Below are 40,763 nucleotides of genomic sequence, written 5' to 3' on the forward strand. Positions count from 1 at the left end.
TGTCTCATTCGCGAGCAGGCTCGCTCCCACAATGGATTGGGTACCCTGATCCAATGTGGGAGCGAGCCTGCTCGCGAAGGGGCCATCACTGGCCATACACCTCTAACGGCTAACGAAAATCCCGCCGCTCACGAATCAATGTGTAGGCATTGTGCAACTCACGCGTACGCTCGGTCGCCTCACGCACCTGCGCCGTCGTCGCGCCTGTGCCGGCAATCTTGTCCGGGTGATGCCGACTCAACAGCCGCCGGTACGCCCGTTTGATCTGCGCCGGTTCGCTATTGGCCGACACCCCGAGCAAACGCATCGCCTCCTGATAACTCACAGCCGCACTGACAATCGGCCGCTTGCCGGGCTCGTAATCACTGGCCAGCGCCTGCACCTGCTGCACTGTCCAGCCCAGCCACTTACCCCACTGCGCCAACAATTCACGTTCGCTGACACCGGCGCGACCATCGGCCCAGACCATCCGCCAACAGGCGCGCAACACACCCTCGGCAGCATGCGGCTGGCCGCTGAGCCGACGCAGATACCCGCGCAGACTGTCGTTACCCGACTTACCGCGATTGAACGCGGCAATCGCCCGACGCATTGCCGGATCACTCATTTCCAGCGCACGCATTTCGTTGCGCGCCTGCTGGATATGCCCGTCAGTGACGCGCCCATCACTTTTGGCCAGACGCCCGAGCAGCACAAACAACAATTCGTCGTTGCGCAACATCGGTCGACCGCCGAGCTTTTCGCGCAAATGCCCCCAGCTCTGCAAGTGCAGACGCCGATCCAGCGCCTGCCCCAACAACGCCCCAAGCATGGCCCCCGGAATGCTGGCGATCGCAAAACCCGCTCCGGCTCCAATCAGAGTCCCTGGCCACAACATGTCAGCGACTCGCTTCTATCAATGTTTCCGCTTCCGCGAGACGCTCGTGGGTGCCGACATCCACCCAGTGACCTTTGAGGCGTTCGCCAGTGACTTCGCCTTCGGCCATGGCTTTACGCAGCAGCGGCGCGAGTTTGAAGGCGCCGTCCGTGCAGCCGTCGAACAGTTGCGGATGCAGTACCGCGATACCGCTGTAGGTCAAAGTCGCAGCATCGGCCTGGCCATCGATCACCTGCCCATCGACCAGAGAAAAGTCGCCGGCTGGGTGATGCGCCGGGTTGTCCGCCAGCACCAGATGCGCCAGACCGTTAATCGGCTGGTGCAGCACGCTGAAGTCGTAATCCGTCCAGATATCACCATTGATCACCAGAAACGCATCGTCACCGAGCAACGGCAGCGCACGGAAAATCCCGCCGCCGGTTTCCAGCGGCTCACCTTCCGGCGAGTACTGGATGCTCAGACCGAATTGCGAACCGTCACCGAGGTAATCCTCGATCTGCTGACCGAGCCAGGCGTGGTTGATCACGATCTCGTTGAAACCGGCGGCCGCGAGGGCGCGCAGGTGATATTCGATCAAGGGCACGCCGCCGGCGCGCACCAGCGGTTTAGGAGTGGTCAGGGTCAGCGGGCGCATGCGCTCGCCTTTGCCTGCCGCCAGAATCATTGCCTTCATGCTGTCGCTCCACCCCGCAGGCTGGTGAACAGCGCTTGCAACTCGGCCAGTTCCGGGCGACGGGCGATCACTGCTTCTATATAGGAGAAGAAACGCGGTACGTCGGCCAAGTAACGCGGCTTGCCATCGCGGTGGCAGATGCGCGCGAAGATGCCGATGACTTTCAGGTGACGCTGCACGCCCATCAGGTCGCTCGCGCGCAGGAAGTCTTCGAAGTTCGACTGCACCGGGATATTCAATGCCGAGGCTTGCTGCCAGTAATTTTCCAGCCAACCGCGCACACGTTCTTCAGGCCAGCTGAGGAACGCATCCTTGAACAGGCAGGTGACGTCGTAGGTGACCGGGCCGTAGACCGCGTCCTGGAAATCCAGCACGCCGGGATTCGGCTCGCTGAGCATCAGGTTGCGCGGCATGTAGTCGCGGTGCACCAGCACTTTCGGTTGGGCCAGGGCGCTGTCGATCAACAGATCGCTGATCTGCTGCCACTGTTGCTGCTGGGCCGAATCGAATTCGACGCCGAGTTCACGTTTCACGTACCACTCAGGGAACAGTTCCAGCTCACGGCGCAGCAAGGCGACGTCATAACTCGGCAGCGGCGCGACCATCGGCAGTTGCTGAAATGCCAGCAGTGCTTGCAGGGCATCGCTGAATAATGCGTCGGCATTTTCGCCATCGATCACGTCGAGATAGGTCTTGTTACCCAGGTCATTAAGCAAAATAAAACCGCGCTCGAGGTCTTCTGCGTAAATTTTCGGCACATTTATTCCGGATTTCGCCAGCAAAAAAGCGATATCCACGAACGGTTTGCAGTTTTCCTGGGGTGGCGGAGCGTCCATGACGACAAAGCTTTTGCCCTCGCCTTCCCAACGGAAGTAACGGCGGAAACTCGCGTCGCTGCTGGCCGCAGTCAACGTGGCCGGGGGCACAGCGCCCCAACCCTGATCTGCAAAGAGGATTGCCAGCTGTTCATCGAGCCAAACTTTCAGGTGTTGCAAGCGTACATCTTGGTCAGGCATTGCAAGGGTCTCCGACGGCGCTAGCCGTCAAGCGGGTCATGCTTTATTATCCAGCATCTTTTTCAGACCATCGAGAGGCGTGCGGCCCACACCGCGGGCAGATGGCACGCAGGAAGCCCGGACTAATAAGATGGCATTGAAATCCCCCGCGTTTCGTAAAAAATTTCCGTTGTTGGTAACCGGCAGTCTGCTGGCTATGCAACCTCTGGCCAGTCAATTCGTTGTTGCCGCCGAGCAGTATGACTGCTCCGTCTCGGCAACGGGTGGTTGGGCCTGTGCGCCCAAGGCGACGGCGGCTGCATTGCCACCGCGCCCAGTGCATGACGGCAGTGCCGTCAGCTCTGCCGGCGACGCTGCGACCGAAAACGGTTCGACCGCCGACACTGTCCCTAAAACAGCACTCGTCACCGAAGCCAAAGGCCGCGGCCTGAAAGCCCGTAGCGAAGACTACAGTCACCTCGACTGGGTTCCGCGCGAGAAGCTGACCGCTGCCCAATTGGCCGAAACCGGTCCGTACTGCTCCGGTGCTTACATCGAGCCGCCTCGTCCTGGCATGAATGACAAGACGAACAAAAGCGACGCGCCTACCTTTATCGGCGCAAAAGCCTCGCGCTATAACACCGATGATCAAGTCGGTACGTTGGCCGGTGATGTCGTCTTGCGTCAGGGCAGCATGCAGGTTGAATCCGACGAGGCGAGCCTGTACCAGGCCGAGAGCCGCGCCGAACTCAACGGCGGTGTGCGTATTCGCGACAACGGCGCGCTGATCGTCGGCGACCACGCCGATGTGCAACTCGACACCGGTGAAGCCAAGGTCGACAACGCCGAATACGTGATGCACAAATCGCGTATCCGCGGCAGCGCGCTGTACGCCAAGCGTGCCGAGAACGCGATCATCCGCTTGAAGGACGGCACGTACACCACGTGCGAACCGAACAGCAACGCCTGGCAGCTCAAGGGCAACAACATCACCTTGAACCCGGCCACCGGTTTCGGTACCGCGACCAACGTGACACTGCGGGTCAAGGACATTCCGATCCTGTACACCCCGTACATCTACTTCCCGATCGACGACCGTCGTCAGTCCGGTTTCCTGCCGCCGACCATCGGCACAGGCACCGATACCGGCTTCATGCTGGTCACGCCGTACTACTTCAACCTGGCGCCAAACTACGACGCCACGTTGTATCCGCGTTACATGAGCAAGCGCGGCATGCTGGTCGAAGGCGAATTCCGCTATCTGACCAAGTCGAGCGAAGGTCAGTTCGGCGCGGCGTTCCTCAACGACGAGGATGACGATCGCGACAAGCAGACCGACTCCAAGTCGACCCGTTACATGTACAACTGGCAACACAAAGGTGGCCTAGATTCGCGCGTCCTGACGCAAGTCGACTACACCAAGATCAGCGATCCTTACTACTTCCAGGATCTGGAAACCGATCAGATCGGCGTGAAGAGCTCCGATTACGTCAACCAGCAGGGTTCGATCACTTATCGTGGCGACAGTTACACGGCACGTTTGAACGCCCAGGCTTATCAGTTGGCCACCGTTGCGGACGTCACTCCTTACGACCGCCTCCCGCAGCTCACCTTAAATGGTCAACTGCCGGTTCATCCGCAAGGCCTTCAATTCGATTACGAGACCGAGTTGGTTCGCTTTGATCGCGATCTGCTGACCGGTACTTACACCGATAAAGATGGCAGCGACCCACAGCCTCGCCTTGATAACAACGTTTTTGGTCTGGCCCGCGCCAACGGCGATCGTTTGAATCTGAAACCGGGTGTCAGCCTTCCGATGAACTGGACGTATGGTTTCCTGAAGCCGTCGCTCAAGTACCAGTACACCCAGTATCAACTGGATCTGGACAACACCGGTAAATCTCAGATTGCTGCTATGTCGGCCGATCAGCAGAAACTCAACGGTACGTTTGACAGCAATCAGAACCGTGGCGTGCCAATCGCCAGTATCGACAGCGGCTTGTACTTTGACCGTAAGACTTCTTATTTCGGCAAAAACTACAATCAAACCCTGGAACCGCGCCTCTACTACCTCTACGTTCCAGAGAAAGACCAAGCAGACATTCCGGTCTTCGACACTGGCGAATATACCTTCAACTATGCGTCGTTATTCCGGGATAACCGCTTCTCCGGCTCCGACCGTGTCGGCGATGAGAACAAACTGTCGCTAGGTGTGACCAGCCGCTGGATCGAGGACGACGGCTTCGAGCGTCAACGCATCAGTGTCGGCCAAGCCCTGTACTTCAAGGATCGTGAAGTACAACTTCCAGGCATTGACGCTAAAACCCGTAACGACGCGCACTCCAACGTATCGCCATACGCACTGGAATACGAATATCGCTGGAACCGCGATTGGCGCACCACTGCCGATTACAACTGGGATCCGGACAGCCGCAGCCCACGTTCCGGCAGCGCGATGTTCCATTACCAGCCAGAAGACAATCCGAACAAGATCGTCAACGTCGGCTATCGCTATCGCAACGACCAGGTTCGCTACGACCAGAACACCGGTAAGTGGACCGTGGGCGGCGGCGACTACGGCACCCCGGGTCAGCCTGGCTACATCAAGGACTACTACAAAATCCAGCAGCATGATTTCTCGGTCATCTGGCCGATCGTTCCGCAGTGGAGCGCGATCAGCCGCTGGCAGTACGACTACAACCGCAACCGTACGCTGGAAGCCTTCGGTGGTTTCGAATACGACAACTGCTGCTGGAAACTGCGCCTGATCAACCGTTACTGGGTTTCTTATGACGAATTCAGTCAGGAAGCTCCGCAAAACGAAAAAGGCGACCACGGCGTCTTCCTCCAAATTGTTCTGAAGGGACTGGGCGGCCTGACTGGCGCCAAGGCTGAGAGTTTCCTCGACAAAGGCATCCAAGGTTATCGTCAACGTGAAGACCAAGCTTTCTGATTGTCTGCGCCCGCTGATGCTGGGCGCGCTGTTCCTGAGTACGGCGGGTAACGCCGCCGTTCAGTCCATCGATAAAGTGGTCGCGATCGTCGACAACGACGTGGTCATGCAGAGCCAACTGGATCAGCGTGTCCACGAAGTTCAGCAGACCATCGCCAAGCGTGGAGGCGGCCAGCCGCCTCCGGGCGTACTGGATCAACAGGTGCTTGAGCGCCTGATCGTCGAAAATCTGCAACTGCAGATCGGCGAACGTTCCGGTATCCGCATCACCGATGAAGAGCTGAACCAGGCTGTCGGCACCATTGCACAACGCAACAACATGACTGTGGATCAATTCCGCGCCGCTCTGGCTCACGACGGTCTGTCTTACGACGACGCTCGTGATCAGATCCGCCGTGAAATGGTCATCAGCCGTGTGCGTCAGCGTCGTGTGGCAGAACGCATCCAGGTCTCCGAGCAGGAAGTGAAAAACTTCCTCGCTTCCGATCTGGGCAAAATGCAGCTGTCGGAAGAACTGCACCTGGCCAATATCCTGATCCCGACCCCGGAAAGCGCCAACTCTGAAGCGATTCAGAACGCTGCCCGTCAGGCCATGGATATCTACCAGCAACTCAAGCAAGGCGCCGACTTCGGTCAATTGGCCGTGGCCAAATCCGCCAGCGACAACGCACTGGAAGGCGGCGACATGGGCTGGCGTAAAGCTGCTCAATTGCCACCTCCGTTCGACCGCGAGCTGAGCAGCATGGCCGTAGGCGACATCACTCAACCAGCGCGCACACCGGGTGGTTTCATCATCCTCAAGCTGCTGGCCAAGCGTGGTGGCGAGACCCAGATGCGAGACGAAGTGCATGTCCGCCATATTCTGGTGAAGCCAAGCCCGATTCGCGACGAAGCCAAAACCAAAGCCCTGGTGCAGTCGCTGTATGACCGCATCGTGGCCGGTGAAGACTTCGCTGAACTGGCGAAAAGCTACTCCGAAGACCCGGGTTCGGCGCTCAACGGCGGCGACCTGAACTGGATCGATCCGGGCGCACTGGTGCCGGAATTCCGCGAAGTGATGGCCAAGACCCCACAGGGTCAGCTGTCCAAGCCATTCCAGACCCAATACGGCTGGCACGTTCTGGAAGTCCTTGGCCGTCGCGCCACTGACAGCACCGAACAGGCCCGCGAGCAGCAAGCCATGACCGTACTGCGTAACCGCAAATACGACGAAGAGCTGCAAACCTGGCTGCGTCAGATCCGTGACGAAGCGTACGTAGAGATCAAACTCCCTGGTGCAGACCAGGCAGCGCAGTGAAACCCAAGCGTTTCGCGCTGACACCCGGCGAACCAGCCGGCATCGGTCCCGACCTGTGCCTGCTGCTCGCCTCGCAAGCCCAGCCACATCCCCTGATTGCCATCACCAGCCGCGACCTGCTCAATGAGCGGGCCGCGCAGCTGGGGCTGGCCGTCAACTTGCTGGATGTCGGCCCGAATCACTGGCCGGACGCCCCGGCGCCCGCCAACAGCCTGTACGTCTGGGATACCCCGCTCAGCGCCCCGGTGGTGACCGGGCAACTGGACAAGGCCAACGCTGCTTTCGTCCTTGAAACCCTGACCCGTGCCGGCAACGGCTGCCTGAACGGCGATTTCGCCGGGATGATCACCGCACCGGTACACAAAGGCGTGATCAACGAATCGGGCATCGCGTTCTCCGGGCATACGGAATTTCTGGCTGACCTGACCCATACCGCACAGGTTGTGATGATGCTGGCGACACGCGGTTTGCGCGTGGCACTGGTCACCACTCACCTGCCCCTGCGCGAGATTGCCGATGCGATCACGCCGGAACGGCTGGAACGGGTCACGCGAATTCTGCACAGCGATCTGCAAAACAAATTCGGCATCGCCCAGCCACGCATTCTGGTGTGCGGACTCAACCCGCACGCTGGCGAAGGCGGACACCTGGGCCATGAAGAAATCGACATTATTGAACCGACATTAGAGCGCCTGCGCGGCGAGGGCATGGATCTTCGTGGCCCGCTGCCTGCCGACACTCTGTTTACCCCCAAATATCTGGAGCACTGCGACGCAGTGCTGGCGATGTACCACGACCAGGGCCTGCCTGTGCTTAAGTACAAAGGCTTCGGCGCTGCCGTCAACGTGACCCTGGGCCTGCCGATCATCCGCACATCGGTCGACCACGGCACTGCCCTGGATCTGGCCGGCAGCGGCAAGATCGACACCGGCAGCCTGCAAGTCGCCCTGGAAACCGCCTACCAGATGGCCGAGACCCGTTTATGACCGAGCAATACCAACACAAGGCGCGCAAACGCTTTGGCCAGAACTTCCTGCACGATGCCGGCGTTATCGACCGCATCCTGCGCTCCATCAGCGCCAAGCCTGACGATCGCTTGCTGGAAATCGGTCCGGGCCAAGGCGCACTGACCGCCGGCCTGCTGAATTCCGGCGGGCAGCTCGACGTGGTGGAACTGGACAAGGATCTGATCCCGATCCTCAATCAGCAGTTCGCCGACAAGAGCAATTTCAACCTGCACCAGGGCGACGCGCTGAAGTTCGACTTCAACACGCTCAACGCCGCGCCGAACAGCCTGCGTGTGGTCGGTAACCTGCCGTACAACATTTCGACGCCGCTGATTTTTCACCTGTTGAACAACGCCGGCATCATTCGCGACATGCACTTCATGCTGCAGAAAGAAGTGGTCGAGCGTCTGGCCGCAGGCCCTGGCGGTGGTGACTGGGGTCGTCTGTCGATCATGGTTCAGTACCACTGCCGCGTCGAACATCTGTTCAACGTTGGCCCGGGCGCGTTCAACCCGCCGCCAAAAGTTGATTCGGCGATCGTTCGTCTGGTGCCGCACGCCGTGCTGCCGCACCCGGCCAAGGATCACAAGTTGCTGGAGCGCGTTGTGCGCGAAGCCTTCAACCAGCGTCGCAAAACCCTGCGCAACACCCTCAAACAATTGCTCAGCAATGCCGAGATCGAAGCCGCTGGCGTTGATGGCAGCCTGCGTCCGGAGCAACTGGATCTGGCCGCATTCGTGCGCCTGGCCGATCAGCTCGCAGTACAAGTCCCGGCCTCCCCCGCCGCCGACTGACATACGATGAACGCTATCGGGCAGGACGCCACTCTGGTTTACTGCCCGATACTTGCCTAGACTGATTCCCCATCAGCTACGCCCCGCGTTCCGCTTCGTTAAGGCCCCTTGCATGTCCGATTCCCGTTACCAGGTCGATGTCAGCGTCGTTACCCGCTATCTGGCAGACCAATCGCAACCCGAGCACGACCGTTTCGCCTTCGCCTACACCATCACCGTGCAGAACAATGGCGCGATCCCGGCCAAGCTGCTGTCGCGGCACTGGGTGATCACCGACGGTGACGGCCACGTCGAAGAAGTACGCGGCGCCGGCGTGGTGGGTCAGCAACCGCTGATCAATGCCGGGCAAAGCCACACCTACAGCAGCGGCACGGTAATGACCACCAAGGTCGGCACCATGCAGGGCACTTATGAAATGGTCGCCGACGACGGCAAACATTTCGATGCGATCATCAAACCTTTCCGCCTGGCGGTGCCCGGGGCCTTGCACTGATGGCAACCTATGCCGTCGGCGACCTGCAAGGCTGCCTCGAACCGCTGAAGTGTCTGCTCAAGCAAGTCGCGTTCGACCCGACGCTCGATCGGCTATGGCTGGTCGGCGATCTGGTCAACCGAGGCCCGCAGTCGCTGGAGACCCTGCGCTTTCTGTACGGCATGCGCGAGTCGCTGGTCTGCGTGTTGGGCAATCACGATCTGCATCTGCTGGCGGCCGCCAAAAATATCGAGCGTTTGAAGAAGTCCGACACCTTGCGCGAGATTCTCGACGCACCGGACTGTGCCGAACTGCTTGAGTGGGTGCGTCAGCAGAAGCTGATGCACTACGACGAAATGCGTGATGTCGCCATGGTTCATGCCGGAATTCCACCGCAATGGTCACTGCGGCGCGCCTTGAAGTGCGCGGATGAAGTCGAAACAGCGCTGCGCGACGACAACCTGTTCCCCGCCTACCTCGACGGCATGTACGGCAACGATCCGGCGAAATGGGACAACGACCTCAAAGGCGTGACCCGCCTGCGCGTGATCACCAACTACTTCACGCGCATGCGTTTCTGCACCGCCGAGGGCAAGCTCGACCTCAAGAGCAAGGAAGGTCTGGATACCGCCCCGCCCGGCTACAAACCGTGGTTCCAGCACAAAGAGCGCAAGACCAAAGGCCTGCGCATCATCTTTGGTCACTGGGCGGCCCTTGAAGGCAATATCCATGAGCCAGGCATCTCGGCACTGGATACCGGTTGTGTCTGGGGCGGCAGCCTGACCCTGATGAATGTCGACAGCGGCGAACGCCTGTCGTGCAAATGCGATGAACATGGCGGCCTCGCCCCCACGGTCGCACCACTTATCCCCGAAACGTCGCCAGTCAACGCACCGCGTTAGACTGCGCATTCAGCCGAGCAACAGGAACCCGCCATGAGCGAATTCAAACGAATCCCCCCGGAGCAGGCCCAGGCCCTGCGTGAGCAAGGTGCTGTCGTGGTCGACGTTCGCGACCCGGCGACTTTCGCTGCCCTGCACATCAGCGGCTCGAAGCATCTGGACAATCATTCCCTGCACGCCTTCATTCAAGGCGCTGACCTCGATGCACCGACCGTGGTCGTCTGCTATCACGGCAATTCCAGCCAGGGCGCTGCGGCGTACCTGATCAGCCAAGGCTTTTCCGACGTCTACAGCATGGACGGCGGCTTCGAGTTGTGGCGTACGACTTTTCCTGCGGAAACCGCGCAAGGCACCGCCGAGTAATTTTTTTGTCACGCGCAGGCCCCGGCTGCCGTGGGCCTGCGCGGGCAGACAAACGGTCTTGCCACAACTAATTACGTATCTCGCCTTTACCTCCTGAATTCCCAACTATCCTTAAGCCCAGGCCATCCAAAACAGGGGAGAGCCGGTACACCGGCGCACGGGTCATCGGGAGTGACTTTCGCGATTGTCGATCGTGAAAGTGTTCTGGGGGGTAAACAAACAGCTGCCAAAACGGTTGTTTGCCAGCATCGACTGAGTGATCCGGCGTCGGCTCCACGTATCGAGCGAGGTGACGTCATGAGTATCTTTAGCCACTTCCAACAACGCTTCGAGTCCACACGCCAGGAAGAACTCTCGCTGCAAGAGTACCTGGAGCTGTGCAAGAAAGACCGTAGCGCCTACGTTTCCGCGGCCGAGCGTCTATTGCTGGCCATCGGCGAACCGGAACTGCTCGACACCTCGACCAATTCGAGGCTGTCACGCATCTTCTCCAACAAGGTGATCCGTCGCTATCCGGCCTTTGAAGACTTCCACGGGATGGAAGAATGCATCGACCAGATCGTTTCGTATTTCCGCCACGCCGCCCAAGGCCTGGAAGAGAAGAAACAAATCCTTTACCTGCTCGGCCCCGTCGGTGGCGGTAAATCGTCCCTGGCCGAGAAGCTGAAACAGCTGATCGAGAAAGTGCCCTTCTACGCGATCAAGGGCTCGCCGGTATTCGAATCTCCTTTGGGTCTGTTCAACGCCACCGAAGATGGCGCGATCCTCGAAGAAGACTTCGGTATTCCACGGCGCTACCTGAACACCATCATGTCGCCATGGGCGACCAAACGCCTGGCCGAATTCGGCGGCGACATCAGCCAGTTCCGCGTGGTCAAACTGTACCCGTCGATCCTCAATCAGATCGCCGTGGCCAAAACCGAACCGGGCGACGAGAACAACCAGGACATCTCGGCGCTGGTCGGTAAAGTCGACATTCGCAAACTCGAGGAATACCCACAGAACGACGCCGACGCTTACAGCTACTCCGGTGCGCTGTGCCGGGCCAACCAGGGCCTCATGGAGTTCGTCGAAATGTTCAAGGCGCCGATCAAGGTGCTGCACCCATTGCTGACCGCGACTCAGGAAGGCAACTACAACAGTACCGAAGGCCTCGGCGCGATTCCGTTCACCGGGATCCTGCTCGCCCACTCCAACGAGTCGGAATGGCACACCTTCCGCAACAACAAGAACAACGAAGCCTTCATCGACCGGATCTACATCGTCAAAGTGCCGTATTGCCTGCGCGTCAGCGACGAAGTGAAAATCTACGACAAACTGCTGTTCAACAGTTCTCTGGCCAAAGCGCATTGCGCGCCTGACACCCTGAAAATGCTCGCGCAGTTCACTGTGCTTTCGCGCCTCAAAGAGCCGGAAAACTCCAACATCTATTCGAAGATGCGCGTCTACGACGGCGAAAACCTCAAAGACACCGATCCGAAAGCCAAGTCGATTCAGGAATACCGCGACTCGGCAGGTGTTGATGAGGGCATGAACGGTCTGTCGACCCGCTTTGCGTTCAAGATCCTCTCCAAGGTCTTCAACTTCGATCCGCATGAAATCGCCGCCAACCCGGTGCACCTGCTCTATGTGCTGGAACAGCAGATCGAACAGGAACAATTCCAGGCCGAAACCCGCGAACGCTATCTGCGCTACCTGAAAGAATACCTGGCACCGCGTTATATCGAATTCATCGGCAAGGAAATCCAGACCGCTTACCTCGAGTCTTACAGCGAGTACGGCCAGAACATCTTCGACCGCTACGTGCTGTATGCAGACTTCTGGATTCAGGATCAGGAATACCGCGATCCGGAAACCGGCGAGATCCTCAACCGTGTTGCCCTGAACGAAGAACTGGAGAAAATCGAAAAACCGGCCGGCATCAGCAATCCGAAGGATTTCCGCAACGAAATCGTCAACTTCGTCCTGCGCGCCCGGGCCAACAACAACGGCAAGAACCCGACCTGGCTCAGCTACGAAAAACTGCGCGTGGTCATCGAGAAGAAAATGTTCTCGAACACCGAGGATCTGCTGCCCGTCATCAGCTTCAACGCCAAGGCCAGCAAAGAGGATCAGCAAAAGCACAACGACTTCGTCACTCGAATGGTCGAACGCGGCTACACCGACAAACAGGTACGGCTTCTTTCCGAATGGTACCTACGGGTACGGAAGTCGCAGTGAAGCAGCTGCAAGCTTCTAGCTACGAGCTGCAAGAACAAAGCGCGTAACCCACTGATGCCCGGGAACCTGCTTTTACTTGCAGCTTGAAGCTCACAACTTGAAGCTGCCCGGAGGGCTTCCTATGAGTTATGTGATCGACCGACGTTTGAATGGCAAGAACAAGAGCACGGTAAACCGCCAGCGTTTCCTGCGGCGTTACCGTGACCACATCAAAAAGGCTGTCGAAGAGGCGGTCAGCCGGCGCTCCATCACCGATATGGAGCATGGCGAACAGATCAGTATTCCCGGTCGCGACATCGACGAACCGGTGCTTCACCACGGCCGCGGCGGCAAACAGACCGTGGTTCATCCCGGTAACAAGGAATTCACCGCCGGCGAACACATTGCTCGTCCACCAGGCGGTGGCGGCGGGCGCGGCCCGGGCAAGGCCGGTAACTCCGGCGAAGGCATGGACGAGTTCGTCTTTCAGATCACTCAGGAAGAATTCCTCGAATTCATGTTCGAAGACCTCGAACTGCCGAACCTGGTCAAACGCAACCTGAGCGGCACCGACACCTTCAAAACCGTGCGCGCCGGGATCAGTAACGAAGGCAACCCGTCCCGGATCAACATCATCCGCACCCTGCGTTCGGCCCATGCACGGCGCATCGCTTTGTCTGGCAGTAGCCGGGCGAAACTGCGCGAAGCCAAAGCAGAACTCGAGCGGCTGAAACGCGAAGAGCCAGATAACTTTGGCGATATTCAGGAACTCGAAGCAGAAATCGAGAAACTCAGCGCGCGCATTCATCGCGTACCGTTCCTCGACACCTTCGACCTGAAATACAACCTGCTGATCAAGCAACCGAATCCCAGCTCGAAAGCCGTGATGTTCTGCCTGATGGACGTTTCCGGCTCCATGACCCAGGCGACCAAGGACATCGCCAAACGCTTTTTCATCCTGTTGTACCTGTTCCTCAAGCGGAACTACGACAAGATCGACGTGGTGTTCATCCGTCACCACACCAGTGCGCGCGAAGTCGATGAAGAAGAGTTTTTCTATTCACGGGAAACCGGCGGCACCATCGTTTCCAGTGCATTGAAACTGATGCAAGAGATCATGGCCGAGCGTTATCCGAGCAACGAATGGAACATCTACGCGGCGCAGGCTTCCGACGGCGACAACTGGAACGATGACTCGCCGATCTGCCGCGACATCCTGATCAATCAGATCATGCCGTTTGTGCAGTACTACACTTACGTGGAGATCACCCCGCGCGAACATCAGGCCTTGTGGTACGAATACGAACGCATCGCCGACGCCTTTTCTGACACTTTTGCCCAGCAGCAACTGGTCTCGGCCGGGGATATCTATCCGGTCTTCCGTGAACTCTTCCAGCGCAGGTTAGTGACATGACCGCCAAAGAGCAGAAGCGCCAACCCATTTCCACCGGCTCTGAATGGACGTTCGAGCTGATCCAGACCTACGACCGCGAAATCGCCCGTATCGCGGCCGGCTATGCGCTGGACACCTACCCCAACCAGATCGAAGTGATCACCGCCGAGCAGATGATGGACGCCTATGCCTCGGTGGGCATGCCGCTGGGTTATCACCACTGGTCCTATGGCAAACACTTCCTCAGCACCGAAAAATCCTACAGCCGCGGGCAGATGGGCCTGGCGTACGAGATCGTGATCAACTCGGATCCGTGCATCGCCTACCTGATGGAAGAAAACACCATCTGCATGCAGGCGCTCGTGGTGGCGCACGCGTGCTATGGCCACAACAGTTTCTTCAAGGGCAATTACCTGTTCCGCACCTGGACCGACGCCAGTTCGATCATCGATTATCTGGTGTTCGCCAAGCAGTACATCATGCAGTGCGAAGAGCGCCACGGCATCGACGCGGTGGAGGACTTGCTCGACTCCTGCCACGCGCTGATGAATTACGGCGTCGACCGCTACAAACGCCCCTACCCTATTTCCGCCGAAGAAGAACGCCGGCGGCAAAAGGATCGCGAAGAACACATGCAGAAGCAGATCAACGATCTGTGGCGCACCATTCCCAAAGGCGCGGACAAATACAGCGACAAGGACAACGCACGCTTCCCGGCCGAGCCGCAGGAAAACATCCTCTACTTCATCGAGAAACACGCGCCATTGCTCGAGCCTTGGCAGCGCGAGATCGTGCGTATCGTGCGCAAGATTGCCCAGTACTTTTATCCACAGCGCCAGACCCAGGTGATGAACGAAGGCTGGGCAACGTTCTGGCACTACACGCTGATGAACGACCTGTACGACGAGGGCCTGGTCACCGACGGTTTCATGATGGAGTTCCTCACCTCACACACCAGCGTGGTGTTCCAGCCAGGTTTCGATAGCCCTTACTACAGCGGCATCAACCCGTACGCATTGGGTTTCGCCATGTACCGCGACATCCGGCGCATGTGTGAGGAACCTACCGAAGAGGATCGCCACTGGTTCCCGGACATCGCCGGGAGCGACTGGCTGTCGACCATCAAATTCGCCATGAGCAGCTTCAAGGACGAGAGCTTCATCCTGCAATATTTGTCACCGAAGGTGATCCGCGATCTGAAACTGTTCAGCATCATGGATGACGATCAGAAGGACGATTTGCTGGTGCCTGCGATCCATGACGAGCCCGGTTACCGGATCATCCGCGAAACCCTGGCCGCGCAATACAACCTCGGCAACCGTGAACCGAACGTGCAGATTTACAGCATCGATCGACGTGGCGACCGCTCACTGACCCTGCGGCACCAGCAGCACGACCGCAAACCGCTCGGCGATTCCACTGAAGAGGTGCTCAAACACCTGCACCGTTTGTGGGGCTTCGATATTCATCTGGAAACGCTGCAGGGCGACCAGATCATGAAAACCCATCACGTGCCGCCGCGCAGTGAACACAGCGAAGGGGATTACGGTCGGCTCGACCTCGCCGTCATTCATCTTTGAAACGGTTCTGGCCTCCGAAAGTCCGGCGCAAGGGTTATCCTGTCGGGCTAACGGAGGTTTTTTATGCAGATTTTCAAGGTTGGCGGCGCGGTTCGTGATCGCTTGCTGGGCAAACCGGTTACCGATATCGATTGGGTCGTGGTCGGTGCTACCACGGAAGAAATGCTCGCCAAGGGCTATCGACCGGTCGGCGCAGATTTTCCGGTGTTTCTTCATCCGAAAAGCGGCGAGGAGTACGCCCTCGCCCGCACCGAACGTAAAAGCGGTCGCGGCTATGGTGGCTTCACCTTTCACGCCAGTCCCGAAGTGACGCTTGAAGAAGACCTGATTCGCCGCGACCTGACCATCAACGCCATCGCTGAAGACGATCAGCAAAATCTGACCGATCCATACCACGGTCAGCGCGATCTTGAAGCGCGAATCCTGCGTCACGTATCCCCGGCGTTCGCCGAAGATCCCCTGCGTGTCCTGCGTGTAGCCCGCTTCGCGGCGCGTTATGCCGGGCTCGGTTTTAGCGTTGCGCCGGAGACGCTTGAGTTAATGCGTCAACTCAGTGAGTCCGGTGAACTGGAGGCACTGACCGCTGAGCGCAGCTGGAAAGAAATCTCCCGCGCGCTGATGGAAGATCAGCCACAAGTATTCATTCAGGTGCTTCGTGATTGCGGCGCGCTGAAAGTCTTGATGCCGGAAGTGGATGCGCTGTTCGGCGTGCCGCAACCGGAAGCGCATCACCCGGAAATCGACACCGGGCTGCACACGCTCAGCGTGCTGGAGCAATCAGCGCTGCACAAACAACCGCTGACCGTACGCTGGGCCTGCCTGCTGCACGATCTTGGCAAAGGCTTGACGCCGGAAGAGGAATGGCCACGGCACATCGCCCATGAGCACACCGGGCTGAAGCTGATCAAAGCGGTCAATGAACGCTTTAAAGCGCCGAAGGATTGCCAGGAATTGGCCTTGCTGGTTGGCAAATACCACACCCATGGGCACCGGGCGCTGGAGCTGAAGGCTTCGACGTTGCTGGAGTTGTTGCAGAGTTTTGACGTGTATCGCCGGCCGCAGCGGTTTGAAGAATTTATCGCTGCGTGCGAAATGGATGCCCGGGGCCGCAAGGGGCTGGAGCAGAGAAGTTATCCACAGGCAGATTATTTGCGCGGTGCGGCGAAGGTTGCACGGGAGGTTGCGGTGCAGCCGTTGCTGGAGAAGGGATTCAAGGGTCCGGAGTTGGGTGAGGCGCTGAAGCGTGAGCGACTGAAAGCGTTGAAGGCTTACAAAGACGCGGCGACTGCGTGAAAAGCTTCGCGAGCAGGCTCGCTCCCACATTTTGGAATGCATTCCCCTGTGGGAGCGAGCCTGCTCGCGAAGGCGGCAGTCAATTCAACGCAAATCCGAAGGCGTGAGCTGCTGCCCACGCCACTCAAACCCGACCGGCGCCAACATCTGATCAATCTGCGCCTCCGCCCACAACGTCGCGAAGCTTTTTCCCACACCCGGATGCACGCGATCCGGCGCAATCAGCGACAACGGCCACAACACAAAAGCATTTTTCAGAATTTCCGCACGCGGCAACACCAGACCGTCGAAATTGCCCGCCAGATCGCCGTACAACAGCACGTCGATATCCAGCGGCAAACCCTTGCGATCCGGGGCATATCGACCGTTATCCGCCTCAATAAACTTCAAGCGACGATCCAGTTCAATCAACGGCAGATCGGTAAACGCCGACACCACAAAATTGAAGAACGGCCCGCTTTTGATCCCGACTGGCTGGCTCTCGAACACCGCCGAACAGCGGATATCCACCAGAAACGTCGCCAACGCGTCGAGACCTGCACGCAAATGGGTTTCGCGCTCGATATTGCTACCGAGCCCGAGGTAGACCTGAGTCAGCGACATCCGCGCTCGATCTCCACACCCACGCCGCCCTTGGCCGCCGGTACCGCGCCAGGCTTGGTCAGCTTCAGCCGAACCCAAGTGATGTTGAATTCACTCATCAGCACTTCAACCAGACGCTCGGCGAACGTCTCGACCAGTTGAAACTGCGCTTGCTCGGCGAAAGCCTGAATCCGTGTGGAAACGCTGGCGTAATCGAGCGCCAGAGTCAGGTCGTCACCGGCGGCGGCCGGGCGATTGTCCCAGGCGAAGCTCAGATCAAGACGCAGGCACTGGCGGATGCCGCGCTCCCAGTCGTAGGCACCGATCACGGTATCGACTTCCAGGCCCTCGATAAACACTCTGTCCAAGCACTTCTCTCCGCTGCACGACAAGGGCGCAATGCGCCGTTAGAATCAGGGCGTCCTCGCCCGGAATAGTTAGCATGTTTTGGTTACTGGCGACTCTCGCCTACCTGCTCGGCTCGCTGTCCTTCGCCATTTTGCTCAGCCGCCTGACCGGAAATCCGGATCCGCGAATGAGTGGCTCGGGTAATGCCGGCGCCACCAACATGCTCCGCCTGGTCGGTCGCAAACTGGCGATCCTGACCCTGCTGGGTGATCTGTGCAAAGGCCTGGTGCCGGTGCTGATTGCCTCGGCTGTCGGCCTTTCGCTGCAGGAGCAGGCGTGGATCGGCGTGTGTGCCGTGATCGGTCACCTGTTCCCGCTGTATTTCCGCTTCCGTGGTGGCAAAGGTGTCGCCACCGCTGCCGGCATGCTGCTGGGCCTGTATCCGCCCGCAGCGCTGCTGGCCGTGTGTGCCTGGCTGCTGACGTTCTACCTGACCCGCACCAGCTCGCTGGCGGCACTGATCGCCACGCCGCTGACCCTGCCACTGCTGGCCTGGCAAGAACCGGAGGCGCTACTGCCGATGAGCGCGCTGACACTGCTGATCGTCTGGCGCCACCGCGGCAATCTACGCGACCTGTTTGCCGGGCGCGAACGGCATTTTTAAATACCGTCCATGAGCGCCGCTCATCAAAGCGGCGACAACTGCTCCATCGGCCAACGCGCCTGCACGCTGATCGCCAGACTTTCCTGCTGACCGGCCTGCAAACGCTGACAACCGGCAAAGGCGATCATCGCGCCGTTATCGGTGCAGAACTCCGGACGCGCATAAAACACATCGCCCTTCATGTCGCCGAGCATTTTCTCCAGCGAAACGCGCAAAGCCTTGTTGGCGCTGACGCCGCCAGCGATCACCAGACGCTTCATGCCCGCCTGTTTCAGTGCGCGCTTGCACTTGATGGTCAAAGTCTCCACCACGGCCTGCTGGAACGCCAGCGCGATGTCGCAACGGGCTTGCTCGTTGTCGTCCCCGGCGCTGACGCACTGCTGCCAGGCGTTGAGCGCGGAGGTTTTCAGACCGCTGAAGCTGAATTGCAGGCCCGGGCGATCGCACATCGGACGCGGAAAGGTAAAACGTCCTGCAACGCCCTTCTCCGCCAACTTGGCGATTTCCGGCCCGCCCGGATAATTCAGGCCCATCATTTTCGCGGTTTTGTCGAATGCTTCGCCGGCAGCGTCGTCGAGCGTCTCGCCGAGCAAGGTGTATTGACCGATGCCATCGACCTGAACCAGCTGCGTATGACCGCCCGAGACCAACAAAGCGACGAACGGGAATTCCGGCGGTTTTGGCTCCAGCATCGGTGCGAGCAAATGCCCTTCCATGTGGTGCACGCCGAGCGCCGGAATGCCCCAGGCAAACGCCAGCGCCTGAGCGCAGGAAGCGCCGACCAGCAACGCGCCAACCAGTCCAGGGCCCGCGGTATAGGCGATCGCGTCGATCTCGGTGGGTACACAGTCCGCTTCGGCCAACACCTGACGAATCAAGGGCAGCATGCGTTTGACGTGGTCACGCGAGGCGAGCTCCGGCACCACACCGCCATAGGCGCGGTGCAGGTCGATCTGGCTGAACAGTGCGTCGGCCAGCAGACCGCGCTCACTGTCATATAATGCGACGCCGGTTTCGTCGCAGGAGGTTTCTAATCCCAGTACTAGCATGGGTTTGCGCCTTGTTTAGGCTGACTTCGAAGGCGCGCATAATAGTCGCCACGTGATGCCCCGACCAGCGGTTTTCGATCAGAGGCTTTGCATTCCGAGCGATGAGGGGTTAACATCCGCAACCCTTAAAAACCGACGTCTTCAAGTGCTCTTTTGCCGCGAGGATGTTGACCCCGGTAATGAATGAAGGTAGCTCTGGATGCCAGCCGTCAAAGTTAAAGAGAACGAACCCTTCGACGTAGCTCTGCGTCGTTTCAAGCGCTCCTGCGAAAAAGCCGGTGTACTGGCTGAAGTTCGTAGCCGCGAATTTTACGAGAAGCCAACTTCTGAGCGTAAGCGCAAAGCAGCAGCCGCTGTTAAGCGTCACGCCAAGAAAGTTCAGCGCGAACAGCGCCGCGCCGTTCGTCTGTACTAATACACAGACGTTCGTAGCAAGCTTCTTGCCTAAGCCCGGCTCTGAGCCGGGCTAATGGCATTTGCGTAAAACGCTTGATGCTTCAACGTCGAAGCCGCACACGCGACTAAGACGAATCTGCTTCACACGTCAGACCTGGCTCTTTTGCCAGCGGTGCACGTCTTTTCTGACGAGCCTTTCAAGGCTACTGACGAGCACACCCACTGATTCCTCTCACGACGATCAGCCCAAGGCACCTGCATGCGTGCCCGCTTTATTGAGCTATCCGAGGCCCTCAACCGGCCGTCAGCGGATTCAGCGCAACACTTTCAAATAGTCGAAGACTGATAGGTACTAACGTCAGTGGTTTTTCGGCAGATACACTTCCCGACAGCGATTACGCAGACGACACCGGTCGAGCCGCACTTTTTGCGTGCTTCAAACAACGACCCGCGTCCGGCAGCCTTACGCATCGGACTTATTGCAGCGCAGACGACGAGAATGCCATGGCCGGGCTAATTCCCCAGAGCTTCATTGACGACCTGCTGAACCGCACCGACATCGTCGATGTGGTCAGTTCGCGCGTGCAATTGAAGAAGGCCGGCAAGAACTACACCGCCTGTTGCCCGTTTCACAAAGAGAAAACCCCGTCGTTCAGCGTCAGCCCCGACAAGCAGTTCTATTACTGCTTCGGCTGCGGCGCCGGCGGTAATGCCCTCGGCTTTCTCATGGATCACGACAACCTGGATTTTCCCCAGGCCATCGAAGATCTGGCGAAAGCCGCCGGCATGGAAATCCCCCGCGAAGAAAGCGGCCGCGAGCGCAAGCCACGGCAACCGACTGATTCGCCGCTCTACCCGCTGCTCACCGCCGCTGCCGATTTTTACAAGCAGGCCCTCAAGAGCCACCCCGCGCGCAAAGCTGCCGTGGATTACCTAAAGGGTCGCGGCCTGACCGGCGAGATCGCCCGGGATTTCGGCCTCGGCTTCGCGCCGCCAGGCTGGGATAACCTGTTCAAACATTTGAGCAGCGACACCCTTCAGCAAAAAGCCATGATCGACGCCGGGCTGCTGATCGAGAACGCCGAAACCGGCAAACGCTATGACCGCTTCCGCGATCGCGTGATGTTCCCGATCCGCGACACCCGTGGCCGCATCATCGCCTTCGGTGGCCGCGTACTCGGCGACGACAAACCGAAGTACCTGAACTCCCCGGAAACCCCGGTTTTCCATAAAGGTCAGGAACTCTACGGCCTTTATGAAGCACGCAAGAACAACCGCAACCTCGACGAAATCATCGTCGTCGAAGGTTATATGGACGTCATCGCGCTCGCCCAACAAGGCCTGAAAAATGCCGTCGCTACGCTGGGCACCGCGACCAGCGAAGAACATTTGAAGCGCCTGTTTCGCGTCGTACCGAACGTGTTGTTCTGTTTCGACGGCGACCAGGCTGGCCGCAACGCCGCGTGGCGCGCACTCGAAGCAACGCTGTCGAGCCTGCAGGACGGGCGTCGCGCACGCTTTCTGTTCCTGCCCGAAGGCGAAGATCCGGATACGCTGGTTCGCGCTGAAGGCACCGATGCCTTCAAGGCGCGCATCAATCAGCACGCTCAGCCGCTGGCGGATTATTTCTTCCAGCAACTGACCGAAGAGTCTGACCCGCGTTCGCTCGAAGGCAAGGCGCACATGGCCACCCTCGCCGCACCGTTGATCGACAAAGTGCCGGGCGCCAACCTGCGCATTCTGATGCGTCAGCGCCTGACCGAAATCACCGGCCTGAGCAGCGAAACCGTCAGTCAGCTGGCGCAAAATGCGCCGCAGGAAGCGCCGCCCGCTTACGACCCGGGCATCAATTACGACGCAATGCCGGATTACAGCGACTACCATCAGCCGCAGGCACAGGACATGTATGTGCCGCAGCAGGAGTGGACGCCGAAGAAACCTGGCGCTGGCGGCAAGAAGTGGGACAAGAAGCCCTGGGATAAAAACGGCAAGCGTGGCGGCGATCGCGACCAGCAACGCCCGCGCACGCCGATTGGCGTCGAATCGCCAACCCTGACCGCCCTGCGCACACTGCTCCATCACCCGCAACTGGCCGAGCGCGTCGAAGATGCCGGGCACATTGCGGACGAGAATCAGACCAACGCCCAGCTGCTTGTGGCGCTGCTCGAAGCCGTACAGAAGAATCCCAAGCTAAACTCATTTCAGTTGATCGCGCGATGGCACGGCACTGAACAGGGTCGATTGCTCAAGGCATTGGCAGAAAAGGAGTGGTTGATTGACGGAGATAACCTTGAACAACAGTTTTTCGACACCATTACTAGCTTGTCAGCCCGCCAACGCGAGCGAAATCTTGAACAGTTACTCAGGAAAGCCCGTCAAAGCGAACTGAGTATTGAAGAGAAAAATCAACTGCGCGACCTTCTAAGTCGCAATGTTTCCGCATCAAACCCGACCTCAACTGGCGCGTGAGGTCATAGCTCAGGTATAATCCTCGGCTTGTTTTTTGCCCGCCAAGACCTTCAGTGGATAGGGTGTTATGTCCGGAAAAGCGCAACAGCAGTCTCGTATTATTGAGTTGATCAAACTGGGTCGTGAGCAGAAGTATCTGACTTACGCCGAGGTCAACGACCACCTGCCCGAGGATATTTCAGATCCAGAGCAGGTGGAAGACATCATCCGCATGATTAACGACATGGGGATCCCCGTACACGAGAGTGCTCCGGATGCGGACGCCCTTATGTTGGCCGACGCCGATACCGACGAGGCCGCTGCGGAAGAAGCAGCCGCCGCGTTGGCAGCGGTGGAGACCGATATCGGTCGCACCACTGACCCGGTGCGCATGTACATGCGTGAAATGGGTACGGTCGAGCTTCTGACTCGTGAAGGCGAAATTGAAATCGCCAAACGAATCGAAGAAGGCATCCGTGAAGTGATGAGCGCAATCGCGCACTTCCCTGGCACGGTTGACCATATTCTCTCCGAGTACACTCGTGTGACCACCGAAGGTGGCCGCCTGTCCGACGTCCTGAGCGGTTATATCGACCCGGACGACGGCATTGCGCCGCCTGCCGAGGTACCGCCGCCTGTCGAAGCGAAAGTCGCGAAAGCCGACGACGAAACCGACGACGAAGAAGCCGAATCTTCCGATGACGAAGAAGAAGCCGAAAGCGGTCCGGATCCGGTTATCGCCGCCCAGCGTTTTGGCGCGGTCGCCGACCAGATGGAAATCACCCGCAAGGCCCTGAAAAAGCACGGTCGCAGCAACAAGGCAACGATTGCCGAACTGCTGGCGCTGGCCGAGCTGTTCATGCCGATCAAACTGGTACCGAAGCAATTCGAAGGTTTGGTTGAACGTGTTCGCGGTGCCCTTGATCGTCTGCGTCAGCAAGAGCGCGCGATCATGCAACTGTGTGTACGTGATGCACGTATGCCACGCGCTGATTTCCTGCGTCAGTTCCCGGGTAACGAAGTCGACGAAAGCTGGTCCGATGCCCTGGCCAAAGGCAAGAGCAAGTATGCCGAAGCCATTGGTCGCGTACAGCCGGACATCATTCGTTGCCAGCAGAAACTGATCGCGCTGGAAACCGAAACCGGTCTGACCATCGCTGAAATCAAGGACATCAACCGTCGCATGTCGATCGGTGAGGCCAAGGCCCGCCGCGCGAAGAAAGAGATGGTTGAAGCCAACTTGCGTCTGGTGATCTCGATCGCCAAGAAGTACACCAACCGTGGCCTGCAATTCCTCGATCTGATCCAGGAAGGCAACATCGGCTTGATGAAAGCGGTAGACAAGTTCGAATACCGTCGTGGTTACAAGTTCTCGACTTATGCCACCTGGTGGATCCGTCAGGCGATCACTCGCTCGATCGCCGACCAGGCCCGCACCATCCGTATTCCGGTGCACATGATCGAGACGATCAACAAGCTCAACCGTATTTCCCGGCAGATGTTGCAGGAAATGGGTCGCGAACCGACCCCGGAAGAGCTGGGCGAACGCATGGAAATGCCTGAGGATAAAATCCGCAAGGTATTGAAGATCGCTAAAGAGCCGATCTCCATGGAAACGCCGATCGGTGATGACGAAGACTCCCATCTGGGTGACTTCATCGAAGACTCGACCATGCAGTCGCCAATCGATGTCGCCACTGTTGAGAGCCTGAAAGAAGCGACTCGCGAAGTGCTGTCCGGCCTCACTGCCCGTGAAGCCAAAGTACTGCGCATGCGTTTCGGTATCGACATGAACACCGACCACACACTCGAAGAAGTGGGCAAACAGTTTGACGTAACGCGTGAGCGGATCCGTCAGATCGAAGCCAAGGCGCTGCGCAAGCTGCGCCACCCGACGCGAAGCGAGCATCTGCGCTCCTTCCTCGACGAGTGATACCAGAACCCCCGGCCCAGGCCGGGGGTTTTGTTTTTAGGCAGATTAAATTCCTCGCACCACCCTCCCCGCTGCAGTCCGCGTCTACACTCGAAACAATCACCCCCGAGCCATAACGAGAGCGTTATGCCCAGACTGGCGCCCGTGCTTTTCGTGCTGTCACTGATGATTTGGACCGCAACGGCTAACGCGCTGACTCTGACCGATGAAGAACGTGGCTGGCTGGCGGCTCACCCGGACTTGCGCCTGGGTGTCGATGCGTCGTGGCCACCGTTTGAGTTTCGTGACGACCAGAGCCGTTATCAGGGCCTGGCGGCTGACTACATCGACGTGATTCGCCAACGTCTGGCGATCAAACTCACGCCGATTGAGCCCATCAGCTGGACAGAGGTGCTGGAGCAGGTCAAAACCGGCAAGATCGATCTGCTGCCGGGAATCATGTCCACTCCGGAACGGCAGAACTATCTGTCATTCACCCGGCCCTACCTCGACTTCCCGATTGTCATCCTCGCCCACGTCGGCGGCGCGCAACCGCGCAAGCTTGATGATCTGTACGGATTAAAAATCGCCGTGGTGGAAAACTATGCGCCGCACGAACTTCTGCGCACCCACCACCCGGATCTGAATCTGGTGGCCATGCCCAACGTCAGTTCGGCGTTGCAGGCGCTGGCGACCGACGAAGTTGACGCCGTGGTCGGCGATCTCGCCTCCAGCGTCTGGAGCCTGCGTCAGCTCAAACTCGACGGCCTCTACGTCAGCGGCGAAACCCCGTATCGCTATCAACTGGCGATGGGCGTGCCGCGCGAAAACAAGGTGCTGGTGGGGATTCTCGACAAAGTTCTCGCCGACATGAGCCCCGCCGAAATCAGCGCCATTCAGGAACACTGGGTCGGTAACGTCCTCGATCACCGGACATTCTGGTCAGACCTGCTGGTTTACGGCTTGCCCGGCCTGTTATTGCTGATGATCGTGCTGGCCGTGGTGATCCGCATCAACCGCCGCCTCAGCTCGGAAATCGCCCGGCGCATCGACCTCGAACAGGAGCTGCGCAGCAGCGAATATCACTACCGTGGGCTGGTCGAAAGTTTGTCGGCGATCGCTTGGGAAGCGCGGATGAGCGACTTCACCTACAGCTATGTGTCACCGCACGCCGAAGACTTGCTCGGTTATCCACTGTCGCATTGGCTGATTCCGGGGTTCTGGCGCAACATCATTCATCCGGCCGACCTCACTCGCGCCCAGAGTTTTTGTGATCACGAAGTACTGGCCGGGCGCGATCACAGCCTCGATTACCGGGTGATCACCGCCGACGGCCGCTGCCTGTGGGTGCGCGACATCGTCAGCCTGATCGAACACGGCCATGAGCCGGTGATGCGCGGTTTGATGATCGACATCAGCGAAACCAAGCGCACCGAAGAAGCGCTGCGTTTGTCGGAGCAAAAATTCGCCTCGGTCTTCCAGCAATGCCCGGACATTCTGGTGATTGCGCGGCTGTCCGACGGCTGTTTGCTGGAGGTCAATGAAGCCTTCGAGGAACAGATTGGACTCAAGGCCGAAGAAGTCATCGGCCAGACCGCCACGGATCTGAATATCTGGGGCATTCCCGGCGTCGGCCCCGGTTTGCTCCAGCGCTTGCAGGCCGGCAGCATCCGCAATCTGGAAATGCCCTTCCGCCGCAACAACGGCCAAGTGTTCACCGGCCTGATTTCCGCCGAACCGTTCGACCTCGACACCACGCCGGCGCTGGTGGTCGTGGTGCGCGACATTAACCAACTCAAAGAAACCCAGCAGCAATTGCAAACCTCCGAAGAGAAATTCGCCAAGGCTTTTCACGCCTCGCCGGACGGTTTGCTGCTGTCGCGGCAGAGCGATGGCCTGCTGCTGGAGGTCAACGAAGGTTTCAGCCGCATCACCGGATTCAACAGCGCGATGTCGGTGGATCGCTCGGCGCTGGATCTGGGAATCTGGGTCAACCTCAACGAGCGCAAACAGATGCTCGACCTGCTGCACCGCGACGGCTTCGTGCGTGATTTCACCTGCCATATCCGTCGTAGCGACGGGCAGATTCGTCTGTGCGAAGTGTCCAGCCGACCACTGCCGATCGGTGATGAAGACTGCATGCTGACCATCGCCCGCGACATTACTGAACGTCATCTGATGCAGGAAAAACTGCAACAGGCTGCGACCGTGTTCGAGAGCACCGCCGAAGGCGTATTGATCACCGATACCCAGCAGCACATCAGCGCAGTCAACCGCGCCTTCACGGAAATCACCGGTTACAGCGAAAGCGAAGCCCTCGGCCACACCCCGCGCCTGCTCGCCTCCGGCCTGCACGACAGCGCGTTTTATGCGGCGATGTGGCACCAGTTGACCGACGAAGGTCATTGGCAAGGCGAGATTTCCAACCGACGTAAAAACGGCGAGCTGTACCCGAGCTGGCTGACCATCAGCGCCGTGCGCAACCGCGACAAATTCATCACGCACTTTGTCGCTGTGTTTGCCGACATCTCCAGTCTCAAACACGCGCAGGCGAAACTCGATTATCAGGCGCACCACGACCCGCTCACCGGCCTGCCAAACCGCACGCTGTTCGAAAGTCGCCTGCTCTCGGCGCTGACCACACAACAGGAAAACGGTGGTCAGGGCGCCGTGCTGTTCCTCGACCTTGACCGTTTCAAACACATCAACGACAGCCTCGGCCACCCGGTCGGCGACCTGCTGCTCAAGGGCATCGCCGTGCGCCTCAAAGAGCAACTGCGCGACATCGACACCGTGGCACGGTTGGGCGGTGATGAATTCATCATCCTGCTGCCCGGCCTGCAACAGGCCAGCGACGCGGACAACATCGCCACCAAGCTGCTCAACTGTTTCGGTGCGCCGTTCCAGGCCGGCGAACACGAATTCTTCATCAGCGCCAGCATCGGCACCAGCCTCTATCCGCGCGACGGCTGCGACGTCGCCACGCTGGTAAAAAACGCCGACGCGGCGATGTACCGCTCCAAAGCCAAGGGCCGCAACCGCGTCGAAAGCTACACCCGCGACCTCACCGCGCAGGCCAGCGAGCGTATCGCGCTGGAACACGAACTGCGCCGGGCCATCGAGCGCAATGAATTGCACCTCTACTACCAGCCGAAAATCAGCCTCGATGACCATCGTCTGGTCGGTGCCGAAGCGTTGATTCGCTGGCGACACCCAACCTTTGGCGATGTGCCGCCGGAGCACTTCATTCCGTTGGCCGAAGAGAACGGCATGATTCTGCAGATCGGCGACTGGGTGCTGGAGACCGCGTGCCGGCAGATGTTCGAGTGGAATCAGGTCTACGACAGCCTCGGCCCGTTGTCGGTGAACCTTGCCGGCGCGCAACTGCGCCAGCCGAATCTGCTCGGGCGCATCGAGCAACTGCTCAACGAAAACGGCCTGATGCCGGATTTACTGCAACTGGAAATTACCGAGAATTTCATCATGAGTCAGGCCGAAGAGGCGCTGGCCGTGCTGCACCAACTCAAACACCTCGGCGTGCAACTGGCAATTGACGACTTCGGCACCGGCTATTCCTCGCTCAGCTACCTCAAACGCCTGCCACTGGACATCCTCAAAATCGACCAGTCCTTTGTTCGCGGACTGCCCGACGACCCCCACGATGCGGCGATTGTGCGCGCCATCATCGCCCTGGGCCGCAGCATGCAATTCACCGTCATCGCCGAGGGCGTGGAAACCCAGGCACAGCAACAATTCCTCGCCGCCGAGGGCTGTGAACAGATCCAGGGCTACATCGTCAGCCTGCCGCTGCCGCCGGAAGAATTCGCCGCAACGTTTCTTCGTGTAACCGTATCGGATTTTTCGGATAGCACAGCCGAGAAACCGTCGCTATAATCCGCGGCCTACTGAGGGCCTATAGCTCAGTTGGTTAGAGCAGAGGACTCATAATCCTTTGGTCCACGGTTCAAGTCCGTGTGGGCCCACCAAATTGAAAGCCGCGCTAAATGCGCGGCTTTTTCTTGGGCGAGTGGTTGGGGGTTCAGTGTTGGCGAGCGCAATGTTCGGAAGACTTCCCCGAAGGCTGTAGGCAAGTTCCGAAGCTGTGGTTTTGAGCGGTGTTGCGCCTGTTGGGCGTTGGTTTGACGGGATACTCTCGAGACGTCGCTGCTTATCAGCGGTCGGGCTTGGAAACCCGGTTAAATTAATGACAACAGTGCTCGGCCTCATGACCGCAAAGATTCAGAGCTGCGATCAAAAGTTATGACGGCTGTGCGCGGGACGTCTTCGGACGTGCCGGTTTCCTAATTTTCCGGTTTCCAACCTGCGCACAGTTGTCACCCATTCGCATGGAAACGAGTGTGGTGTCCCTTGAAAATTAGGAGCCTCACCATGACTGAAACAGACTCGACCTCAGGTTTAAAAACCATCGGCTTCACCCCTTTCATCTACTGCGCCAACCAACCCCTCTTCCATGTCAGCGCCGGCGTACCAATCGGCGATGCTCTGACACAAGCCTCCGATCTTCTCTTTCTGGTCAAAACCTTTGCTGAAGAAGCCGCTTACGACAAAGCGACCGATCGCCATGCCTGGGCTGCGCATTACTTGGCCGCAATGAGCAACGCGGTGATTGATGATGTGGTGAAGGTTCTAAGTCATCAGCCTTCTGTGGATAGAAACTACGGGCACGGTTAAACGCCTGCGCAGCCGTTCATGCGCCCCCAATTTTCGGGGTGTTCAAATTTCAATCGGGAGTGCATCAACGTTTCTCCCTCTGCGTGCGTCCGGCGACAATCACCATGGAATGGAAAGATCTGATAGTTGGCGGACGCAAATACTGCATGGCGCATTTACAGCCTTTCGAACTGAGCTATGAAGTGGCTGAGCAGCAGCTAAGCGTCAAATTCGAGTTTGGATTCCATTGTTTCACTGACGACAAAGGTCATGGTCAACCCCTCCGACACAGAGGAGAAACCCGATATTTCTGTGCAGATCGTCACCATTGCAGCAGCCAGATCGCGGATTACCTTCACAAGCGTTTTTTCAAAGGCCTCGCCGTGCCTTTCTACGTAGAAAACAGTCAGCGCTATTACTGCCTTGATTTACATGACTACGCGGTCTTTTTTTCGATCAGCAAACCGCAGAACACAACGAACCTACTCAAGCTTCGAGTCATTTCCGCCTACGAGGTCGCTGAATGGGGACGAGCGAGGTTGCCGAAGGGAAAACCACATAACGTCCGTTACATCCTGGAAATGCGTAATGCGGGGAAATCGGTTTGAGAAAAAGCAAAAAGCCCCGATGCTCGCGCATCGGGGCTTTCTGTAAATCTCAATATCGGCCTTTCCTTTCACGGTTTCCCGCTTATCCCGCTCACTGGCTAGGAGTAGCTTGCGCCACCGAAATCAACACCCTCTGCTTGCAAAGTTCCGGTCTGTGCTGACGCGCCGATGATAGCGCTTGAACCACACCAGGGCAACCGCCAAAACCAGTGCCGGCGCTAGTGTTGCCCGTGTGCCCAATCTGATTGAGCATGTACCATGCGCAACTCACCGCCCCCCACACCATGGAACCGCACCCTTGCCCGACACCCGCCCGCCCGCGCTCGATGAAATCGATCGTCAGCTAATCGCCGCCCTGCAAATCAACGCCCGCGAAAGCGTTGCCATGCTTGCCCGGCAATTGGGCATTGCGCGCACCACCGTGACTTCGCGACTGGCGCGTCTGGAGAAGACCAAAGTCATCACCGGTTACGGCGTGCGTCTGGGTCAGCGAGTGGTCGATGGCGGCTTGCAGGCCTATGTCGGGATCAAGGTGCAACCACGTTCCGGCAAAGAGGTGGTGCGTCGGTTGAGTGCGATGGCACAGGTGCAGCAGCTGTGTGCAGTGAGTGGCGAGTTTGATTATGTGGCGTGGTTGCGCACTGATTCGCCGGAGCAGCTCGATCAGTTGCTGGATCAGATTGGCGGGGTGGATGGGGTGGAGAAGACGACGACTTCGATTATTTTGAGTAGCAAGGTTGATCGGGGGCAGCCGGTTTGAGTGTTGATCATGATTTTTCGGTTGATGGATAGGACCTATTCGCGGGCAAGCCTTGCTCCTACAAGGGACAGTGTGTAGCGGATTATCGTCAGATTGATCAGGTTATTGGCAAAACGACGACACTTTGCGTCTTATTAACGTGTTCCACGCTCCCTAGAATGGCTGGCATCTTTTCCTATACTCAGACGCGCATCCCGCGTCGGGTCGCCAGCAAGGTCAGCCATGAACAAGAACAATCGCCATCCTGCAGACGGTAAGAAACCAGTCACCATTTTCGGCCCGGACTTTCCGTTCGCGTTTGACGACTGGATCGATCACCCGGCCGGTCTCGGCACTATTCCCGAGCACAATCACGGCGCAGAAGTGGCGATTGTCGGCGCGGGCATCGCTGGTCTGGTGGCGGCTTACGAGTTGATGAAACTCGGCCTGAAGCCTGTGGTTTACGAAGCTTCGAAGCTGGGTGGTCGTTTACGCTCGCAAGCCTTCAACGGCACTGACGGCATCGTCGCTGAACTCGGTGGCATGCGTTTCCCGGTGTCGTCCACCGCGTTCTATCACTACGTCGACAAGCTCGGCCTTGTGACCAAACCTTTCCCGAACCCGTTGACGCCTGCCTCCGGCAGCACGGTGATCGATCTCGAAGGCAAAACCCATTACGCACAGAAACTGGCGGATCTTCCTGCACTGTTTCAGGAAGTGGCTGACGCCTGGGCGGATGCGCTGGAGGCCGGCTCGCAGTTCGCCGACATCCAGCAAGCCATTCGCGACCGTGACGTGCCGCGCCTGAAAGAGCTGTGGAATACCTTGGTGCCGCTGTGGGACGACCGCACGTTCTATGACTTCGTCGCCACTTCCGAGGCCTTCGCCAAACTGTCGTTCCATCACCGCGAAGTGTTCGGTCAGGTTGGGTTTGGCACTGGCGGCTGGGACTCGGACTTCCCGAATTCGATGCTGGAAATCTTCCGCGTGGTGATGACCAATTGCGACGATCACCAACACCTGGTGGTCGGCGGCGTCGAGCAAGTGCCGCAAGGCATCTGGCGTCATGTGCCGGAGCGCTGCGTGCATTGGCCTGAAGGCACTAGCCTGAAATCCCTGCACCGTGGGGCGCCGCGTTCCGGCGTGAAGAAAATCGCTCATGCGCCGGATGGCCGTTTCGCGGTCACCGATAACAATGGCGACACCCGCGAATACGCCGCCGTGCTGACCACCTGCCAGAGCTGGCTGCTGACCACGCAGATCGAATGCGACGAAACCCTGTTCTCGCAAAAAATGTGGATGGCCCTCGACCGCACCCGCTACATGCAGTCGTCGAAGACTTTTGTGATGGTCGACCGGCCATTCTGGAAGGACAAAGATCCAGAAACCGGCCGCGACTTGATGAGCATGACCCTCACCGATCGCCTGACCCGTGGCACCTATCTGTTCGACAACGGTGACGACAAACCGGGCGTGATCTGCCTGTCGTATTCGTGGATGAGCGACGCACTGAAGATGCTCCCGCACCCGGTGGAGAAACGCGTAGAACTGGCGCTGAACGCACTGAAAAAGATCTACCCAAAAGTCGACATCGCCGCGCGGATCATTGGCGATCCGATCACCGTATCTTGGGAAGCCGACCCGTACTTCCTCGGTGCCTTCAAAGGCGCCCTGCCCGGCCACTATCGCTATAACCAGCGCATGTACGCGCACTTCATGCAGGACGAAATGCCGGCCGAGCAACGCGGGATTTTCATTGCCGGCGACGACGTTTCCTGGACACCGGCCTGGGTCGAAGGTGCGGTGCAAACCTCGCTCAACGCGGTGTGGGGGATCATGAAACATTTTGGCGGGTCGACACATAAAGCGAACCCGGGCCCCGGTGACGTGTTCAAAGACATCGGCCCTATCGCCCTGCCCGAGTAAAAGGAATCCCTGATGCGTGTAGCCCTTTACCAATGTCCACCGCTGCCACTGGAACCCGCCGCCAACCTGCAACGCCTGCATCAAGTGGCGATGGAGGCCAAGGGCGCCGACCTGCTGGTGCTGCCGGAGATGTTCATGACCGGCTACAACATTGGCGCCGAAGCGGTCAGCACCTTGGCCGAGGTCTACAACGGTGAATGGGCGCAGCAGATCGGGCGGATCGCCAAGGCTGCGGGTCTAGCGATTGTTTATGGCTATCCGGAACGCACCGCCGACGGGCAGATTTACAACGCCGTGCAACTGATCGATTCGCACGGCGAGCGCTTGTGCAATTACCGCAAAACGCATCTTTTCGGTGATCTGGATCGCTCGATGTTCAGCCCCGGCGACGATGATTTTCCGATCGTCGAACTCAACGGCTGGAAGCTCGGTTTCCTGATCTGCTACGACCTGGAGTTTCCGGAGAATACCCGGCGTCTGGCACTCGCCGGCGCCGAGCTGATTCTGGTGCCGACGGCGAACATGATTCCGTTCGATTTCGTCGCGGATGTCACCGTGCGTTCGCGCGCCTTCGAAAACCAGTGCTACGTGGCCTACGCCAACTATTGCGGCAGCGAAGGCGAGATCCACTATTGCGGGCAAAGCAGCCTCGCTGCACCGGATGGCAGCCGCATCGCCCAGGCCGGACTCGACGAAGCGCTGATCATCGGCGAACTCGATCGACAGTTGATGCTCGACTCCCGCGCCGCCAATCGCTACCTCAGCGACCGCCGCCCCGAGCTTTACGGCGCGCTCAACCGGCGCTAATCCGCTAGCATTGGCACTTCACTGTTCTGGAAGTGCCCATGCCTGCGCCGACTCACCCCCGCCCCCACACTGAAACCCTGGCCAACGGCTTGCGCGTGACCCTGCGTCATGTGCCCGGCCTGAAGCGCAGCGCCGCTGCACTGCGCGTGGCTGCCGGTAGCCATGACGTGCCGCTGGAGTGGCCGGGGCTGGCGCATTTTCTCGAGCATTTGCTGTTTCTCGGCACCGAGCGTTTTCCTACGGGCGAAGGGCTGATGGCCTACGTGCAAGGTCACGGTGGCCAGGTCAATGCCAGCACGCGCGAACGCACCACTGACTTTTTCTTTGAGTTGCCGACACAAGCGTTCGGCGCAGGGCTGGAGCGTCTGTCAGACATGCTCGCCACGCCGCGTATGAATCTGGACGATCAGTTGCGGGAACGGGAAGTGTTGCAGGCGGAATTTGTCGCTTGGTCGCAGGATCCTGCAGCGCAGCAGCAGTTTTCCTTGTTTGAAGGGCTACCGGCTGAGCATCCGTTGCGCGGGTTTCATGCGGGGAATCGCGACAGCCTGCAAGTTGAGCAGGCTGCGTTTCAACAAGCGCTCAAAGATTTCCATCAGCAGTTTTATCAGACGGGGCAGATGACCTTGAGTCTGGTTGGGCCGCAGAGTCTTGAAGAATTGAAAGCGCTCGCTGAGCAGTTTTCACAAGCCTTACCGGCTGGGGATAACGTTACGCAGGCGGCAACCGTGCCGCTGGCGGTAAAAAGTTATCAACAGGTCAGTGAGCGATGCGGCAATTTGCTGTTTGCGTTTGATGCCTTGCCTGAGTCGTCTGTCGAGGCTTTGGCTTTTCTTTGTCATTGGCTGAACAGCACCAAACCCGGCGGGCTGCTCGCGCATTTGCAGGCGCAAAAACTGGCAGATGGCTTGAAAGCCGCGCCGGTTTATCACTTCAACGGGCAAGCGTTGTTGCAGCTGGAATTCACCGCTCGAGCGGAATCGTTAAACGCCATTCGCGAGCAGATGCTGGATTGGCTGAGTTTCTTCGCTCAGCAGGATTGGTCGGCACTGCGCAAAGAATATGCGGCCCTGCTTGAACGTCAGCAGCAAGTCAGCGGCGCGCTGCAACGGGCGCGGCTCGACAGTGAACAATTGGAAGTCGGCCTGTCCGATAAAGGCGTTGAGGCCCTCACACAGATCCTCGGCGAAATCGGCACTGTGGATAACTTCAGCGGTCATTGGCATCTGCCCGCAGCCAATCCTTTCCTGCGCGCCAATGAACCGTTGGCCAATGCCGGATTGATTCGCGGCCAGACCAGCGCCCACCGTGGCCTGCGCACGTTTGCTCAGGATCGCTCGCGCGGTCGTCGTGAGCGTTCGCCGATGCAATTCAGCCAAGCGTTGCCGGACAACAATGATGAAGGCGCGATTTATCTGCGCTGGCAGGTTGAGGCCGCCGCCAGCGCTGATCTGCATTCGCGCTTGCAGCGCAGTCTTCAGCAAACTCAGCAGGACGCGCGCGAGGCCGGCGTCGGGCTGTCTTTCAGCGCCACTGCCAATCAATGGCTGCTGAAGCTCACCGGTTTGCAGGAGCCGATGCCCAATGTCCTCGAGCACGCGCTGAAATTTCTGACAGAGGTTGATGCCAATTCCTCGCGCAGTGCGCCAGAAACGCCGTTGATGCCCATCCGCCAATTGATAAATGCCTTACCGGAGTTTTGTCTGGAGCCTGTGCCAACGGCTGACGATGCAAAACTCCTGTGGACAACTTCTCGGTGGGACGGCCTCGCCTTGGGCCTCAATCAACAAACCCAATCAGCCATGGGCCTCGCTCTGAGCCGCATTCCCGGTACGCCGGACAACCAATTGCCTGCTCCGTCCGCGCTCGACAGCCGACGGTTATGGCGCCAGATCGACAGCGCATCCAGCGAACACGCCGTGCTGTTGTGCTGCCCGACTGCCAGTCGCAGCATTACCGACGAAGCGGCATGGCGACTGCTCGCGCTGATTGTCCAGACCTCGTTCTACCAGCGCCTGCGCGTTGAGTTAAAACTGGGTTACGCGGTATTCAGCGCCTTGCGCCAGATACACGGCCAGACTGCAATCGTGTTCGGCGTGCAATCGCCCACCGCCTCAGCGCTGGAAATACTTGGCCACGCTCAAGCATTCATCGAAGGCCTTCCTGCGTTGATCGAATCCCACGATGACACCAGTCTCAGCCAGCACCGGCAAAACCTCAGTGATCAATTCAACGACGCCAACCTGTCCGGCAAGGACGCCGCCGAATTGCTGTGGCAGGCGAAACTCGCTGGCCACTCGTCGGATTATCTTGAGCAACTGAGCGCTGCCATCAGCCAACTCGATCGCCAGACTTTGCTCACTGCTGCACAGCATTTGATCAACGCCGAGGGCGGCTACCGCTGTCTCGCCACCGATTCCGCGCCCGGCGCGCCATGGCAAGCAGCAAATTGATCGTTACCGAGGCTGCAAGGAGCTTTCTCAAAGATTCACGGGCAAACCCGGTGACATTTTGAGTAACATAGCAGCCTAACTATTTGGAACATCTTTGCGCTGCCGTGGACTATACCTATGGACAGCGCTATCCCACCCAACCCGAGGAGACACCCTATGTCCTGGACAAAACCTGCTTACACCGACCTGCGTATCGGCTTCGAAGTCACCATGTACTTCGCCAGCCGCTGAGTTCTGCTTACATAGAACTGCAGTGCAACGCCTCGGCTCGCCGGGGCGTTTTATTTTCCGCGTTGAAATGATGGAGTGTTCATGTTCGTCCAGATTCTGGGTTCGGCCGCTGGCGGCGGTTTTCCGCAGTGGAACTGCAACTGCGTCAACTGCGCAGGTTTTCGCGACGGCAGCCTGAATGCCAAGGCCCGCACCCAATCGTCCATCGCGATTTCCGATGACGGCGTGAACTGGGTGCTGTGCAACGCCTCGCCAGACATCCGCGCGCAGCTGCAAAGCTTCGCCCCGATGCAACCGGGCCGCGCCCTGCGTGACACCGGCATCAGCGCGATCATCCTGATGGACAGCCAGATCGACCACACCACCGGCCTGCTCAGCCTGCGCGAAGGCTGCCCGCATCAGGTCTGGTGCACGGACATGGTTCACGAAGACCTGAGCACCGGCTTCCCGCTGTTCAAGATGCTCACCCATTGGAACGGCGGGCTGGACTGGAACCGCATCGAACTCGACCAGAGTTTCACCGTGGCCGCATGCCCGAACCTGCGGTTCACCCCGCTGCCATTGCGTAGCGCCGCGCCGCCGTACTCGCCGCACCGCTTCGATCCGCACCCTGGCGACAACATCGGCTTGATCGTCGAAGACCTGAAGACCGGCGGCAAGCTGTTCTATGCGCCGGGTCTGGGCAAGGTCGACGCGCCGTTGCTGGAAATCATGGCGAGCAGCGATTGCCTGTTGGTCGACGGCACGATGTGGGATGACGATGAAATGCAGCGCCGTGGCGTCGGCACGCGTACTGGCCGTGAGATGGGTCATCTGGCACAGAACGGGCCTGGCGGCATGCTCGAAGTGCTGGAGCAGTTGCCTGAACAGCGCAAAGTACTTATCCACATCAACAACACCAACCCGATTCTCGACGAAGATTCGCCGGAGCGTGCTGAACTGGCGCGGCGTAATGTTGAAGTGGCGTTCGATGGCATGAGTATTGTGTTGTAACGGATGGCCCCTTCGCGAGCAAGCTCGGCTCCTACAAGGGCCAGCGTGCTTTTGTAGGAGCTGAGCTTGCTCGCGAAGGCATCCGACCAGACACCACAGAATCCAACGGTTGTTCCCGGAGAACAGACATGACTGACACGCCAATGTCCCCCACCGAATTCGAAGCAGCCCTGCGCGCCAAAGGCGCCTACTACCACATCTACCACCCGTATCACGTGGCGATGTATGAAGGCCGCGCCACCCGCGAGCAGATTCAGGGCTGGGTCGCCAACCGCTTCTACTATCAGGTGAACATCCCCCTGAAAGACGCGGCGATCCTCGCCAATTGCCCCGACCGGGAAATCCGCCGCGAGTGGATTCAGCGCCTGCTCGATCATGACGGCGCCCCCGGTGAAGACGGCGGCATCGAAGCCTGGCTGCGACTCGGTCAAGCGGTCGGTCTCGACCCGGATCAACTGCGCTCCCAGGAATTGGTATTGCCCGGCGTGCGTTTCGCCGTCGACGCCTACGTCAACTTTGCCCGCCGCGCCAGTTGGCAAGAAGCCGCCAGCAGCTCGCTGACTGAACTGTTCGCGCCGCAAATCCACCAATCGCGCCTCGACAGTTGGCCGCAGCATTACCCGTGGATCGACCCCGCCGGTTACGAATATTTCCGCACCCGCCTCGGTCAGGCACGGCGCGATGTCGAGCACGGTCTGGCGATCACGCTCGAGCACTACAAGACGCGCGAAGGCCAGGAGCGCATGCTGGAAATTCTCCAGTTCAAACTGGACATTCTTTGGAGCATGCTCGATGCCATGAGCATGGCCTACGAACTGAACCGCCCGCCGTATCACAGCGTCACCGAACAACGCGTCTGGCATAAAGGAATCACCATATGAGTTTCGATCGCAGCAAAGTCCCGACCTGGCGTCCCGGCTACCGCTTCCAGTACGAACCGGCGCAAAAAGGTCACGTGCTGCTTTACCCCGAAGGCATGATCAAACTCAACGACAGCGCCGCGCTGATCGGCGGTTTGATCGACGGCGAACGCGACGTTGCGGCGATCATTGCCAAACTCGATGAGCAGTTCCCCGGCGTGCCTGAGCTCGGTGATGACATCGAGCAATTCATGGAGGTTGCCCGTGCACAGCACTGGATCGAACTTGCCTGAGCTGCCGCCCAAGCCTGAAATCGGCCTGCCGCTGTGGCTGCTCGCCGAGCTGACCTACCGCTGCCCGCTGCAATGCCCGTACTGCTCCAATCCGCTGGATTTCGCCGAGCAGGGCAAAGAGCTGAGCACAGAACAATGGATCAAGGTGTTTCGCGAGGCGCGGGAGATGGGCGCGGCGCAACTGGGTTTTTCCGGTGGCGAGCCGCTGGTGCGTCAGGATCTCGCCGAGCTGATTCATGAAGCGCGGCAGTTGGGTTTTTACACCAACCTGATCACTTCCGGCATCGGCCTGACCGAGCAAAAAATCAGCGACTTCAAGAAGGCCGGCCTCGATCACATCCAGATCAGTTTCCAGGCCAGCGACGAGCAAGTGAACAACCTGCTCGCCGGTTCAAAAAAAGCCTTCGCGCAGAAGCTGGAAATGGCCCGCGCGGTGAAGGCCCACGGTTATCCGATGGTGCTGAATTTCGTCACCCATCGGCACAACATCGACAAGATCGACCGCATCATCGAGCTGTGCATCGCGCTGGAAGCCGACTTCGTCGAGCTCGCCACTTGCCAGTTCTATGGTTGGGCGCAGCTCAATCGTGTCGGCCTGTTACCGACCAAGGAACAACTGGTGCGTGCCGAGCGCATCACCAACGAATACCGGGCAAAACTGGAAGCTGAAGGGCATCCGTGCAAGCTGATTTTCGTCACCCCGGATTACTACGAAGAACGCCCGAAAGCCTGCATGAACGGTTGGGGCAGCATCTTTCTGACGGTCACGCCGGACGGCACCGCCCTGCCCTGCCACGGCGCCCGGCAGATGCCGGTGCAATTTCCCAATGTGCGCGATCACAGCATGCAACACATCTGGTACGACTCGTTCGGCTTCAACCGCTTCCGTGGTTACGACTGGATGCCCGAGCCGTGCCGCTCCTGCGACGAGAAAGAAAAAGACTTCGGCGGCTGCCGCTGCCAGGCATTCATGCTCACCGGTGATGCGAGCAATGCCGACCCGGTGTGCAGCAAGTCCGAACATCACGGCGTGATTCTCAAGGCCCGCGAAGAAGCCGAGACCGCCACCCAAACCATCGAACAACTGGCCTTCCGCAATGAACGAAACTCACGCCTCATCGCCAAGGGCTGAGCCATTCAGCGCCTCGCAAGCCGTCGCTGCCGGCATGGACTTCGCCGAGTTGCAACTCGGCGCCAATGGTCTGTTCTGGAATGAATATCGCCCGGAAGATGCCGCGTGCCGGATCTGGCATTGGTGCGATGGCGTGGCGAAATGTCTGACGCCGGATGGCTTCAGCGTACGCAGTCGCGTGTACGAATATGGCGGTGGTGCGTTTTGTCTGACGCCGGACGGGGTGGTTTTCGTCGCTGAGGCGGATCAGCAGTTGTACCGGCAGACGCTGGATGGAGCGCCTGAGGCGCTGACCTCGGGTGATTGTCGTTACGGCGATCTGCATTTTGCCGATGGCCAGGTGCTGGCGGTGGAAGAACTGCGCGATCAGCATCGGTTGGTGGCAATTGATCTGGCTGACGGCGCGCGGCGTTTATTGGTTGAGGGCGCGGATTTTTATGCTGCGCCCACTATCAGCCCGGATGGCCAGCGTTTAGCGTGGGTCGAGTGGAGCCGGCCGCATCAGCCGTGGACGTCGACGCGGTTGATGGTGGCTGAACGCTTGGCTGACGGCGCCTTTGGTTCGCCGCGCTGCGTTGCTGGCGATGAGGTTGAAGAGTCCATTCAACAGCCACGATTTGATGCTGAAGGTCGGCTGTATTGCCTGACCGATCGCGGTGGATTCTGGCAGCCTTGGGCCGAGACTTCTGACGGTTTGGCGCCACTGCCTGCCGCGCCGGCCGATCATGCCCCGGCGCCTTGGCAGTTGGGCGGCTGCACCTGGTTGCCTGTAGAAAATTCGGTTTTAGCCAGTTGGAGTGAAGGTGGTTTTGGTCGCCTGACTTTGGGCGATGAAGATTACACCGGCGACTACAGCCGCTTCCGTCACCTGGCTTTGGACATGCAGTTTATTTACTGCATCGCCGCCTCGCCGATCAGCCCTGCGGCGGTCATCACCATTGATCGTGCAACGCGTGAAGTGCAAGTGCTGGCCGGTGGCGTCGCGCCTTTGCCTGCCGAACGCATCAGCCGTCCGCAAACGTTGCGTTACCCGAGTGGAATGGGTGAGGCGCACGGGTTCTTTTATCCAGCCATGAGCGGTGAGGTGAAACCGCCGTTGGTGGTGTTCATTCACGGCGGCCCGACGTCGGCTTGCTACCCGATGCTCGACCCGCGCATTCAATACTGGACACAACGCGGCTTCGCCGTCGCCGATCTCAACTATCGCGGCAGCAGCGGTTATGGTCGGGAATATCGTCAGGCGTTGCATCTGAGCTGGGGTGAGGTGGATGTCGAGGATGCTTGCGCGGTCGTCGCGTATCTTGCCGAACAAGGCTTGATTGACGGCGAACGGGCGTTCATTCGTGGTGGCAGCGCAGGCGGTTACACCACGTTGTGTGCGCTGGCGTTTAAGCAGGTGTTCCGCACTGGCGCCAGCCTCTACGGCGTCAGCGACCCGGTGGCGTTGGCTCGGGCGACGCATAAGTTCGAAGGCGATTATCTGGACTGGCTCATTGGCGATCCCGAAAAAGACGCCGAACGCTACGCCGCCCGTACACCGTTGTTGCACGCAAACAACATCCGCGTGCCGGTGATTTTCTTTCAGGGTGAACTGGACGCGGTGGTTGTCCCGCAACAAACCCGCGACATGGTCACGGCACTGGAGCAGAACGGAATCCCGGTCGAAGCCCATTACTACCCCGACGAACGCCACGGCTTCCGCCGCGCGGCCAATCAGGCACATGCGCTGGAGCAGGAGTGGAAATTCTATCGGCGAGTGATGGGATTAACAGAGTGAAACCTACCCTGTAGGAGCTGCGGCACGCTGCGATCTTTTGATCCTGATCCTCAAATCAAAATCAAAAGATCGCAGC

34 protein-coding genes and 1 tRNA gene are annotated in these 40,763 nt (G+C 58.9%); 29 read left to right on the forward strand and 6 right to left on the reverse strand.

Annotated elements, in window-relative coordinates; all coding sequences use genetic code 11:
* Positions 1-109: 109 nt before the first annotated feature.
* The 3 genes from QMX93_RS14020 to QMX93_RS14030 are packed head-to-tail and all read right to left on the reverse strand — an operon-like array spanning position 110 to position 2,566.
* On the reverse strand, positions 110-877 hold the full coding sequence (locus QMX93_RS14020) for a TerB family tellurite resistance protein (RefSeq protein ID WP_053124388.1): 768 nt from the start codon (positions 875-877) through the stop codon (positions 110-112).
* Position 878: 1 nt separating this feature from the next.
* The gene (gene murU, locus QMX93_RS14025; protein WP_282356589.1) at positions 879-1,550 is read right to left on the reverse strand and encodes an N-acetylmuramate alpha-1-phosphate uridylyltransferase MurU; all 672 of its coding nucleotides are present in this window, start codon (positions 1,548-1,550) and stop codon (positions 879-881) included.
* Positions 1,547-2,566: a phosphotransferase gene (locus tag QMX93_RS14030; RefSeq protein ID WP_282356590.1), complete on the reverse strand. Its 1,020-nt coding sequence runs from the start codon at positions 2,564-2,566 to the stop codon at positions 1,547-1,549. The genes murU and QMX93_RS14030 overlap by 4 nt, the downstream gene beginning before the upstream one ends.
* A 130-nt stretch (positions 2,567-2,696) precedes the next feature.
* Between QMX93_RS14030 and QMX93_RS14035 the strand changes: the two genes are divergently transcribed.
* The 11 genes from QMX93_RS14035 to QMX93_RS14085 all read left to right on the forward strand — a co-directional run bounded on the left by QMX93_RS14035 (position 2,697) and on the right by QMX93_RS14085 (position 16,798).
* Positions 2,697-5,498, forward strand: a complete 2,802-nt coding sequence (locus QMX93_RS14035; RefSeq protein ID WP_282356591.1) for an LPS-assembly protein LptD — start codon at positions 2,697-2,699, stop codon at positions 5,496-5,498.
* Entirely contained in the window at positions 5,479-6,795 is a 1,317-nt protein-coding gene (gene surA, locus QMX93_RS14040; RefSeq protein WP_212550067.1) for a peptidylprolyl isomerase SurA, read from the forward strand. The genes QMX93_RS14035 and surA overlap by 20 nt, the downstream gene beginning before the upstream one ends.
* Complete coding sequence (gene pdxA / locus QMX93_RS14045) at positions 6,792-7,781, forward strand: 4-hydroxythreonine-4-phosphate dehydrogenase PdxA (protein ID WP_282356592.1); 990 nt, start codon at positions 6,792-6,794, stop codon at positions 7,779-7,781. Before surA ends, pdxA begins: the two co-directional genes overlap by 4 nt.
* Complete coding sequence (rsmA, locus tag QMX93_RS14050; protein WP_282356593.1) at positions 7,778-8,596, forward strand: 16S rRNA (adenine(1518)-N(6)/adenine(1519)-N(6))-dimethyltransferase RsmA; 819 nt, start codon at positions 7,778-7,780, stop codon at positions 8,594-8,596. Before pdxA ends, rsmA begins: the two co-directional genes overlap by 4 nt.
* 112 nt (positions 8,597-8,708) lie before the next feature.
* Entirely contained in the window at positions 8,709-9,089 is a 381-nt protein-coding gene (apaG, locus tag QMX93_RS14055) for a Co2+/Mg2+ efflux protein ApaG (protein ID WP_016983136.1), read from the forward strand.
* Entirely contained in the window at positions 9,089-9,970 is an 882-nt protein-coding gene (locus tag QMX93_RS14060) for a symmetrical bis(5'-nucleosyl)-tetraphosphatase (RefSeq protein WP_159814854.1), read from the forward strand. The genes apaG and QMX93_RS14060 overlap by 1 nt, the downstream gene beginning before the upstream one ends.
* A gap of 33 nt (positions 9,971-10,003) precedes the next feature.
* The gene (gene glpE, locus QMX93_RS14065; protein WP_007910117.1) at positions 10,004-10,333 is read left to right on the forward strand and encodes a thiosulfate sulfurtransferase GlpE; all 330 of its coding nucleotides are present in this window, start codon (positions 10,004-10,006) and stop codon (positions 10,331-10,333) included.
* Between the two features lie 297 nt (positions 10,334-10,630).
* A complete protein-coding gene (locus tag QMX93_RS14070; protein WP_007910115.1) occupies positions 10,631-12,553 on the forward strand; it encodes a PrkA family serine protein kinase in 1,923 nt (640 codons plus the stop codon).
* A 121-nt stretch (positions 12,554-12,674) separates the two neighbouring features.
* Positions 12,675-13,946 (forward strand): YeaH/YhbH family protein, encoded by a 1,272-nt coding sequence (locus QMX93_RS14075; RefSeq protein ID WP_053124403.1) that lies wholly within the window; start codon positions 12,675-12,677, stop codon positions 13,944-13,946.
* On the forward strand, positions 13,943-15,505 hold the full coding sequence (locus QMX93_RS14080; RefSeq protein ID WP_053124404.1) for a SpoVR family protein: 1,563 nt from the start codon (positions 13,943-13,945) through the stop codon (positions 15,503-15,505). The genes QMX93_RS14075 and QMX93_RS14080 overlap by 4 nt, the downstream gene beginning before the upstream one ends.
* Before the next feature lie 63 nt (positions 15,506-15,568).
* Positions 15,569-16,798, forward strand: coding sequence for a multifunctional CCA addition/repair protein (locus tag QMX93_RS14085; protein WP_282356603.1), 1,230 nt, complete (start codon positions 15,569-15,571; stop codon positions 16,796-16,798).
* An 84-nt stretch (positions 16,799-16,882) separates the two neighbouring features.
* Here QMX93_RS14085 and folK read toward each other — a convergent pair whose 3' ends face one another.
* Together folK and folB are read right to left on the reverse strand one after the other, a co-directional pair.
* Positions 16,883-17,401 carry a 2-amino-4-hydroxy-6-hydroxymethyldihydropteridine diphosphokinase gene (folK, locus tag QMX93_RS14090; RefSeq protein ID WP_282356605.1) on the reverse strand — a complete coding sequence of 173 codons (519 nt, stop codon included), beginning with the start codon at positions 17,399-17,401 and terminating at the stop codon, positions 16,883-16,885.
* Positions 17,392-17,748 (reverse strand): dihydroneopterin aldolase, encoded by a 357-nt coding sequence (gene folB, locus QMX93_RS14095; RefSeq protein WP_158953239.1) that lies wholly within the window; start codon positions 17,746-17,748, stop codon positions 17,392-17,394. Before folB ends, folK begins: the two co-directional genes overlap by 10 nt.
* A gap of 74 nt (positions 17,749-17,822) precedes the next feature.
* On the opposite strand from folB, the gene plsY reads away from it, so the two are divergent.
* Positions 17,823-18,392 (forward strand): glycerol-3-phosphate 1-O-acyltransferase PlsY, encoded by a 570-nt coding sequence (gene plsY / locus QMX93_RS14100; protein WP_053124414.1) that lies wholly within the window; start codon positions 17,823-17,825, stop codon positions 18,390-18,392.
* A 23-nt stretch (positions 18,393-18,415) separates the two neighbouring features.
* Here plsY and tsaD read toward each other — a convergent pair whose 3' ends face one another.
* Complete coding sequence (gene tsaD / locus QMX93_RS14105) at positions 18,416-19,441, reverse strand: tRNA (adenosine(37)-N6)-threonylcarbamoyltransferase complex transferase subunit TsaD (RefSeq protein ID WP_053124416.1); 1,026 nt, start codon at positions 19,439-19,441, stop codon at positions 18,416-18,418.
* A gap of 199 nt (positions 19,442-19,640) precedes the next feature.
* On the opposite strand from tsaD, the gene rpsU reads away from it, so the two are divergent.
* The 17 genes from rpsU to QMX93_RS14190 all read left to right on the forward strand — a co-directional run bounded on the left by rpsU (position 19,641) and on the right by QMX93_RS14190 (position 40,687).
* Positions 19,641-19,856, forward strand: a complete 216-nt coding sequence (gene rpsU, locus QMX93_RS14110; RefSeq protein WP_002551877.1) for a 30S ribosomal protein S21 — start codon at positions 19,641-19,643, stop codon at positions 19,854-19,856.
* A 485-nt stretch (positions 19,857-20,341) separates the two neighbouring features.
* Positions 20,342-22,306 (forward strand): DNA primase, encoded by a 1,965-nt coding sequence (dnaG, locus tag QMX93_RS14115; protein ID WP_053124418.1) that lies wholly within the window; start codon positions 20,342-20,344, stop codon positions 22,304-22,306.
* Positions 22,307-22,373: 67 nt separating this feature from the next.
* Complete coding sequence (gene rpoD / locus QMX93_RS14120; protein ID WP_053124420.1) at positions 22,374-24,218, forward strand: RNA polymerase sigma factor RpoD; 1,845 nt, start codon at positions 22,374-22,376, stop codon at positions 24,216-24,218.
* Positions 24,219-24,344: 126 nt separating this feature from the next.
* On the forward strand, positions 24,345-28,091 hold the full coding sequence (locus QMX93_RS14125; protein ID WP_282356611.1) for a bifunctional diguanylate cyclase/phosphodiesterase: 3,747 nt from the start codon (positions 24,345-24,347) through the stop codon (positions 28,089-28,091).
* A gap of 15 nt (positions 28,092-28,106) precedes the next feature.
* Positions 28,107-28,183, forward strand: a tRNA-Ile gene (locus QMX93_RS14130).
* A gap of 403 nt (positions 28,184-28,586) precedes the next feature.
* Entirely contained in the window at positions 28,587-28,889 is a 303-nt protein-coding gene (locus QMX93_RS14135; RefSeq protein WP_282356612.1) for a DUF3077 domain-containing protein, read from the forward strand.
* Between the two features lie 146 nt (positions 28,890-29,035).
* Positions 29,036-29,476, forward strand: a complete 441-nt coding sequence (locus QMX93_RS14140; protein ID WP_349016353.1) for a hypothetical protein — start codon at positions 29,036-29,038, stop codon at positions 29,474-29,476.
* A 298-nt stretch (positions 29,477-29,774) separates the two neighbouring features.
* Positions 29,775-30,236, forward strand: a complete 462-nt coding sequence (locus QMX93_RS14145) for an Lrp/AsnC family transcriptional regulator (RefSeq protein WP_282356614.1) — start codon at positions 29,775-29,777, stop codon at positions 30,234-30,236.
* Positions 30,237-30,458: 222 nt separating this feature from the next.
* Positions 30,459-32,141 carry an NAD(P)/FAD-dependent oxidoreductase gene (locus QMX93_RS14150; RefSeq protein ID WP_282356615.1) on the forward strand — a complete coding sequence of 561 codons (1,683 nt, stop codon included), beginning with the start codon at positions 30,459-30,461 and terminating at the stop codon, positions 32,139-32,141.
* A gap of 12 nt (positions 32,142-32,153) precedes the next feature.
* On the forward strand, positions 32,154-32,948 hold the full coding sequence (locus QMX93_RS14155; protein WP_282356616.1) for a carbon-nitrogen hydrolase family protein: 795 nt from the start codon (positions 32,154-32,156) through the stop codon (positions 32,946-32,948).
* A gap of 38 nt (positions 32,949-32,986) precedes the next feature.
* Positions 32,987-35,401 carry a pyrroloquinoline quinone biosynthesis protein PqqF gene (pqqF, locus tag QMX93_RS14160; RefSeq protein WP_282356617.1) on the forward strand — a complete coding sequence of 805 codons (2,415 nt, stop codon included), beginning with the start codon at positions 32,987-32,989 and terminating at the stop codon, positions 35,399-35,401.
* Positions 35,402-35,557: 156 nt separating this feature from the next.
* Positions 35,558-35,632 (forward strand): pyrroloquinoline quinone precursor peptide PqqA, encoded by a 75-nt coding sequence (gene pqqA, locus QMX93_RS14165; RefSeq protein WP_003422658.1) that lies wholly within the window; start codon positions 35,558-35,560, stop codon positions 35,630-35,632.
* An 81-nt stretch (positions 35,633-35,713) separates the two neighbouring features.
* Positions 35,714-36,625: a pyrroloquinoline quinone biosynthesis protein PqqB gene (pqqB, locus tag QMX93_RS14170; RefSeq protein ID WP_053124431.1), complete on the forward strand. Its 912-nt coding sequence runs from the start codon at positions 35,714-35,716 to the stop codon at positions 36,623-36,625.
* 128 nt (positions 36,626-36,753) lie between these two features.
* Entirely contained in the window at positions 36,754-37,506 is a 753-nt protein-coding gene (gene pqqC / locus QMX93_RS14175; RefSeq protein WP_282356619.1) for a pyrroloquinoline-quinone synthase PqqC, read from the forward strand.
* The gene (gene pqqD, locus QMX93_RS14180) at positions 37,503-37,778 is read left to right on the forward strand and encodes a pyrroloquinoline quinone biosynthesis peptide chaperone PqqD (RefSeq protein WP_007910068.1); all 276 of its coding nucleotides are present in this window, start codon (positions 37,503-37,505) and stop codon (positions 37,776-37,778) included. Before pqqC ends, pqqD begins: the two co-directional genes overlap by 4 nt.
* Positions 37,750-38,910 (forward strand): pyrroloquinoline quinone biosynthesis protein PqqE, encoded by a 1,161-nt coding sequence (gene pqqE, locus QMX93_RS14185; protein WP_282356620.1) that lies wholly within the window; start codon positions 37,750-37,752, stop codon positions 38,908-38,910. Before pqqD ends, pqqE begins: the two co-directional genes overlap by 29 nt.
* Entirely contained in the window at positions 38,876-40,687 is a 1,812-nt protein-coding gene (locus QMX93_RS14190; protein ID WP_282356622.1) for a S9 family peptidase, read from the forward strand. Before pqqE ends, QMX93_RS14190 begins: the two co-directional genes overlap by 35 nt.
* Positions 40,688-40,763 lie beyond the last annotated feature (76 nt).

The organism is Pseudomonas sp. PS01303 (assembly GCF_029959385.1).
Lineage (GTDB): Bacteria > Pseudomonadota > Gammaproteobacteria > Pseudomonadales > Pseudomonadaceae > Aquipseudomonas > Aquipseudomonas rustica.

Coding starts and splice junctions, on each gene's coding strand:
- QMX93_RS14020 (WP_053124388.1), bottom strand. CDS start 877: ATGTTGTGGCCAGGGACTCTGATTGGAGCCGGAGCGGGTTTTGCGATC.
- murU (WP_282356589.1), bottom strand. CDS start 1,550: ATGAAGGCAATGATTCTGGCGGCAGGCAAAGGCGAGCGCATGCGCCCG.
- QMX93_RS14030 (WP_282356590.1), bottom strand. CDS start 2,566: ATGCCTGACCAAGATGTACGCTTGCAACACCTGAAAGTTTGGCTCGAT.
- QMX93_RS14035 (WP_282356591.1), top strand. CDS start 2,697: ATGGCATTGAAATCCCCCGCGTTTCGTAAAAAATTTCCGTTGTTGGTA.
- rsmA (WP_282356593.1), top strand. CDS start 7,778: ATGACCGAGCAATACCAACACAAGGCGCGCAAACGCTTTGGCCAGAAC.
- apaG (WP_016983136.1), top strand. CDS start 8,709: ATGTCCGATTCCCGTTACCAGGTCGATGTCAGCGTCGTTACCCGCTAT.
- QMX93_RS14060 (WP_159814854.1), top strand. CDS start 9,089: ATGGCAACCTATGCCGTCGGCGACCTGCAAGGCTGCCTCGAACCGCTG.
- glpE (WP_007910117.1), top strand. CDS start 10,004: ATGAGCGAATTCAAACGAATCCCCCCGGAGCAGGCCCAGGCCCTGCGT.
- QMX93_RS14070 (WP_007910115.1), top strand. CDS start 10,631: ATGAGTATCTTTAGCCACTTCCAACAACGCTTCGAGTCCACACGCCAG.
- QMX93_RS14075 (WP_053124403.1), top strand. CDS start 12,675: ATGAGTTATGTGATCGACCGACGTTTGAATGGCAAGAACAAGAGCACG.
- QMX93_RS14080 (WP_053124404.1), top strand. CDS start 13,943: ATGACCGCCAAAGAGCAGAAGCGCCAACCCATTTCCACCGGCTCTGAA.
- QMX93_RS14085 (WP_282356603.1), top strand. CDS start 15,569: ATGCAGATTTTCAAGGTTGGCGGCGCGGTTCGTGATCGCTTGCTGGGC.
- folK (WP_282356605.1), bottom strand. CDS start 17,401: ATGTCGCTGACTCAGGTCTACCTCGGGCTCGGTAGCAATATCGAGCGC.
- plsY (WP_053124414.1), top strand. CDS start 17,823: ATGTTTTGGTTACTGGCGACTCTCGCCTACCTGCTCGGCTCGCTGTCC.
- tsaD (WP_053124416.1), bottom strand. CDS start 19,441: ATGCTAGTACTGGGATTAGAAACCTCCTGCGACGAAACCGGCGTCGCA.
- rpsU (WP_002551877.1), top strand. CDS start 19,641: ATGCCAGCCGTCAAAGTTAAAGAGAACGAACCCTTCGACGTAGCTCTG.
- dnaG (WP_053124418.1), top strand. CDS start 20,342: ATGGCCGGGCTAATTCCCCAGAGCTTCATTGACGACCTGCTGAACCGC.
- rpoD (WP_053124420.1), top strand. CDS start 22,374: ATGTCCGGAAAAGCGCAACAGCAGTCTCGTATTATTGAGTTGATCAAA.
- QMX93_RS14125 (WP_282356611.1), top strand. CDS start 24,345: ATGCCCAGACTGGCGCCCGTGCTTTTCGTGCTGTCACTGATGATTTGG.
- QMX93_RS14135 (WP_282356612.1), top strand. CDS start 28,587: ATGACTGAAACAGACTCGACCTCAGGTTTAAAAACCATCGGCTTCACC.
- QMX93_RS14140 (WP_349016353.1), top strand. CDS start 29,036: ATGGCGCATTTACAGCCTTTCGAACTGAGCTATGAAGTGGCTGAGCAG.
- QMX93_RS14150 (WP_282356615.1), top strand. CDS start 30,459: ATGAACAAGAACAATCGCCATCCTGCAGACGGTAAGAAACCAGTCACC.
- QMX93_RS14155 (WP_282356616.1), top strand. CDS start 32,154: ATGCGTGTAGCCCTTTACCAATGTCCACCGCTGCCACTGGAACCCGCC.
- pqqF (WP_282356617.1), top strand. CDS start 32,987: ATGCCTGCGCCGACTCACCCCCGCCCCCACACTGAAACCCTGGCCAAC.
- pqqB (WP_053124431.1), top strand. CDS start 35,714: ATGTTCGTCCAGATTCTGGGTTCGGCCGCTGGCGGCGGTTTTCCGCAG.
- pqqC (WP_282356619.1), top strand. CDS start 36,754: ATGACTGACACGCCAATGTCCCCCACCGAATTCGAAGCAGCCCTGCGC.
- pqqD (WP_007910068.1), top strand. CDS start 37,503: ATGAGTTTCGATCGCAGCAAAGTCCCGACCTGGCGTCCCGGCTACCGC.
- QMX93_RS14190 (WP_282356622.1), top strand. CDS start 38,876: ATGAACGAAACTCACGCCTCATCGCCAAGGGCTGAGCCATTCAGCGCC.